Source organism: Chitinophaga niastensis, from assembly GCF_003014755.1.
Taxonomy (GTDB): Bacteria; Bacteroidota; Bacteroidia; order Chitinophagales; family Chitinophagaceae; genus Chitinophaga; species Chitinophaga niastensis.
Genome location: NZ_PYAW01000007.1, coordinates 115,343 through 173,013 on the forward strand (window position 1 = coordinate 115,343; position 57,671 = coordinate 173,013).

51 protein-coding genes and 1 other RNA gene (2 of these 52 running past the window's edge) are annotated in these 57,671 nt (G+C 43.7%); 27 read left to right on the top strand and 25 right to left on the bottom strand.

The features are described 5' to 3' along the window. The 5 genes from CLV51_RS24510 to amaB form a co-directional block, all read left to right on the top strand. On the top strand, window positions 1-294 hold the 3' portion of the coding sequence (locus tag CLV51_RS24510; protein WP_106530745.1) for a Ppx/GppA phosphatase family protein. Its footprint begins 597 nt before the window's first position; 294 of the gene's 891 nt are visible here — the last part of the coding sequence; the start codon falls outside the window, past its left edge; the stop codon is at window positions 292-294. 96 nt (window positions 295-390) lie between these two features. After that, window positions 391-1,206, top strand: a complete 816-nt coding sequence (gene panB / locus CLV51_RS24515) for a 3-methyl-2-oxobutanoate hydroxymethyltransferase (RefSeq protein ID WP_106530746.1) — start codon at window positions 391-393, stop codon at window positions 1,204-1,206. 573 nt (window positions 1,207-1,779) lie between these two features. After that, window positions 1,780-2,850 carry a saccharopine dehydrogenase family protein gene (locus CLV51_RS24525; protein WP_106530748.1) on the top strand — a complete coding sequence of 357 codons (1,071 nt, stop codon included), beginning with the start codon at window positions 1,780-1,782 and terminating at the stop codon, window positions 2,848-2,850. An 84-nt stretch (window positions 2,851-2,934) separates the two neighbouring features. Continuing rightward, window positions 2,935-3,825, top strand: a complete 891-nt coding sequence (locus tag CLV51_RS24530) for a DUF1338 domain-containing protein (protein WP_106530749.1) — start codon at window positions 2,935-2,937, stop codon at window positions 3,823-3,825. A gap of 23 nt (window positions 3,826-3,848) precedes the next feature. After that, window positions 3,849-5,378, top strand: a complete 1,530-nt coding sequence (gene amaB, locus CLV51_RS24535; protein ID WP_106530750.1) for an L-piperidine-6-carboxylate dehydrogenase — start codon at window positions 3,849-3,851, stop codon at window positions 5,376-5,378. A gap of 305 nt (window positions 5,379-5,683) precedes the next feature. Here amaB and CLV51_RS24540 read toward each other — a convergent pair whose 3' ends face one another. After that, entirely contained in the window at window positions 5,684-6,217 is a 534-nt protein-coding gene (locus tag CLV51_RS24540; RefSeq protein WP_106530751.1) for a histidine phosphatase family protein, read from the bottom strand. Between the two features lie 376 nt (window positions 6,218-6,593). Here CLV51_RS24540 and CLV51_RS24545 point away from each other — a divergent pair, with 376 nt between their 5' ends. Next, entirely contained in the window at window positions 6,594-8,291 is a 1,698-nt protein-coding gene (locus CLV51_RS24545) for a S8 family serine peptidase (protein WP_211302111.1), read from the top strand. Between the two features lie 51 nt (window positions 8,292-8,342). Here CLV51_RS24545 and CLV51_RS24550 read toward each other — a convergent pair whose 3' ends face one another. The 10 genes from CLV51_RS24550 to bioD form a co-directional block, all read right to left on the bottom strand. Further along, window positions 8,343-8,756, bottom strand: coding sequence for a DUF4870 domain-containing protein (locus tag CLV51_RS24550; protein ID WP_106530752.1), 414 nt, complete (start codon window positions 8,754-8,756; stop codon window positions 8,343-8,345). A gap of 68 nt (window positions 8,757-8,824) precedes the next feature. After that, an RNA gene (gene rnpB, locus CLV51_RS24555) (RNase P RNA component class A) lies at window positions 8,825-9,204 on the bottom strand. A 270-nt stretch (window positions 9,205-9,474) separates the two neighbouring features. Further along, complete coding sequence (locus CLV51_RS24560) at window positions 9,475-10,524, bottom strand: Smr/MutS family protein (RefSeq protein WP_158267142.1); 1,050 nt, start codon at window positions 10,522-10,524, stop codon at window positions 9,475-9,477. Window positions 10,525-10,674: 150 nt separating this feature from the next. Then, window positions 10,675-11,148, bottom strand: a complete 474-nt coding sequence (locus CLV51_RS24565; RefSeq protein WP_106530754.1) for a DoxX family protein — start codon at window positions 11,146-11,148, stop codon at window positions 10,675-10,677. A gap of 47 nt (window positions 11,149-11,195) precedes the next feature. Then, window positions 11,196-12,827 (bottom strand): amino acid permease, encoded by a 1,632-nt coding sequence (locus tag CLV51_RS24570; RefSeq protein WP_106530755.1) that lies wholly within the window; start codon window positions 12,825-12,827, stop codon window positions 11,196-11,198. 72 nt (window positions 12,828-12,899) lie between these two features. After that, window positions 12,900-13,871 carry a polyprenyl synthetase family protein gene (locus CLV51_RS24575; protein WP_106530756.1) on the bottom strand — a complete coding sequence of 324 codons (972 nt, stop codon included), beginning with the start codon at window positions 13,869-13,871 and terminating at the stop codon, window positions 12,900-12,902. A 20-nt stretch (window positions 13,872-13,891) separates the two neighbouring features. Beyond that, a complete protein-coding gene (gene rnr / locus CLV51_RS24585; protein ID WP_211302112.1) occupies window positions 13,892-16,795 on the bottom strand; it encodes a ribonuclease R in 2,904 nt (967 codons plus the stop codon). 15 nt (window positions 16,796-16,810) lie between these two features. Next, window positions 16,811-17,881, bottom strand: coding sequence for a tetraacyldisaccharide 4'-kinase (gene lpxK / locus CLV51_RS24590; protein WP_106530757.1), 1,071 nt, complete (start codon window positions 17,879-17,881; stop codon window positions 16,811-16,813). 6 nt (window positions 17,882-17,887) lie between these two features. Next, entirely contained in the window at window positions 17,888-18,463 is a 576-nt protein-coding gene (locus CLV51_RS24595) for a 5-formyltetrahydrofolate cyclo-ligase (RefSeq protein WP_106530758.1), read from the bottom strand. Beyond that, window positions 18,460-19,104, bottom strand: a complete 645-nt coding sequence (gene bioD / locus CLV51_RS24600) for a dethiobiotin synthase (protein ID WP_106530759.1) — start codon at window positions 19,102-19,104, stop codon at window positions 18,460-18,462. The genes CLV51_RS24595 and bioD overlap by 4 nt, the downstream gene beginning before the upstream one ends. 336 nt (window positions 19,105-19,440) lie before the next feature. Here bioD and CLV51_RS24605 point away from each other — a divergent pair, with 336 nt between their 5' ends. The 7 genes from CLV51_RS24605 to CLV51_RS24635 all read left to right on the top strand — a co-directional run bounded on the left by CLV51_RS24605 (window position 19,441) and on the right by CLV51_RS24635 (window position 26,180). Then, a complete protein-coding gene (locus CLV51_RS24605) occupies window positions 19,441-20,799 on the top strand; it encodes a pyridoxal-phosphate dependent enzyme (RefSeq protein ID WP_106530760.1) in 1,359 nt (452 codons plus the stop codon). 15 nt (window positions 20,800-20,814) lie between these two features. Further along, a complete protein-coding gene (locus tag CLV51_RS24610; protein WP_106530761.1) occupies window positions 20,815-21,591 on the top strand; it encodes a helical backbone metal receptor in 777 nt (258 codons plus the stop codon). 74 nt (window positions 21,592-21,665) lie between these two features. Continuing rightward, window positions 21,666-22,109 carry a QcrA and Rieske domain-containing protein gene (locus tag CLV51_RS24615; protein WP_106530762.1) on the top strand — a complete coding sequence of 148 codons (444 nt, stop codon included), beginning with the start codon at window positions 21,666-21,668 and terminating at the stop codon, window positions 22,107-22,109. Window positions 22,110-22,295: 186 nt separating this feature from the next. Further along, window positions 22,296-23,363 carry a class II fructose-bisphosphate aldolase gene (fbaA, locus tag CLV51_RS24620; RefSeq protein ID WP_106530763.1) on the top strand — a complete coding sequence of 356 codons (1,068 nt, stop codon included), beginning with the start codon at window positions 22,296-22,298 and terminating at the stop codon, window positions 23,361-23,363. 212 nt (window positions 23,364-23,575) lie between these two features. Further along, complete coding sequence (gene accD / locus CLV51_RS24625) at window positions 23,576-24,424, top strand: acetyl-CoA carboxylase, carboxyltransferase subunit beta (RefSeq protein ID WP_106530764.1); 849 nt, start codon at window positions 23,576-23,578, stop codon at window positions 24,422-24,424. Window positions 24,425-24,528: 104 nt separating this feature from the next. Beyond that, window positions 24,529-24,966, top strand: coding sequence for an SsrA-binding protein SmpB (gene smpB / locus CLV51_RS24630; RefSeq protein ID WP_106530765.1), 438 nt, complete (start codon window positions 24,529-24,531; stop codon window positions 24,964-24,966). 47 nt (window positions 24,967-25,013) lie between these two features. After that, window positions 25,014-26,180, top strand: a complete 1,167-nt coding sequence (locus CLV51_RS24635) for a tetratricopeptide repeat protein (RefSeq protein WP_106530766.1) — start codon at window positions 25,014-25,016, stop codon at window positions 26,178-26,180. A 157-nt stretch (window positions 26,181-26,337) separates the two neighbouring features. Here CLV51_RS24635 and trxA read toward each other — a convergent pair whose 3' ends face one another. Continuing rightward, window positions 26,338-26,634 carry a thioredoxin gene (gene trxA / locus CLV51_RS24640; RefSeq protein WP_106530767.1) on the bottom strand — a complete coding sequence of 99 codons (297 nt, stop codon included), beginning with the start codon at window positions 26,632-26,634 and terminating at the stop codon, window positions 26,338-26,340. A gap of 97 nt (window positions 26,635-26,731) precedes the next feature. Here trxA and CLV51_RS24645 point away from each other — a divergent pair, with 97 nt between their 5' ends. Then, window positions 26,732-27,295, top strand: coding sequence for a methyltransferase family protein (locus CLV51_RS24645; RefSeq protein WP_106530768.1), 564 nt, complete (start codon window positions 26,732-26,734; stop codon window positions 27,293-27,295). A gap of 56 nt (window positions 27,296-27,351) precedes the next feature. On the opposite strand, the gene CLV51_RS24650 is transcribed toward CLV51_RS24645, so the two are convergent. The 7 genes from CLV51_RS24650 to CLV51_RS24680 all read right to left on the bottom strand — a co-directional run bounded on the left by CLV51_RS24650 (window position 27,352) and on the right by CLV51_RS24680 (window position 39,653). Beyond that, window positions 27,352-28,854 (bottom strand): RagB/SusD family nutrient uptake outer membrane protein, encoded by a 1,503-nt coding sequence (locus CLV51_RS24650; RefSeq protein ID WP_106530769.1) that lies wholly within the window; start codon window positions 28,852-28,854, stop codon window positions 27,352-27,354. 11 nt (window positions 28,855-28,865) lie between these two features. Beyond that, window positions 28,866-31,949, bottom strand: a complete 3,084-nt coding sequence (locus CLV51_RS24655; protein WP_106530770.1) for a SusC/RagA family TonB-linked outer membrane protein — start codon at window positions 31,947-31,949, stop codon at window positions 28,866-28,868. A gap of 518 nt (window positions 31,950-32,467) precedes the next feature. After that, window positions 32,468-34,183: an aspartate-alanine antiporter gene (aspT, locus tag CLV51_RS24660; protein ID WP_106530771.1), complete on the bottom strand. Its 1,716-nt coding sequence runs from the start codon at window positions 34,181-34,183 to the stop codon at window positions 32,468-32,470. A gap of 86 nt (window positions 34,184-34,269) precedes the next feature. After that, the gene (locus CLV51_RS24665; RefSeq protein ID WP_106530772.1) at window positions 34,270-35,016 is read right to left on the bottom strand and encodes a sensor histidine kinase; all 747 of its coding nucleotides are present in this window, start codon (window positions 35,014-35,016) and stop codon (window positions 34,270-34,272) included. A 149-nt stretch (window positions 35,017-35,165) separates the two neighbouring features. Beyond that, window positions 35,166-37,370, bottom strand: a complete 2,205-nt coding sequence (locus CLV51_RS24670; protein ID WP_106530773.1) for an ATP-binding protein — start codon at window positions 37,368-37,370, stop codon at window positions 35,166-35,168. Between the two features lie 67 nt (window positions 37,371-37,437). After that, window positions 37,438-37,896, bottom strand: a complete 459-nt coding sequence (gene rnhA / locus CLV51_RS24675; RefSeq protein WP_106530774.1) for a ribonuclease HI — start codon at window positions 37,894-37,896, stop codon at window positions 37,438-37,440. 119 nt (window positions 37,897-38,015) lie between these two features. Further along, on the bottom strand, window positions 38,016-39,653 hold the full coding sequence (locus tag CLV51_RS24680; RefSeq protein ID WP_106530775.1) for an acyl-CoA carboxylase subunit beta: 1,638 nt from the start codon (window positions 39,651-39,653) through the stop codon (window positions 38,016-38,018). 129 nt (window positions 39,654-39,782) lie between these two features. Here CLV51_RS24680 and CLV51_RS24685 point away from each other — a divergent pair, with 129 nt between their 5' ends. Beyond that, window positions 39,783-40,241, top strand: a complete 459-nt coding sequence (locus CLV51_RS24685) for a DinB family protein (protein ID WP_158267143.1) — start codon at window positions 39,783-39,785, stop codon at window positions 40,239-40,241. A gap of 82 nt (window positions 40,242-40,323) precedes the next feature. Here CLV51_RS24685 and CLV51_RS24690 read toward each other — a convergent pair whose 3' ends face one another. Then, complete coding sequence (locus CLV51_RS24690) at window positions 40,324-41,256, bottom strand: bifunctional helix-turn-helix transcriptional regulator/GNAT family N-acetyltransferase (RefSeq protein ID WP_106530777.1); 933 nt, start codon at window positions 41,254-41,256, stop codon at window positions 40,324-40,326. Window positions 41,257-41,438: 182 nt separating this feature from the next. Here CLV51_RS24690 and CLV51_RS24695 point away from each other — a divergent pair, with 182 nt between their 5' ends. The 3 genes from CLV51_RS24695 to CLV51_RS24705 all read left to right on the top strand — a co-directional run bounded on the left by CLV51_RS24695 (window position 41,439) and on the right by CLV51_RS24705 (window position 45,427). Beyond that, complete coding sequence (locus CLV51_RS24695; protein WP_106530778.1) at window positions 41,439-42,353, top strand: helix-turn-helix domain-containing protein; 915 nt, start codon at window positions 41,439-41,441, stop codon at window positions 42,351-42,353. An 85-nt stretch (window positions 42,354-42,438) separates the two neighbouring features. Beyond that, window positions 42,439-43,863: a nuclear transport factor 2 family protein gene (locus CLV51_RS24700; RefSeq protein WP_106530779.1), complete on the top strand. Its 1,425-nt coding sequence runs from the start codon at window positions 42,439-42,441 to the stop codon at window positions 43,861-43,863. A 106-nt stretch (window positions 43,864-43,969) separates the two neighbouring features. Then, complete coding sequence (locus tag CLV51_RS24705; protein ID WP_106530780.1) at window positions 43,970-45,427, top strand: sodium:solute symporter; 1,458 nt, start codon at window positions 43,970-43,972, stop codon at window positions 45,425-45,427. Here CLV51_RS24705 and CLV51_RS24710 read toward each other — a convergent pair. After that, window positions 45,424-46,392, bottom strand: a complete 969-nt coding sequence (locus CLV51_RS24710) for an ion channel (RefSeq protein WP_106530781.1) — start codon at window positions 46,390-46,392, stop codon at window positions 45,424-45,426. The two genes, CLV51_RS24705 and CLV51_RS24710, sit on opposite strands and share 4 nt — an antisense overlap. Window positions 46,393-46,664: 272 nt before the next feature. Here CLV51_RS24710 and CLV51_RS29245 point away from each other — a divergent pair, with 272 nt between their 5' ends. Beyond that, window positions 46,665-46,835, top strand: coding sequence for a hypothetical protein (locus CLV51_RS29245; protein ID WP_158267144.1), 171 nt, complete (start codon window positions 46,665-46,667; stop codon window positions 46,833-46,835). A gap of 83 nt (window positions 46,836-46,918) precedes the next feature. Here the strand turns inward: CLV51_RS29245 and CLV51_RS24715 are convergent, their stop codons facing one another. Then, the gene (locus tag CLV51_RS24715; RefSeq protein ID WP_106530782.1) at window positions 46,919-47,626 is read right to left on the bottom strand and encodes a DsbA family oxidoreductase; all 708 of its coding nucleotides are present in this window, start codon (window positions 47,624-47,626) and stop codon (window positions 46,919-46,921) included. 106 nt (window positions 47,627-47,732) lie between these two features. Between CLV51_RS24715 and CLV51_RS24720 the strand changes: the two genes are divergently transcribed. Next, window positions 47,733-48,110: a winged helix-turn-helix transcriptional regulator gene (locus tag CLV51_RS24720; protein WP_106530783.1), complete on the top strand. Its 378-nt coding sequence runs from the start codon at window positions 47,733-47,735 to the stop codon at window positions 48,108-48,110. A 65-nt stretch (window positions 48,111-48,175) separates the two neighbouring features. On the opposite strand, the gene CLV51_RS24725 is transcribed toward CLV51_RS24720, so the two are convergent. After that, the gene (locus CLV51_RS24725; RefSeq protein WP_158267145.1) at window positions 48,176-49,102 is read right to left on the bottom strand and encodes an NADP-dependent oxidoreductase; all 927 of its coding nucleotides are present in this window, start codon (window positions 49,100-49,102) and stop codon (window positions 48,176-48,178) included. A gap of 122 nt (window positions 49,103-49,224) precedes the next feature. Between CLV51_RS24725 and CLV51_RS24730 the strand changes: the two genes are divergently transcribed. The 4 genes from CLV51_RS24730 (at window position 49,225) to CLV51_RS24745 (ending at window position 52,103) form a co-directional block, all read left to right on the top strand. Beyond that, window positions 49,225-50,556 (top strand): DEAD/DEAH box helicase, encoded by a 1,332-nt coding sequence (locus CLV51_RS24730; protein ID WP_106530785.1) that lies wholly within the window; start codon window positions 49,225-49,227, stop codon window positions 50,554-50,556. A gap of 461 nt (window positions 50,557-51,017) precedes the next feature. Beyond that, a complete protein-coding gene (locus tag CLV51_RS24735; RefSeq protein ID WP_106530786.1) occupies window positions 51,018-51,575 on the top strand; it encodes a sigma-70 family RNA polymerase sigma factor in 558 nt (185 codons plus the stop codon). 36 nt (window positions 51,576-51,611) lie between these two features. Then, window positions 51,612-51,815, top strand: a complete 204-nt coding sequence (locus CLV51_RS24740; protein ID WP_106530787.1) for a hypothetical protein — start codon at window positions 51,612-51,614, stop codon at window positions 51,813-51,815. 30 nt (window positions 51,816-51,845) lie between these two features. Beyond that, window positions 51,846-52,103, top strand: coding sequence for a hypothetical protein (locus CLV51_RS24745; protein WP_106530788.1), 258 nt, complete (start codon window positions 51,846-51,848; stop codon window positions 52,101-52,103). On the opposite strand, the gene CLV51_RS24750 is transcribed toward CLV51_RS24745, so the two are convergent. Then, entirely contained in the window at window positions 52,096-52,983 is an 888-nt protein-coding gene (locus CLV51_RS24750; RefSeq protein ID WP_106530789.1) for a LysR substrate-binding domain-containing protein, read from the bottom strand. The two genes, CLV51_RS24745 and CLV51_RS24750, sit on opposite strands and share 8 nt — an antisense overlap. A gap of 121 nt (window positions 52,984-53,104) precedes the next feature. On the opposite strand from CLV51_RS24750, the gene CLV51_RS24755 reads away from it, so the two are divergent. Continuing rightward, a complete protein-coding gene (locus CLV51_RS24755) occupies window positions 53,105-54,349 on the top strand; it encodes an MFS transporter (RefSeq protein ID WP_211302113.1) in 1,245 nt (414 codons plus the stop codon). 234 nt (window positions 54,350-54,583) lie between these two features. Here the strand turns inward: CLV51_RS24755 and CLV51_RS24760 are convergent, their stop codons facing one another. Continuing rightward, entirely contained in the window at window positions 54,584-57,019 is a 2,436-nt protein-coding gene (locus CLV51_RS24760; protein ID WP_106530790.1) for a TonB-dependent receptor, read from the bottom strand. A 50-nt stretch (window positions 57,020-57,069) separates the two neighbouring features. Here CLV51_RS24760 and CLV51_RS24765 point away from each other — a divergent pair, with 50 nt between their 5' ends. Next, entirely contained in the window at window positions 57,070-57,276 is a 207-nt protein-coding gene (locus CLV51_RS24765) for a hypothetical protein (protein ID WP_106530791.1), read from the top strand. A 48-nt stretch (window positions 57,277-57,324) separates the two neighbouring features. Further along, window positions 57,325-57,671: the beginning of an ABC transporter permease gene (locus tag CLV51_RS24770; RefSeq protein WP_106530792.1), read on the top strand. Its footprint extends 2,026 nt past the window's final position; only the first 347 of its 2,373 coding nucleotides appear in the window; the start codon lies at window positions 57,325-57,327; its stop codon lies off the right edge, out of view.

Genomic DNA, 57,671 nt, shown 5'->3' on the forward strand with positions numbered 1-57,671 from the left:
TCCGGTGGCAACATCAACAAAATATTTTCTCTCTCCAAACGCAAAGAAGGTAAACCACTTTCGCTGGATACACTGAAAGATTACTACAAGGAATTTAACAGCTTCACAGTAGAAGAACGCATTCACCTGTACAACCTGCGGGAAGACCGCGCAGACGTAATCGTACCTGCCCTCCAGATCTATGTAAATGTAATGCGCTGGGCAGATGCACCTGAGATCTATGTGCCTAAAATCGGATTGGCAGATGGTCTTATCCATGCATTATATGGAGAGATCGCCATCGCCAGCCATTAGCTGTACACCACACATAAAAAACATTTCCTTTTATCTTTTTATATTATCACCTTTGTAGTTATTGCTAACAGCTAAAAGGCTTAAAGCTAACTGCTTATGTCCGTGAATAAAGAAATAAAGCGCATCACTACGCATATACTGCAGAAGATGAAGGTGGATGGAGAAAAAATATCAATGCTCACTGCATATGATTACTCCATGGCCCGTATTTTTGATGATGCAGGTATAGATATTCTGCTTGTAGGTGATTCTGCTTCCAATGTAATGGCAGGCCATGAAACGACTTTGCCTATTACACTTGACCAGATGATTTATCATGCTGCTTCCGTGGTGAGAGCCATCAAGCGCTGCTTTGTCATTGTAGATCTTCCATTTGGTTCCTACCAGGGCAATTCCAAGGAAGCACTCAGTTCTACCATCCGCATCATGAAAGAAACCGGTGCGCATGGGGTGAAAATTGAAGGTGGTGAAGAGGTCATTGAATCCGTGAAACGCATTATCTCTGCCGGTGTACCGGTAATGGGGCATCTTGGTCTTACCCCTCAGTCTATTTACAAATTTGGTACTTACGCAGTACGTGCTACTGAAGAAGCGGAAGCCAATAAACTGATCAGCGACGCCAAACTCTTGCAGGCAACAGGTTGTTTTGCTATCGTACTGGAAAAGATTCCTGCATCACTGGCTAAAATAGTAGCTGAAGCAGTAGAAATTCCCATCATTGGTATCGGTGCCGGTAAATATGTAGACGGACAAGTACTGGTTATGCATGATATGCTAGGCATCAACAAAGAATTCAAACCACGTTTCCTTCGCCGTTACCTGGACCTTTACAGCCAGATCTTTGATGCTACGCAATCATATATCAACGATGTAAAAGCGAAAGATTTTCCGAATGAAAATGAGCAATATTAGTCAGCTTCGCTGACACGATTGTCTGAACTGTGATTTCACTGATTAGTATGATTATCCTGATGAGCGAAGATAGAAAGCGAGATGAAAAATTCTCTATCTATCTTCTATTTAATCTTCGCTCATCAGGATAATCATACTAATCAGTGAAATCACAGTTCAGATATTTTCCAGTCAAATCCTGAGAAAGACAATTTTTTTCCCTATATTCGCTGCGCACTTTTATAAGTTTAATGAATCATCTGTTAAACATACAGCTTTCTCTACTCTCCTATCTACGGAGCACCTGCTCCCATGTGCCATAGGTAGCACAAGGGCAGTTAATTCTTCCTTACATTTTTTTGCATTACCGCGGTAAGCGGTTCACTGTGACACGTATTGGCTACGCTGACATTAATTTTATTAATGGCTGCTGTAATTATTTTAATTGCTTTGGTAAATTTTACCCGGCAAGGGCCTCTTATATCAGAGAAGGCACGATCATGCCCATACGTTTTACAGTGATGCAGTTGATTTTTATTCACTGAACAGGAAGCAACAATTGCTTCATTCATCACTATAATTCCCATTCAGATTATGAAACGTGTTATGATTATCGGTGCCGGTAAGATCGGCGAAACAGCAGCCTTCTTATTGCAGCAGTCCGGCGACTACCAGGTAACACTGGCAGACAGTAACGAAGCATTATTGCAGAAATGTACGGATGAAGGTATCCGTAAAACAAAACTGGATGTAAACAACGCCACAGAGCTGGAACAAGCCCTGGAAGCGCAGGACATGGTATTGAGTGCCTGTCCCTTTTTCCTGAATGTAAAAATTGCTACTGCTGCTGCCAAAGCGCAAACGCATTATTTTGATTTAACAGAAGATGTGGCTACTACCAATGCTATTCGTGAAATAGCCAGCAAAGCCAATGTAAGCTTCATGCCACAATGTGGACTGGCACCGGGTTTCATCAGCATCGCAGCTTTTGATATCGCTAAACAATTTGATACACTGGACGCCGTTCGCTTGCGTGTAGGCGCTTTACCGCAGTTTCCTACCAACAGTTTGATGTATAATCTTACCTGGAGCACCGATGGTCTCATTAATGAATACTGCAATCCCTGTGATGCCATCTACGAAGGCGAACGCAAGGAAGTAATGCCGATGGAAGGTTATGAGCGCTTTGCATTGGATGGCGTAGAATACGAAGCTTTTAACACCTCCGGTGGATTAGGCGCATTAGCGGAAATACTGGAAGATAAAGTGTACAACCTGGACTATAAAACCGTGCGCTACCCTGGCCATTGCAGTCTCATGAAAGTACTGCTGAACGAGCTGAAACTCAATAAAAAGCGGGATTTATTGAAGGAGATTATGGAAGATAGCATACCTTTCACTCCGCAGGATGTAGTATTAGTTTTTGTGTCTGTTTCGGGAATGGTCAACGGCCGTTCTGTGCAGCGTTCCTACTCCCGTAAGATCTATAACCAGGAGATAGCAGGAAAAGATTTTACTGCTATACAGCTCACCACAGCAGGTGCAGCCTGTGCAGTAATAGACCTCCATGCAAAAGGCAAACTGCCGGCCAGTGGCTTTGTACGCCAGGAAGATGTGGAATTCAAAGATTTAATCAACAACCGCTTCGCGGTATATTATAATTAGCTATTAGCTTTTAGTCATTAGCTTTTAGTTGAAGACCAATGGCTAAACTAAAAGCTAATAACTAACAGCTCAAAAAAAAGTGCCATGTTAAAAGAGGTATTAAAGGGTCTGATGGACCGCTATCAGCAGCGGGTGCCGGATGTAGCAGCAGTAATAGCTGCCATGATACAGGAAGGCATCATCAAAAATGCGGATGATATTGAAAACGATCATATCGCTTTCAGAACAATGGGGGTGCCGCAATTAGGTGTACAGTCGCTGGAGAAAATTTTTCTCCACTACGGCTATACGAAAATGGACACTTATCACTTTCCTGCCAAGAAGCTGGATGCCTGGTGGTATGCACCTCCTGAGCCACAGTACCCACGCATCTTTATCAGCGAACTGCGGGTAAGTGAATTGAGTCAGGAAGCGCAAAACATCATCCACAGTTATACCAGTGAAGTAAAAACAGATCCGGTTAATACACTCGATTTTAATGATAGTAAAGCAGTAGACACTTTTTTACATAGTGCCCTGTGGCGTACCCCTACCCTAGCGGATTACAAGGCGCTGGCAACAGAAAGTGAATACGCGGCATGGGTAATTTATAACCGTTATTACCTGAATCACTTTACGGTGAGTGTACACAACCTGCCTACAGGATACAATACCGTAGCGGATTTCAACACGTTCCTGGAGCACCATGGCTTTAAATTAAATGATTCCGGCGGTAAGATAAAAACCAGCCCGGATGGCAGACTGTTACAAAGCGCTACCATTGCGCGTATGATAGAAGCCGAATTTGCCGGTGGCGAAAAATTTAAGATCGCGGGCTCTTATGTAGAGTTTGCCGAACGGAAAGTATTGCCGCAATTTGCACATTTACCGGCGGCTGAAATACAGCGACAGCACAGGCGGGAAGGTTTTGAAGCAGGTAATGCCGATAAGATCTTTGAAAGCACCTACGCTGCTCAAACAAAAAAAAGTTCCTAATTTAGTCTAATAATACACCGACAATGGTAGAAGACATCTTAAAAGTATTTGGCATCACTGCACAGCAGAGTGGTGTAAGCACCGGCAAACACTGGCTGCCGGCTCATGGAGCAGATATTATCTCGGTTTCTCCCGTAGATAATAAAAAGATTGCCACCGTGAAAAGCGCTTCCCGTGAGGATTACGACCTGGTAGTGGCGGTAGCACAGGAAGCCTTTAAAGTATGGCGTATGTGGCCGGCACCACACAGAGGTGAAGTAGTGCGCCAGGTAGGTGAAGCACTGCGTCAACATAAAGAACAGCTGGGAAAACTTGTTTCTTATGAAATGGGAAAGAGCCTGCAGGAAGGATATGGTGAGGTACAGGAGATGATCGACATTTGCGATTTTGCAGTGGGATTATCGCGTCAGCTGCACGGATTAACGATGCACTCTGAACGTCCGGGTCACCGTATGTATGAGCAATGGCATCCGCTGGGTATTACCGGCATTATTTCTGCCTTTAACTTTCCCGTGGCGGTTTGGAGCTGGAACTCCATGCTGGCATGGGTGAGCGGAAATGTTTGCATATGGAAACCATCAGAAAAAACACCGATAACCGCGTTGGCTTGTCAACGTATAGTCGAGACCGTATTTGTGGCAAATAATGTACCTGAAGGCGTTTGTTCCCTGGTTACAGGCAACCGTGAAGTAGGTGAATGGATGGCACATGATACACGTGTACCACTTGTTTCCGCTACCGGTTCCACCCGTATGGGCAAGAGCGTAGGTGCTGCTGTGGGTGAGCGTTTGGGACGTTCCCTGCTGGAATTGGGTGGTAACAATGCCATCATCATTTCGCAGGATGCCGACCTGGACATGTCACTGATAGGTGCAGTATTTGGTGCGGTAGGTACTGCCGGTCAACGTTGCACTTCTACCCGCAGACTGATCATTCACGAAAGTGTATACGATGCCTTCACCGCCAGGCTGGTAAAGGCTTATTCGCAACTGCGCATAGGTAATCCGCTGGATCAGCATAACCATGTGGGTCCGTTGATTGACACAGCTGCAGTAGCTGCTTATCAGCAGTCTATTGAGCAGGTGAAACAACAGGGCGGTACTTTCCTCGTAGAGGGTGGCGTGCTGTCTGGTGCAGGGTTTGAGTCCGGTTGTTATGTGAAGCCATGTATTGCTGCAGTAGAAAATGTATACCGCATTGTACAGCATGAAACATTTGCACCTATTTTGTACGTGATGAAATATCAAACACTTACAGAAGCCATTGCCATGCAAAACGATGTACCACAGGGACTTTCCTCCGCCATCATGACACTGAACCTGCGTGAGGCAGAACAATTCCTCTCCCAGGCTGGTTCTGATTGTGGTATTGCGAATGTCAACATCGGTACTTCGGGTGCTGAAATTGGTGGTGCTTTTGGTGGTGAAAAAGAAACCGGTGGTGGTCGTGAAAGTGGCTCTGATGCGTGGAAGGCATATATGCGCCGTCAAACCAATACCATCAATTACTCCACCAGTTTACCACTGGCACAGGGTATTAAATTTGATCTCTAAAAAAGATAATAATTTTTCGACTTCTTCAGCTCCGAGGCATCTGCCCCGGAGCTTTTAATTTTCATGTCAGGAAGTGCTACCCGATCAGATTTTTAAAAGCGGTTGATAAAACTCTTATTACAAAATCGTTTGAGCAGCATAAACAAAATAACACTGCCATACTTTCTTCTACATACACCGACTTATCATGGTTCTAAAAATAGTAGCGAGGTTAGAGAACCCCGCTTTTCGTTAAACGGAAACCATGCTTATGAGAAAAGTATTCAATAGCGGGAAGCCATCAAATACTCTTCCGGATATAAATATTAAACTTTTTTCTGAATATTCATATTCAACTTTTGTGCTACTGCCGTATTATTCCCACTGACTTTCACAACCAAAACCTGTCCACATCCTTTATCATAAAGGGTTTTCACATCTTTACCCCTTACACCCAGGTGCCGTACCATAGCAGGAATATTTTCAGGATCGCTACAAATAACGATGGTTTTGCCTTTATTCCGCTTTAACATGTCTTTCATAACACTGTTCATCAGCTCAGGATCGTCGTTAATCCGGAAATAATCAAGGCCGCGTTGCCTGGCTTTAGACAGCGGCGTAACAGTTTGGACTGCTCGATTTGCATATGTAGTATAAATAGTTGCAATATCTACATCCGCCAGGGAAGTAGTAAGCTGATTGGCTTGCTCCAATCCGGCTACACTTAAGCCCGGATCAGCAGATGGAGAAGTTTCCACTTCAGCAGCATTCACAAAAATAATGGTGGTTACATCCGGTTCTGTAGCAAATGCTTGCACACCGGAAGCCAGCAAAGTGGCTATGATCGCAGTTTTCAACATGACTGACAAATTTTAATTAAAATGAGACAATACATTACCAATGGGAAAAGAGGTCCCGGAGCAAGACTTGGCAGATGAGCAGGTATGGGAAAGAAAGGAACTACTGACTAAATCTAGGACAAGCTGATTGATTGGCAAAGGGTATTATGACAGATGGTTGCCTTATCTGTTTAGCAAACAAATCAGGATAAGATGGTTACAACCGTTATAATGATGGGCTGATTACCCGTTTTGGTTAATCACTGCGAATCTCCCAATCAACCAATATATAGCGCGCTTATCATTAATATTTAATGTTATACCGCTTTTTATATACCTTTAACCTTATCATGATATTCAAGTCGTTTATTATATTTTATAGGGAAAATTGTTGAATATGAAATTGTTAAGTCGAGAGGTTGCAGTCCTGGCGGGATGTGTTGCATTGATGACTGCTGTTACAACGAACACTGTTGCACAAAGTAAAAGCCCGGCCCCAAAAAACTGGCACCTGCTTAGTTACGATACCGACAGCGTATTCGGTACATCTACAGAAAAAGCTTACAAGGAATTACTGAAAGGAAAAAAGAGCACGCCCGTTATTGTGGCCGTGATCGATTCCGGTATTGACACTACCCATGAAGACCTGAAAGGCATACTGTGGACCAATCCGCGTGAAATACCCGGTAACGGAATCGATGATGACCACAACGGTTACGTCGATGATATACATGGCTGGAATTTCCTGGGAGGTAAAGACGGCAGCAGCTTAAAGGAAGACTCCGACGAAGCTACCCGTGAATACTACCGTTATAAAAACAAGTATGGCAATCCGGATTCTGCACTGGCAAAAGATTCTAAAGAATATGGCACCTGGCAGAAATTGCAGGAGAAAATTGAGAAACCTAATTCTCAGTTTAAACTGCAATACAAAAGCATGGCTAAACTTCAGGAGAACGTTAACAAATGTGAATCTATCCTGAAAACATATCTCAACAAAGATGATTTTAACGTAGCACAGCTGGACAGCATCCAGACTACTAACCAGGATGTACTGCTGGCACGTAACTTCATGACCCGTTTGTTAAAAAGCGCCGGTGACGAACCCGCTTCTTTCGGCGATTTCAAGATGGAGTTTGACGAATACATGAATGAGCTGAAGCGTAAAGCAGAAAGCACAGATGTAATGCCGAATACCAACAGAGAGAAAATTGTAGGCGATAACATCGAGGATATCAAAGACAACAAATACGGCAACAATGATGTAATGGGTAAGTTTGCCTTCCATGGCACACACGTATCCGGCATTATTGCCGCTGCAAGGAACAATGGCGTGGGTATAGACGGCATCGCTGATAATGTTCGCATTATGGCCGTAAAAGCCGTACCGGATGGCGATGAAAGAGATAAAGATGTAGCCCTGGCTATTCGTTACGCTGTGGATAATGGCGCACAGATCATCAATATGAGCTTTGGCAAACCATTTTCACCGCATAAAGACTGGGTAGATGCTGCTGTAAAATATGCAGAGGAAAAAGGCGTATTACTGGTGCATGCAGCCGGTAACGATGGCAACAATAACGATTCTGTACCCAATTTCCCGAACCCCAATTACCTGGATGGCACAGTAGCCACCAACATTATTACAGTAGGTGCCAGCGGCACCGGAAGAGGTAATGATAAGGTAGCCAGCTTCTCCAACTACGGTAAAAAAGGAGTAGACCTTTTTGCACCTGGTGTACAGATTTATTCAACTGTTCCTGGTGGCAACAAATACGGCAGTGCCAGTGGCACCAGTATGGCAGCACCTGTGGTAGTGGGTGTGGCCGCTTTGGTACTCTCCTACTATCCGGAACTGAGTGCGCGTCAACTAAAGTACATCCTGGAAAAGAGCGCTTCGCCTTTACCGGACGGCAGTACAGAAGTAAACAAACCTGGTACACAGGATGAAAAAATAAACTTTGCAGATTTGTCTGTTACAGGTGGATTGGTAAACGCTTATGATGCGTTAAAACTGGCTGCCACTATCAAAGGAGAAAATGTGAAGGGTAAGAAACAGCACAGAGCGAAGCTTAAAGCAATTAAAAAGAACTAAACATATTTTCAGCGGCAGCTATTCCAAAACGTAATAGCTGCCGCTGAAAAATTACTTAACAATACGCAGACTCAATGGATATTTGTAAGAGATACCATTATTCGCCTTCACCGCAGCAATAACACTGAAGATCACGTTAATTATCCATATCACCCCTATCAGGTCTGTCCAACCCCAGGAAAATTCGAAGAAATCCCCGCGTGTATGTCGCCAGAAATTAGCCAATGACCACAATCCCAAACTGATATTATTGATGATATTGATGATCACTGCCGCAATGCTCAGTGTGATCTGAAAATTGATGGCTTCTTTACCCTGATCATCAACAAATTTGGATTCATTGCGTTTGATGAGCCATAATACCAGTACACCAATGATATTACCCACCGTAGGTAAAATAGCCATTCCAATAATACCTCCAAGGTGTACAAGGGTTCCCCAGGTGCGTTCTTCTTTTTGATTCATAAAATAGAGATTAAATATGAACGGGAAGTTAACTGCTTATTTTTGCATATCAAAAGCGAAGAGAGGAAAAAAACTACAAACCTATAAGCCGGATTCTGTTCCCACCCCGGCAACGCCGGAATGAACTGCTACCATTTATCTGCGATGACGTTCACACACCATCTTTATCTGCCTACCCTCGGTCATCGGACGAGCAGCCCTCAAGCGACCGTATACATGGCATTTCAGCACGCAAGGTTTACCCGCACAAACAGTTGCCTGCCTGCACCGTGGGCTCTTACCCCACATTTTCACCCTTATCTGCCCGAAGGCGGACGGTTATTTTCTGTGGCACTTGCTGTTCCCGGTTATGCACCAGGCCCCACCCGTTAGGTGGTGCGTTGCTCTGCGCTGTCCGGACTTTCCTTCCCGCTGCACAAGGCAGCGAAACGATAGCACGGTTTGTAGTTGGAGCGCAAAGGTAAGGAATGAAAGCTAAATACACGCTAAGATTTTAGCGGAAAAATAAGGCCTTCGGCCTTTGTCTTTTCTTTAGCAGGATTAGGCTGATTAAGATGATTATGCTGATTTCATTTCTTTCCAATCAATATTCTTACTGATTTCTAAAAGCATATTATAAACGATATAGATATCTTTTAAAAGAAAATAAAATCAGCATAATCAGCCTAATCAGCCTAATCCTGCTAAAGAAAAGACAAAGGCCGAAGGCCTTCCCTGGCTATTTAAATGTAATCTCCGTAGCACCATATCCATACCGTGCATGGTATTGGTTTACAAAGTTAGCTACCTCTGGTGTTTGTTTGAGTACCTGGTGAATTTCATCACGCAGTTTACCTTTACCAACACCATGTATCACAATCAAACTATGCTGATGATGACTAATAGCCAGCTCCATGTAACGCTGGAAGGCATTGAGTTGTATGGCAAGGATGGCAATATTGCTCAGTCCTTTCCAGTTCTTTTCCAATGCTTCAATATGGAGATCTACTTCCTGTTTAGGTGTAAGAGATGTTTCCGGTTGCAGTTGAATTTTACTCAGTAAACTGGCAAAATTTCCGGAACCTAATGTAGTAACTGGCGCCTTCTTTTTAGACTGCTCTGCAGCAGCTGGCGGCTCAGGTGCTCTCTCCGGAAATTTGTCGAATAAAGGATAAGTGATGGTAGCTTCTGCCTTGGTGCGCAACTGTTCCAGCTGCACAAACATTTGCTTTGGTTTGATTTTCCATGTCTTCTGTACAGAAGTAGCCAGCTTGGGTTCCGGCTCTTTCAGGAAAAAAGTAAATTCAAATCGCGGGTTATCATTCAGTGATTCAAATATCAGATCTGCCAGATAAAAATGGTTATAAGGCAGTATCTCGTTCTTTATTTCCAGATCCATCTGGTTATTGAGCCAGATCTGGAAGTAAAAGCGCATGGCATGGGGGGTATCATTAAACAGGTGAAACTTCATCAGCTTCACTGTTTCATCCAAACCCTCCATCTGGTATACCGGTAAAACAGACAGGAACATGCCTTTATCTGTTTTAAACACTTCATACTTACTTCTATCCACTTTGATCTCATCACCTGGAATCAGGCGTGGCTTGTCTTTCACAAGCTTTTGCTGGCTGAAGCGGTGAAAATAAGGGAAGTCAATCTGATCCAGGTAAACCGGGAAAGATGTGCCTTTCACTTCTATCATCACCATGTTATCATTCACCAGGTCTACTACTGTACCCTCTTCTTTTGAACTCAACAGTAGGATCTTGTCGCCTATTTGGTATTTCATAATTGCATTCTTCTGAACTGCAAAAATAGAAATTTGACGGGGATTTGTATGGAAGAGATTTGATATTCGCAGAATTAGACAGAGATACACGTTTCCCATGCCATTAAAATGGTAATACTCACAGGAATGGCAGTACGAAAATTTTAAATGCTAAACATGTTCCTTGTCCGGATGCATAAAATCATGTTTTTCCGGATGCCTGCGCATATACTCATCCACCGAAATGCGGCCACTTCCCTCTATCAGGAAAACGATCAGCAGGAACAGGACCACGATCGAAAGTCCCATCATAGGATACGCCCCAAATAAGCCCGTAGGTGAGTGAACAAAGAATACCGCCCCCAACAGTACCGGGATGTTGAGGAATGAGCACAATCGGGTATAAAGCCCCATTGCAATGAACAACCCGCCTACTGTATGTACAAATACAATGTAGTGGGCAATAAAGAATGTAAATACTGTGAGTGCAGGATTTACATTAATCATAGCTTCCAGGTCATTTCTGTGTTGCACAAAGAGAATACCCATTCCCATAATGATTACACCCAGCAGCATACGTACGATGTCCAGCCATTTAGGATGGTGCACATTACCCCAGTGTTCAATCTGTTGTAGCTTGTTCATAAAATACAAATTTTAAGATCAAAGAGCTACTATGAAGTTACGAAGAATTATGCCTTTTTGCCCAACTTACTATGTGAGTAACTGTAGAGGAAATAGATGGTTAAACCAATGGCCAGCCAGATGGAAAAAACAATCCAGTTTTTAAGGGCTATTTCTGTCATCAGATAGAAACAGCTCAGCATACCCAATACGGGTATCAGGGAGAGTTTGCGGGTGGCAGACATCATTGTCATGATGAGGGTCACCAATACAAAAATATAGAATGGAATATTGTGTTTCCAGATTTCCCAGCCACCGGTAAAGGAAAATTTCTGCCCTATCTCCTGACGGAAAAATATAGCCAAACCGATGATCAGTACAGGCACAATGATTTGTCCGTTGATATAAGGCAACTGAAACCGTTTCACCACTGCCTTGTCTTCTCTTGGCAGGATTAAAACCCCGCCACAAACGAGGATAAAGGCAAACAGGGTACCTATACTGGTCAGATCCGTTACGATGGTCAGGTTCAGAAATAATGCCGGTACACCTACCAGCAAACCGGTAACGATAGTGGCATACGAAGGTGTTTGAAAACGCGGATGTATTTTACCGAAACGCTTTGGCAACAGGCCATCACGGCTCATGCTCATCCAGATGCGGGGCTGCCCTATCTGAAACACCAGTAACACGCTGGTAGTAGCTACTACCGCACTGACAGAGATCAGGTAGCTGATCCAGGGTAAATGTACCTGGTCAAATACGAAAGCCAGCGGATCATCTACTTTTAATTTATAAAAAGGCACCATCCCTGTTAACACAAAAGAAATCAGGATATATAGCACCGTACAGATGATCAGTGAGTAGATCATACCTTTAGGCAGATCCCTTTGTGGATTCTCACATTCTTCCGCAGTGGTGCTTATAGCATCAAAGCCGATGTAGGCAAAAAACACTGCCGACACGCCTTTTAGTACACCCGAAAAACCATTGGGCATAAAGGGATGCCAGTTAGCTTTATTTACATAAAAGAAGCCTACCACAATGACAAACAGGATCACCAGTATCTTCAGGGCCACCATAAAATTAGCACTCCGCTTACTTTCCTGTATGCCTACATAGGCCAGGTAAGTTACCAGTACCACGATGATAAACGCCGGTAAATTGAGGATCACAGGGATACCGGCAATATGAGGTGCCGCAGCAACAATAGCTGGTGTAGCACTATCATAGTTGCTGGCCAGCCAGGATGGTAAACTTAATCCTATCCCTCCCAGCAGGTTATTAAAATAACCACTCCAGGATATGGCCACTGCAATATTCCCGATGGCATATTCCAGGATGAGCGCCCAGCCTATTACCCAGGCTGCAAGCTCACCAAATGTAACGTAAGAGTAAGTATAAGCACTGCCGGAAACCGGTACACGGGATGCAAATTCCGCATAACAAAGGGCTGAGAAGCCGCAGGTGATAGCAGTGATGACAAAAAGCAGTGAAACACCAGGTCCGCCATGGAAAGATGCCTCTCCGATGGTGGAAAAAATACCTGCACCAATAACTGCTGCAATTCCCATGGCTGTAAGGTCTTTCACCTTCAGCACCTTGTTCATCCCCCCTGTTTCATGGCCGTCTGCCAATCCATCTTTGGCATCTTTGATAATTGTGGCAAGCGATTTTTTCCGAAACAGCGAATTAGACATTGGCGAGGAATTACGTTTTACAGTTGTTTAGATTGACAGTGCGCGAATATAATGCGATTTTAAATACAAACCTTATTGCTGACGGTTTAAGAGATAATCAGCTAACTCCATCAATGGTGTTTTGCGGTTAGATAAAACTGCAATGTCATCTAAACGCCGGAACGCAAGCTGTTGAAAACGATCTTTTTCCTTCTCTGCCCACTCGTCTACTTTACAACTACGGAACAGTTCCAGCACTTTTTCTACTTTATCTGAGGGAGATGTTTCCATGAGTCTTTTTAACTCGGCACGCTGCACCGGATTACAAAGTTCCAGTGCTTTCAGCAGCAGGAATGTCTTTTTGTTGACAAGGATATCCCCTCCCTGTTGTTTACCGAATTTGTCAGGATCTCCAAAGGCATCCAGGTAATCATCCTGGATCTGGAAGGCAATACCAATGTTTTTACCGAAAGCGTATAAATGCTGCTGATTGCCCTCACTGGCACCACCGATAATACCGCCCAACTGTAAGCTGGCTGCCAGTAATACAGAGGTTTTGAGGCCAATCATATGTACATAATCATCATATTGTACCTTTTCGGGGTCCAAGGCTTCAAAATCCATGTCCAGCTGCTGCCCTTCACATACTTCGATGGCAGCTTTATTGAATACAGAGATGATCTTTTGCTTGTAATGCGGCTGTACCTTATTCAGGCGCTCATATACACTGATCAGCATCACATCCCCCGCCAGGATGGCCGCAGGGTCGCCGTAAATAGTATGTACAGTAGGTTTACCACGACGAAGCGGGGCTTTGTCCATAATATCATCATGGATGAGGGTAAAATTATGAAAAAGCTCTACCGCATTACCCACCTGGAATGCATCCGGATGCAGGGTGTCAAACAATTCGTTCCCCATCAGGCATAATACCGGACGTATCCGTTTTCCGCCAATTCCCAGTATATGGGATGCTGCATTGTATAATTGACTGGGCTGTTCCGGAAAATGTTGCTGCTCAAACTGTTGGCTAAACTGCGCTATTAAATCTTTGAATGACTGCATCTCAGGTCGATCGTGTTTTGTTATTTACTCTTTTTTGTTTTGTTTTTAGCTGCCGTAGTTGGTTTTGCTGCTGCTTTTTTTGCAGGTACTGCTTTTGCTTTAGGCGCTGGTACTGGTTTGGTATCCACTTTTTTCACTGCCGCTTTTTTAGCAGGTGCCGGCGTAGCCTTTTTTGCAGTAGCCTTTTTAGCCTTGGGCGCTGGTGTAACCGCCGCCTTCTTAGCCGTTGCCTTCTTAGCAGGTGCTGGTGTTACGGCTTTTTTAGCGGTAGCTTTCTTAGCTGCAGGAGCTGATGCCACGGCTGCTTTTTTGGCGGTTGCTTTTTTAGCAGGTGCGGGTGCAGCCCTGGTACTCTTTACAGCCGCTTTCTTAGCCTTGGGCGCAGGTTTTGCTGCAACAACCGCTTTCTTCGCAGGTGCTTTTTTAGCGGGTGCGGGCACTTCCTTCTTCACGGGTTGTTTGTCTACTACCTCTTTTTTAGCGACTTCTTTCTTAGCCGGTGCTTTCGCAACAACTTCCTTCTTCACGGGTGTTGCTATAACAACTTCTTTCTTCGCTGGCGCTTTAACAGCCGGTGCTTTCGTTACCACTGCTTTTTCTTCTACCACCGCTTTCACTTCTACTGGTGCTGCAGCCTTCATTATTGCTACTTCCGTTTTCTTATGAGGAGCTGCGGGCTTAGGTTTAGGAGCTGGTATTGGTATAACCGGCACTACATGCGTTTCAACGATTACCTGGTCTACCACTGGTAATGGTGCAGGTTCCGGCGATGACATGCCTGCAGGCCGCTGATCTCTCGACCGCTGCGCACCCTGTTTCCATGGCTGCTGCTGATTATAATTTCCGTGTTGTTTTTCTTTCTTTTTCTTCCGGTCGTCTCTTCTGTCATCTCTGTGACCTTCTCTCCTGTCACCTCTTCTGTCATCATGACGTTTAGGCTGTGCAGCTCTTGCTTCGCCGGTGCCGGTGAGTTCATCTTCCAGATCATAGTCCAGCTGACGTTTGGCCAGATTGGCTGATACAATCCTGATACTCACCTTTTCGCCTATACGAAACTTACGACCGCTGCTTTGTCCCACCAGGGCGTATTCTCCTTCGTTATATTGGAACTCTTCTCTTTTATTCAGGTTGTGGATGCTTATCAGGCCTTCACACTTGGTATCTACGGTTTCTACCCAGAAACCAAAATGCGCTACCCCGCTGATCACGCCATCAAAGGTGTGACCAATGAACTGCTGCATATATTCCACCTGTTTGTATTTGTTGCCTGCTCTTTCAGCTTCCATGGCTTTGCGTTCCATTTCAGAGCTATGTTTGCATTTCTGCTCCATTTGTTTGTCTGGCTTCACAGTATTGGCCAAAGACTCTGCCAGTACACGATGTACGAGTACATCGGGGTAACGGCGGATAGGAGATGTAAAGTGACAATAGTCTTCAAATCCAAGACCGTAGTGTCCTACATTGTTTACCGTATAGATGGCCTTTGCCATGGTACGTATACCCAGTGTTTCCAGTACAGGCTGTTCCGGCTTGCCTTTCACCATTTGCAGCATCTTGTTGAAAGAGCGTGCAATGCTGTCTGGTGTGGTCAGATCAAACTTGTACCCGAACTTGCCTGCAAATAAGGCGAACACTTTAAGTTTTTCAGGATCTGGTGTATCGTGCACCCGGTAAGGGAAAGGCACGGGTTGTTTATTTACTTTCAGCTTGGATACGTATGCTGCGATGGTTTTGTTGGCCATCAACATAAATTCCTCAATCAGCTGATGTGCTTCTTTACTTTCTTTAATTACAATGCCGATAGGCCTGCCGGTTTCATCCAGCTTAAAGCGTACTTCCTGTGAAGAGAAATTAATAGCACCATGCGCGAAACGTTGTGCACGCAGGGTTTGCGCAATTTTATTCAGCAGCAGTACTTCTTCCTGATACGGTCCTTCCTTGTTTTCTATGATCTCCTGTACTTCTTCGTAGGTAAAGCGATGGTTGGAATGGATGACTGTACGGCCTATCCAGTGTTGCTTTACTTCTCCCTTCTCATTCATCTGGAACATTGCAGAGAAGGTCAGTTTATCTTCATGCGGACGGAGAGAACACAGCTCATTGGATATTTTTTCCGGCAACATGGGGAGTACGCGATCAGGCAGGTATACGGAGGTAGCCCTTTTATCGGCTTCCTTGTCCAGTTCCGTGCCTGGCAGTACGTAATGACTCACATCGGCAATGTGTACGCCTATTTCGTACAGTCCGTTTTTCAGGGGACGGATAGAAATGGCATCATCAAAGTCTTTTGCATCCACCGGATCGATGGTCATGGTGAGGATCTTACGGATATCTTTACGCTTTTGTACTTCCGCTTCTGATATATTTTCCTGAATGGTATTTAATTCTTCCACTACTTCTTTAGGGAAGCTGAGCGGGAATCCTGCTTCAATAAGGATTTCCTTCATTGCCAGATCGTTGGTATCGCTGGCATCGAGAATTTCAACGATTTCTCCTACCGGTTTACGTGATTTTTCTCCCCAGGCTACTATTTTCACCACGGCTTTATCGCCGCTCTTTGCTTCTCCAACGGAGTTGGCGGGGATGTATATATCCGGCATGAACAGCCCTTTTTCAGGGATGAGGAAAGCAAAACCTTTGCTTACCTGCAGTGTACCGGTAAATTCAGTCTTATTTCGTTTAAGGATATCCGTTATTACTCCTTCCATGCGGCCCTCGTGGTGGGCTTGTTTCAACACATCAACCAGCACTTCATCTTTATCAAGGGCAGTTTGCAGATTTTTCTGCTTCACCATGATATCCTTTGTAAGGCCGTCTACAATCACAAAGGCCATTCCAGACCTTGTTACTTCCAATATGCCTTTAAAGGTTTTCTTTTGGCTAATGTTACTACTGCTTCTTTTATCTTTCTTCTTTTTACTCATGTTAGTCGTAAGTTATCATTGACCAGGCGCGGGCAAATGCCTGCCTATGTAGTCAAAAATAAAGTTATTAAATAATTCTGCTTCTCCGAAGAGGAATGAAATCTCTACAGGCATAACAGCAATTTGCAGGTTTTGTTCTGCCAGGGCTCCTTTAAGTAGATGTAGTCTCACTGCATCTTTCTCTGTGGTAATGACAACCTTTTCCGTGCCTGGCAAATCGCTGCATTCTTTCTTGATTTTCGCAATATCTTTTTCTGAATAGTAATAATGATCGGGAAAAGACAACAGGTATACCTGATCGTAACGTTGTCTCAGTTCGTCGAGCAATGGTTCGGGCCTTGCTATGCCGCATGCCAGCAATACGGTTGCTGATTTTGGGATTTCCACCGGCTGATGGGTAATCATATCAAACAAGGCGCCGTATTGCAAGGTAGTGAAAAAGAGCCGCTGATGAGGCAAAGGGGCAATTTCTTTTTCCAGCGCCTGCTTTTCTGCGACGCTCATTGCAGGTGGACATTTGGACACAATGATACAATTGGCACGCATATAACCCTTGCGTCCTTCCCGTAAACGGCCAAAAGGGACCACGTGATCACGGGTAAAAAGGCGCCGGTAATCCGTGATCAGGATGTTCATACCCGGCTTGATGGACCGGTGCTGGAAGGCATCATCGAGCAGTACCACCTGCGTATCGGGCTCATCACCCAGCAGCTGTGGAATGGCCAGCATGCGCTCTTCTCCTACACATACCCTGATGTCCGGAAACTTATCATGGAACTGCATGGGTTCATCACCAATGTCCGATGCAGTACTATTTTCATCTGCCAGGATATAACCACTGGTACGGCGATTATAGCCCCGGCTGAGGGTAGCCGTTTTATAATGATCTTTCAGTAAGCGGATCATATATTCTACGTGTGGCGTTTTGCCCGTGCCGCCTACAGAGAGGTTACCGGCGGCAATAATAGGGAGATCAAATTCCACTGCAGTAAGCAGTCCCTTATCATAAAAGCGGTTGCGCAACCACATCACCAGGCCATACAGGAGAGAAAAGGGATATAAAAGAAAATTCAGGTATTTAAGCACTGTTGTTTATTTAAATTGATAAATCTGATCCGGGGTTACCACTGTTTGCAGGGGTACATCCCAGGTGTCCGCATCTTCTATTTTCGCTACCGGTTCAAACAGCGAAAGGCCGATGGTACGTACATCCGGGCGACATTGTTGGAGGAACCGGTCGTACATTCCCTTGCCATATCCCACCCTGTGCCCTTGCAGATCAAAAGCCAGCAAAGGTACAAATACCAGGTCTATATCTGTCGGCAGTACTTCTTCCCCATGATCCGGCTCCGGAATGCCAAAGCGGTTTTTAACGAGAATGGTATTGGTTTTCCAGCGATAGTGGGTCATCTCTCCTGTTTTCATATCTGCTTTAGACAGCACCCATTGCATGTTGGGCCAGGTATCCCGCAGCCATTTTATCAGCGGCCAGGTATCTGCTTCTTTTTTTTCAGAGATAGGCAGGAAGATGTGTGCCTGCCGGATACCGCTATAATCCAGCTGCCGGGAATTGGCCAGCAGCCGCTCATTGAGGGTAATGGCCGTATCGTCGTCCAGGTTTAGCCGCAGCTCCAGAAAATGTTTTCGTATATCCTTTTTCGTGGTCATGCCAGTAAAGTATGCAGCGATGCTGTCAACAACTGTGCCTGTTGCCTTACGAATGCCTTATCGACATGATCGGTTTGTGGAATATGGCCTATTTTGGGATAACCGCTCCATCTCACCACATCATCTTCATTACTATGATAATCTCCGCCAAAAATCCAGCCTATAACGGGAACGCCTGTATGTTGCAGTACCCTGGCAGTGAGCAGGGCGTGATTAATGCTGCCCAGGTAATTGGTGGCCACAATAATTACCCGTGCATGCAGCTGCCGGATGAGGTCCAGCGTAAATATTTCTTCGTTAACAGGCACCATCAGTCCGCCTGCGCCTTCTATGATCAAAGGGCGTAATGGCGGCTGCAATTCGTTTGCCTGCGCAAGAATAACATTGATATCTATTGTAATATTTTCCAGCCGGGCAGCCAGATGAGGGGATGCGGGTGTATCCAGACAATATGCTTCGGGATGACAAACCGACACGCCGTTAGCTACCAAACGCAGTATCGTTTGCGTATCCGTTCCTTCCGTCAGTCCGGCTTGCACAGGCTTCCAGTAATCTGCCTGTAATGCTTCGGTAATACATGCAGCCGCAACGGTTTTTCCCACACCGGTGCCTATGCCGGTAATAAATATTCTTTCACTCATCAGGAGCAAATATAACTGTGATTTTTATGATTTTTGTGATTATCCTGATTAGCGAAGATCTCAGCGGATATTGTCTGAACCAGGATTTTTAGGATTGAATGGATTACCTTGATGGGTGCCGAAGATCATAACGAAAATATTCACGTATATCTTTTTTCTAATCAAACAATATAACACCCATCAAGGTAATCCATTCAATCCTAAAAATCCTGGTTCAGACAATATCCGCTGAGATCTTCGCTAATCAGGATAATCACAAAAATCATAAAAATCACAGTTCTGACAATCTGCTCCCATCAATTCCGTATTTTCGTAACCATACAACCTCATTTTTTTATGAAATACTGTGATAATATTCTCGAAACGATAGGAAATACCCCGATGGTAAAGTTGCACCGCGTAACGGCTACCCTGCCTTGTACGGTGTTGGCCAAGGTTGAGTTTTTTAATCCCGGCAACTCTATTAAAGACCGTATGGCGGTAAAAATGATAGATGTGGCTGAAAAGAACGGACTGCTGAAACCCGGCGGCACCCTTATTGAAGGCACTTCCGGCAATACCGGTATGGGGCTGGCACTGGCAGCCATCATCAGGGGGTACAAATGTATTTTTACCACTACAGATAAACAATCCAAGGAAAAAGTGGATATCCTGAAAGCTGTAGGTGCAGAAGTAATTGTATGTCCTACCAATGTGGAGCCTGAAGATCCGCGCTCCTACTACTCTGTATCCAAAAGACTGGCTACCGAGGTGCCCAATTCATTTTATGTAAATCAATATGATAACCTCGCTAACAGGGATGCGCATTATGAACAAACCGGTCCCGAAATATGGGAACAAACAGACGGTAAGATCACGCACCTGGTAGTGGCAACCGGTACTGGTGGCACTGTTACCGGAACAGGTAAATACCTGAAAGAGAAAAATCCGGCAATAAAAGTTTGGGCCATCGACAGTTACGGTTCTTTGCTGAAAAAATATTTTGAAACGGGTGAACTGGATATGACAGAAGTGTATCCCTATATCACAGAGGGTATTGGGGAAGATTTTGTGCCGGAGAACTACGATATGAGTGTGATCGACAAGTTTGAAAAAGTTACGGATAAAGATGCTGCTGTGATGGCGCGCCGTATCACCAAAGAAGAAGGTATTTTTGTGGGCTACTCCGCAGGATCCGCTATCGCCGGACTTTTACAGCTGAAGGCAGGATTAAAACCTACAGATCTGGTAGTGGTTATTTTCCATGACCATGGCAGTCGTTATGTAGGCAAAATATACAATGATCAATGGATGATGGAACGTGGTTTCCTGGATGTTAAAACCGTGAAAGATGTAGTGAATGGCCGTCGTAATCAGCCACTGGTAACCATTAGCGCCGATGCAAAAGTGAGCGAAGCCATCGCCAAAATGAAAAAATTTGATATTGAACATATCCCTGTAGAACAAGGTGGCGACATTATCGGCGCCATCTCAGAAAACGGATTATTCAACCGCCTGATTGATGATGCCAATTTAAAAGACGCACAGATACGGCAGGTGATGCACTCCCCATTCCCACTGGTAGGCCAGGATACGCCGATAGAAAAACTAACGGTATATATCAACAGAGAAAATGGTGCTGTGCTGACTAAAGATGATAGCGGCAACCACCACATTGTAACGAAATATGATATTATACAGGCGTTGGGAAGATAGTAATCATAAATTGTAATGGTTTTTACTGATCAGTTAAACAGACAAATAACATTAGCGAAGCCGCCGGGGAGAATCATTTCCCTGGTGCCTTCGCAAACAGAATTATTATATACACTGGGGCTGGACGAGGAAGTGGCAGGTATTACAAAATTCTGCGTACATCCGTCAACGTGGTTTCGTAGTAAAACACGCGTTGGTGGTACTAAAAATGTGCACCTGGATATTGTGCGGCAACTGGCTCCTGACCTGATTATTGCCAACAAAGAAGAAAATCTGGCAACGGATATACAGGCCCTGATGGCCGAGTTTCCTGTATGGGTAAGCAATATACAATCGCTGGAAGATGCTTACGATATGATTGCTTCCATAGGCGCCATTACTGACCGCGCTGCACAGGCAGCGGCGCTGCTTACTGAAATTAAATCCGGTTTTGCCGCATTAGTACCGGCTGCAGTACCGGTACCCACTGCCTATTTCATTTGGCGCAATCCCTGGATGGTAGCGGGTGGTGATACTTTTATACATGATATGCTGCGTGTTTGCGGGTTACATAATGTGTTCGGTGATCAAATGCGTTATCCTTCCATTGAGGCTGCACAACTGGCCAGCAGCGGCTGTAAGCTGGTGCTGTTATCTTCCGAGCCTTATCCTTTCAAAGAAAAACATATGGCAGAACTGCAGGAAATATTGCCGGATGCCCGTATTCAACTGGTAGACGGCGAATTATTTTCCTGGTACGGCAGTCGCCTGCTCGAAGCACCTGCTTATTTTCAATCCATCTTATCAAATTAGATTTTAAGAGGCAACCTCTTTCTTTCCTTTTGCGTAAACAAGGATATCTGATCATCTAAAATAAAACGCATTCTATGGAAAGAAGAGATTTTGTTTCTAATATTGGTCTTACGCTGGCGCTGGCGTGTACAGCGGGTTTGGCTGCCTGTAGCAAAGGTGGCAACGACAATACTCCTCCGGTTCCGCCACCAGGTGGTGGTACAACTAATAAGTTAACCCTCAATTTAGGCAGTGACCTGTTGAATCCCGGCGATTTTAAAATATCCAATGGTGTGATCATTATTCGTACCGGCACAGGCAATACAGCAGCGGCTTTCACGGCACTGTCGAGCACCTGCACCCATCAGGGATGTACAGTGGCCAATTATAATAATGCTTCCAAATTAATTGAATGTAACGCTCCATGTGGCCATGGTAGCAGGTTTACTGCTACCGGCGCTGTGAATACAGGACCGGCTGGCAATCCATTAACGGCTTATACCGTAAAAGTAGATGGCAATTCGCTCACGGTAAGCTAAACCTACGGCTGTTGCTCCTTCCCGGCTGATCCGGTGTGGTAGCGGTTTTGATATTTTCCCTTTATTTATATGTATGAAAGTGAGGAGTTAAAAAAGGAGATTTTCTTCCCGGCGATTTTTTTCGCTATAAATCTTCTGTTTAACTCCTTATATTTGCTTTCCTAAAAAACAAATACATTTTAGAGTATGGGAAAATACAGAGCTGGCGTATTATTCGGCGAAGAGCTGGATGCGCTGTATAACGATGCCAAAGACAACGGATTTGCTATGCCTGCCGTGAATGTTATAGGAACTAACTCCGTGAACGCGGTACTGGAAACAGCTGCAAAGGTAAATTCACCGGTTATTATACAGTTTTCCAACGGTGGCGCACAATTTTTTGCTGGTAAGGGCATGCCTAACGACAAGCTGCAGGCGAACATTGCGGGTGGTATTTCCGGTGCTAAACATGTACATGAAGTAGCTAAACATTACGGTGTACCAGTAGTATTACATACTGACCATGCTGCCAAAAAATGGTTGCCATGGATCGATGGTTTACTGGATGCAGGTGAAGCGCATTTTAAACTGCACGGTCAGCCACTGTACAGCTCTCACATGCTGGATCTGTCTGAAGAACCGATTGCTGAAAACATCGAAATTTCCCATAAATATTTCGAAAGAATGAATAAACTGGGTATGTCCATCGAAATTGAGCTGGGCGTAACAGGTGGTGAAGAAGATGGGGTAGATAACTCCGGCATCGACAATTCCAAATTATATACGCAGCCTGAAGAGGTGGCCTACGCTTACGAAACCTTATCTACAGTAGGTTCCCGCTTTACCGTAGCTGCTGCTTTTGGTAACGTACACGGTGTATATACACCTGGTAATGTGGAACTGCGTCCGGTGATCCTGCATAACAGCCAGGAATTCATCCAGTCTAAATTCAAGACTGCTGCTAAACCAGTATACTATGTATTCCATGGTGGTAGCGGTTCTCCTAAGCACCAGATTACAGAAGCCCTGGGTTATGGTGTCATCAAAATGAACATTGATACAGATATGCAGTGGGCATTCTGGGAAGGTGTACATGATTTCTACGAAGAAAAGAAAGCTTATCTGCAGGCACAGCTGGGTAATCCGGAAGGTGCTGATAAGCCAAATAAAAAATATTACGATCCGCGTATATGGTTACGCAAAGGGGAAGAAACCTTTGTTAAGCGTCTGGAAGAAGCTTTCCATGACCTGAACTGTATCAACAGGAACGCATAATAGCTTTTAGCAGTTAGCTTTTAGCAGTTAGTAAGCGGAGACAAGAGCGAATGATATTAAATTATCGCTTTTGTCTCCGTTTTGTTTACTAACAGCTAAAAGCTAACTGCTAACAGCTAATTGCTAACAGCTAAAACCTTTTCTCCATATGTTTTTGGCTTTATGCTATAATTCGTATCTTGCACCACTATTTTCTAATCTAATAGTAAAATATGTCAAGCTGGTTTAAGCGAATTAAACAAGGCATCTCCACTACCACCAGTGAAAAGAAAGAAGCACCGGATGGATTGTGGCATAAGTGTCCTAACTGTAAAAAAACCACCACTGTAAAGGATCTGAAGGAGCATTTTTATGTTTGTGATAAATGCAATTACCACAATCGTATTAACTCTTCAGAGTATTTCGAGATCATATTTGATAACAATCAGTTCGAGGAACTGTTTCCAAATATTTACCCAACGGACTTCCTGGGCTTTAAAGATTTGAAGCCATACGGCGACAGATTGAAGGATGCGCAGAAAAAATCCGGGTTGAAGGATGCTATGACGGTTGGTGCCGGCAAAGTGCTGGGTAATGACCTGGTAGTAGCCTGTATGGATTTTACCTTCATTGGCGGTTCTATGGGATCTGTAGTAGGTGAAAAGATCGCACGTTCTATCGACTATTGCATCTTCCACAAAATGCCTTTGATGATCATTTCCAAGTCCGGTGGCGCACGTATGATGGAAAGTGCCTTCTCCCTGATGCAAATGGCCAAAACAGCTGCCAAGCTCACACAGCTGGCAAATGCGAGACAACCATACATCTCTTTAATGACTGATCCCACTACCGGTGGTGTAACGGCTTCCTATGCTATGCTGGGCGACCTGAACATTGCTGAACCTGGCGCGCTGATTGGTTTTGCCGGTCCGAGGATCATTAAAGAAACCATTAAAAAAGACCTCCCTGCTGGTTTCCAAAGCGCTGAGTTCCTGCTGGATCACGGTTTCCTGGATTTCATTATGGATAGAAAAGAACTCAAAACGAAGCTGGGCAGCTTGCTGACCGTCTTCAAAAACTAATCTCTTAGCTTTTAGCAGTTAGCTTTTAGTACCAGAAAAGATAACCTTTATCTGTTGTGCTAAAAGCTAACTGCTAAGGGCTAATGGCTAAAAGCTAATAGTTAATGGCAGAATTAAAGAACAGATCGGCATATTTCGAATACGCAATAGAAGATAAATATATTGCAGGCATGGTATTGCTGGGAACAGAGATCAAGTCCGTACGTGCTAATAAGGTGAGTTTTAATGATTCATTCTGCTATTTTTCTAAAGGAGAATTATATGTAAAAAGTTTGCACATTGCGGAATACTCTCATGGTACCTCCTCCAATCACGATCCCCTGCGTGAACGCAAACTGTTGCTGACAAAACGTGAGCTGAGAAAGTTGGAAAACAAAATGAAGGAACGCGGCTACACCATCGTACCCCTGCGTATGTTTATCACAGATAAAAGCCTGGCGAAGATAGAAATAGGCATTGGTAAAGGTAAGAAGCTGCATGATAAACGTGATTCCATCAAAGAGAGGGAAGCCGACAGAGAACTCAGACGTCAATATAAATAAATAGCGCAAGAGAACTGTAGCGGATATATCCTTATAAACATAATCCCTTGAAAACATTCAGTGCATCAATCCGATCAACGCAGCAGCTCTTTGTTTCCGGCATACTGCTGTGCATCTTACTCTTTTCCTGCAAATCAGGTGAAAAATTATACAACAAAGGCAGGTACGATGAAGCTGTGACCACCTTTGTAAAGAAGCTGCAACGAAGGCCACAGGATGCCACAGCGCTGCGAATGCTGCCCGATGCCTATACAAAGGCCCAACAGGCACATGAAGACCGTGTAAATGAGTACCTGCGCTCCAATAACCAATTGAAATGGGAATCGGTGCGTAATGAATACCGGACCCTGCAAAACCTCTACAACGTTATTCATAACTCCCCCGCTGCCCTGAGAGTAGTGCAACCCAAGGATTACCGGGATGCCATTACCGGCGCACAGGAAAATGCCGCAGAGATCCGTTACGATCGTGGTATGGCACTCCTCGACAAAGGCGACAAAGCCAGTGCACGTAAGGCTTACGACGAGTTTGGAGCTACCCTCAAACTGATCAGCAATTACCGTGATACCAAACAACGCATGGATGAAGCCTACCAAATGGGCGTTATCAATGTAGTGATCAGTGAAATTGAAGTGCGTTCCCCATATTTTCAATTCAGTGCAGATCAGTTCAGGGATTACCTGGTGAGAAATCTGCAACAGCGTAATATCAACCGCTTTGTTCTCTTTCATGATGAACGCATCGCCCGCAGTCAAAACCTGCGACCAGATGAATATCTTGAATTACGCTTTTATGATTTTGTAGTCGGACAAACCTATGTAGACCGCATCCAGCGCGATGTTTCAAAGGAAATTGTTACCGGCACCTATAAAGATTCTACCGGCAGGGAAATTAATATCTACCAAACCGTAAAAGCCACCTTGTTTATCACCAAGAAAACCGTTGTTTCAAAAGGAGTGCTGGATTACCGCATTACAGATACTAATAATAATGGCCAAACCCTGCGAACTGACCGCATTCCCGGCAGCTACACCTGGTTAAATCAATATGGTACTTTCCGTGGTGATGAAAGGGCTTTAAGTGAAGAAGATAAACGATTGATAGGTGGACGCGATGAACCACCACCACCGCCACAGGATCTTTTTATGGAATTTACCCGCCCTATTTATGATCAGCTGGAGCGGGACCTGCAAAGCTTTTATAATAGGTTTTAGCTTTTAGCAGTTAGCTTTTAGTTTAACGCGAAGATCATATTTAGCAATTAGCTTTTAGCAGTTAGCTTTTAGTTCAAAGCGAAGATCAAAGCGAATCATTTTATAAATTGCTTTGATCTTCGCTTTGAACTAAAAGCTAACTGCTAAAAGCTAATTACTAAATATGCGATTCTAATAAGGGTACCAGCTGATGCGCCGGTACTACCCCGCTCTGCCGCCATACTGGTTTGCCATCGCGGAAAAGCAATAAAGTAGGTACACTGCTGATTTGCCATTGCGCAGCGAGTTGGGGATTTTTATCTATATCTATCTTCACAATTCTCAATTGCTCACCCAATTTGTCTTTCACTTCTTTTAAAATAGGTGGTACCATCTGACAGGGACCACACCAGGTAGCAAAAAAATCTATCAATACAGGAGTAGAAGATTGCAGCATAGCTTGCAGATTTTCCATAACACACGATTTTATTCCATTTACAAAGTACGGACTTTTTGAAGATTGAAAAACATAACATATATTACATATATCAGCCCTTAATCCCTTTTGATATATGAACTGGTTATCTTCCGTCATTTACCTGGTTTGGTTCCTATCTGAAATCCTGTTACATCGTATTCTCCGTGGCGGTGATGCAGCAGATAAAAAAAAGCAGGACAGAGGTAGTCTGGCTTTTATCTGGATAGTCATCATCGTATTTATTAATATCGCTGAAATCCTTGCCTACAGGACTCATCATCCTATTAAGGAGGGTATATTAATGAATCATATAGGCTTATCCGTTATACTGCTGGGAATGATATTACGCTTTGTATCAATTGCGCAACTGGGACGATTGTTTACCGTAGTAGTTACTATCCGTAAAGACCATAAAATAAAACAGGATGGTATCTACAGCATATTGCGTCATCCCTCCTATGCAGGCTCGCTGTTATCTTTCCTTGGATTCGGGTTATCAACCAATAACTGGTTAAGCCTGGTTACCGTATTTATTCCGGTGTTTGCCGTATTCATTTACAGGATGAATATAGAAGAAAAAATGCTGACAGCACAATTCGGAGAGGAGTATAAAGATTATATGAAGCACACCAGCAGAGTGATTCCGTGGATTTATTAAATATATTATAAAAAAACCTCCCGGTATATCCGGGAGGTTTTTTTATGCCATCTAACTTAATTATTCAGATTGGGATTATTCTGTTGTTCTGTTACTGGAATAGCAAATAAATAGTAAGGACTGTTGGGTTGGAAAGCGCTCTTATCAGGGAATTTCAGCGTACGATGGCCACGGGCCTTCACCACTTTGAAAGTGCCATCTGCACGAGGTACTGAAATTAAGCTATCCGTATTCTGATAAGATAAAAATGCTTTTCTGACTACGGTACCGCCTGTACGAATAATATCAGACAGTGAAAATCCTTCTCCCCATAATTCTTTCCTTCTTTCCAGCATAATTGTATCCACCAGGTTGCCGCCACCAGCATACGGTGCTGCGTTACGGGCTACACGCAATGTATTCAGTGCTGTTATAGCTTTGCCTGTATTGCTGCTACGTGCATATGCTTCGGCTTCCACCAGGTACATTTCTGCGGAACGCATCAGCACAAGGTCTCCTACCATTGCTCCCGGATCACGGAAACGGAATTTCTTATACCGCAGAAATCCTTCCTGGCTGGGTAATGTGTCCCAATCAAACAAGCGGGTACGTACATCACTATTATCAAAATGGCTTTTGAAATAAGGATCTGCCATGAAGCTATAGTAATAAGATACAGGAGAAGATACATCCAGGAAATTAAAGTTGTAGCTCGCATTGCTCTGGTTGGGCGTTTGGGCATGTCCCCAAATCCACTCTGCATTGCTGATATCGTTAAATCCTTTATTGTAATCATCACCAGACATTAACGGATAACCATTACGTGCGGCCACTGCTTTGGCCGGTGCAAGGCTATATTGGCCACTATACAGGTAAGCGCGCGCCAGTAATCCTTCCACTACATTCAGATCGATCCGCCATTTTTGTGTTGCATTACGTTGATAGTTCTGCAGCAGTGGTTCTGCCTTCAGCAAATCATCAATCACCTGTTGATATACCTGTGTAATGGTTGCCCGTGGCTTGCCCTGTGTTGCAGGACCAGAAGGCTCCGTATAGATAGGTACTGCTTTGGCACCCGGATTTACGGACACACCAAACTGATAAAAAGAAGCAAGTGTGAGATAACAATTTGCGCGCAATGCATATGCCTGTCCCTTCAGGTAGGCTTTTTTATTAGCATCTCCGGTAGCATTATCTACCTTGGCGATAATGTTATTACAGTTATCAATTACCTTGTAGAGGATGGTCCAGAAAGCACCTACACGATTTTTGGTAGGATCCACCATTTCGGTAAATGTGTAGGCATCACGTAAACCATATTTGCTGGTAATAGCCACATCGTTGCCCATAGCGTCGCTGGTGAGATGAATGGATTTATAACCAGGCACTGCATACGTGAAAAATTCCTCAAACATGTAGCTCCAGGTACCATTGATCACTGTTTCCACATTGTCTGCGGTGCTAAAAACCTGGTCTTCCGGCACTGCATTGGTAGGTTTGGTGTCCAGAAAATCTTTCTTGCACGCTACCAGTATTGCTGTGGCAAATATTGTTAAGAGTATAAGTCTGTACTTTTTCATAATACTATTTTTTAGAAGCTCAGATTAATGCCGGCAGATATGGATTGCACGGCTGGGTAACGGAAATAGGTAGTTCCTCCTACTGTTTGCTCAGGATCCATTCCTTTGTGATTATACAGGGTGAAAACATTCTCTCCCTGCAAATACACCAGTACATTATTCAGATGAGCTTTATCGAGTAATGATTTAGGCAGATTATAACTCAGGTTTATGCTTTTCAGTCGTGCATAGCTGGCATCGTAGAGGAAGCGTGTAGAGGTGCTGGTCCAGCTGTTATTGATGGTTGTCAGCTTAGGCACGTCCGTATTTTTATTTTCGGGTGTCCAGGCATTGAGCATTTCGGCAGACCAGGCGCGCCCGCCAGCATTACCTGAGCTCATCAGGAGCGTATAATCCTGATCCAGCACTTTACCACCAATACTGTAAACAACCAGAAAAGAGAAGCTGAAACCTTTATAGTTAAATGTATTGGTGAAGCCACCATATACATCCGGTAAAGCCGAACCGGAATAATACTGACTGGCTAAACTATAGTTACTGGTAGTTCCTTTCACACCGCTTGCATTCGAAGTATACCATAAAGGAGCGCCGGTTTCTTTATCAACACCCGCCCATTGTCTGATATAGAAATCGTAAATAGATTTACCCACCATCAGTTTTTTGGTGCCGCTGATGATTTCTTTTTGCGGCAATTCGGTGACTTTATTGGTGTAGTGTGTCATATTCAGATCTACCACCCAGCTAAAGTCTTTTGTTTTAACAGGCACACCACGCAGTGTAACCTCTACGCCTGTATTTTTCAGTGCGCCAATGTTTGCATCCAGGGCAGAATAGCCAGTGGAAGGTGCTTTGGGCAGGGAAAACAACAGGTCTTTTGATTTACGTTCGAAGAATTCCACACTACCACCCAAACGATTAGCAAACAAACCGAAATCCACGCCTACGTTGAGATTTAGGTTAGTCTCCCATTTGAGTTGCGGGTTATAAATTTTCCGGCGAAAAGTACCGCCGGCACCCAGGTTACTATTTACATCAAACAAAGGCAAATAATTGTAGTAGGCACTTGTTCCCAGGTTATCATTTCCCTGTCCACCGTAGCTGGCGCGTAACGTCAGCAGATTAAGCCAGGAAACGTCTTTCAGGAATGCTTCCTGTGTAGCTTTCCAGGAACCGCCAACAGACCAGAAGGTACCCCAGCGGCGATCCGGCGCGAAACGGGAAGAACCATCTGTGCGTAATGAACCTGACAGGAAATACTTTCCGTCGTAGTCATATTCTGCACGGCCGAGGTAACTGGAAAGGCTATACGTATCTGTGTATCCCTGCAAATCCTTGATGAGTGAAGCAGCTGACAGTTCATCCAAACCAGGCAGTGAAAAACCTGAGCGCTGACCATCAATAAAAGTAGTTGTATACTTATATGCTTCCTGGCCTGCCAGCAGGTTCAGGTGATGTTTCTCATTAAAAATCTGTTCATACGTGAGGATATTGTTGAAGGTCCAGCTGAAAGTGCGATAGTTGGCCCTGTCTACTGTTCCTCCTACTTCCGCATCAAAACCAAGTGTTGGGTTGGTGTAATCATGCGTTTGACGGGCGGCATAGTCTGCATTATAGCTCGACTTAAACTTCAGGCCACGCCAGATAGTAGCCTCTCCATATACACGTGCGGAGATGTCGTCCTGTAATACATTGTGTTTGTCAATGCCGGATGTTTGCACCAGGTTGGTGTTAGGGTTTCCAGCACTGGCACGATAATCACCGTAGTCAAAAATTTTGTTACCCTTTGCATCCAGTACATATGCACCGGTATTGGGATCACGTTGATAAATAGGGTAGAAATCGGGCATTAAACGGCCGTAGTTCACATAGTTATCAGAGCGGCTGTCTTCTGATGGTGGTGCATCCTGATCAGAATGTGTCCCACTCAGGTTCAGTCCTATTTTCAGCCATTTTTTTGCATCAATATCAACATTGCTGCGTACGTTATAGCGTTTAAAGCCGGAGCCCAGGTAAATACCCTGATCATCGAGGTAGCCGCCGGAAATAAAGTAGCGTGTTTTTTCAGTGGCTCCGCTGATACTGAGATCTGCTTCTGTACGATGTCCTGTGCGTTGCATCGCTTTATCCCAGTTGTCGTTCCAAAGCGCGCGTGCACCGGCTTTCAGTTTTCCATCTACTCCTACCGGCTCCGGATAGGCGTTACCGTAAGGATTGATACCTAATTCATTCACCAGGTTGCCACTGGCTTGCTGAGCCGCAATGGTAGGGTCACCAGACTGATCAGCATTGCGCAGTGCCTGCCAGTACATTTGAAAATACTGGTCTATGTTTACCGTTTCATAGTCTTTCACCGCTCTTTTAGAAAAGCCCTGACTAACGCGAACGTCTATATTATTTCCTTGTTTCTTTCCTTTTTTGGTGGTAATGATAATCACGCCATTTGCGCCACGGGAGCCATACAGCGCACTGGAAGCGGCATCTTTTAATACACTCACAGATTCTATATCATATGGATTGATAGAGCTGATAGTACCTCCATAAGGCACACCGTCTACCACGTACAAAGGATCTGCGGAAGCATTAATAGACCCTACTCCGCGAATACGGATGGTAGCTTCAGAACCAGGTTGTCCGCTGGAAGATGCACTCTGCACCCCTGCTGCCAGGCCCTGCAAAGCCTTGGAAACGTTGGATACCTGGCGGTTTACCAGCTCATCCCCTTTGATTTGTGCAACGGAACCGGTATAGGAATTCTTTTTAGCAGTACCATAGGCTACTATTACTATTTCATCAATATCTTTTCCTGCAGACTGGAGTACAATATTGACAGGCGTTGTGCTGATAGGCACTTCCTGTGGCTGCATACCAATAAAACGAATCACGAGTGTGGTGGCAGCAGGGTCTGTTACTTCCAGTTTAAAATTACCGTCAGGACCACTAACAGCACCTTTTGTTGTTCCTTTGATAACTATTGAAGCCCCGGGGAGTGGCTCCTTATCTTTGGCGGAGTGAATGCTGCCAGTAACTGTCCGCGTTTGCGCGAATACCGCCAATGGCCCCAGCAGCAATAATAAGATGAGTAATCGTTGTAACATAAGCAAAAATGTTAAATGGATTTGGTTTGTTGAATTTGCAGGCAATACAATGCCCCACCCGTTATGCACAGGTATTACAGCTTAGTATCCCATTGTTGTTTTAATACCAGGAACAGATACGTTCCGGAACGGCTATTGATTGTTGTAACCCGCTACTACGAATGATCTGTTGGACGAGGTGAATATTATCAGCTACAACAACTTTTGTTGATGCTAAAATGTGGTTGGTTACTTCTTTCCATAAGCTGTTTCCCTTTAATTAGTAAATGTTGATTCTTTATTACCCTATTACTTTTATAGACTAATGGGATGCAAAGCTATATGCTTTCAGTTTTAAAAACAAAAGAAAAGTTAAAAAAGTTTCATGAAGTCATTTAGCAGTCAAATCAAACGCAATATGGGTGGGCATTTCGCGTGTTTTATTTGTGATGAGCGGAGATGTGAACAGATAACCGGACAATGGGAATGGTGATTTTTCCTATCAAGATAATTTGTTTTTGAGTAATCATTTATATTAATTATCCTCCCTTATGCATCAGGAGAACAATGATCACGCCCGAAGTAGTGAGTGTAATGTTTGCTACCGCGTAGGCTACTGTATAACCTAATGCAGGCACTTTACTATTCAGCGCATCCTGCACAGCCAGCAAGGGCGCTGATTCATCATGTGCACCGGCACAGGCACCAAGACCAATAGCCGGATGGAATTTGAAAACATATTTAGAGAGGAACAAGGCCAGCGTCATGGGCAGCAAACTTAACACCATACCGGCCAGGAACAAAGTCACTCCTTCTTCTCTCAATCCTTTGAGAAAACCTGCACTGGCAGAGAGTCCCACGATAGCTATAAATACATGCAATCCGAGTTTAGCCAGTACCCATTGTGATGCAGCCGGAATATAACCGTAGCGGGGATATACTCCCCGCAGCCAGCCAAAAAACAAACCGGCAATGAGTGCACCGCCACTGGTACTAAGCTCCAAAGGCACGTTGCCTACACGAAAACTCAGCGCACCAAATAAAGTACCCAGTACTATACCTCCGGCGAGATAAATAATGTCGGTTTCCACCCCTCCTCTTTCTTTGTAGCCCAAAAGCGGAACTGCTTTGTCCAATTCTTCCTGTATACCTACTAATTCTATCATATCTCCTTTTTGCAAAATGGTATGTGCATTCAGTGGTATCTCAATACCAGTACGGGTTATCTTCCGTACACTGATGCCATGAAAATCATTATTTTTAAGTAATAATTTAATCGGTCTGTTAATCGTTTTTTTGTTGGTAATAATTACATTGATGGTTTGCACCGGGAAAGTCAGTAACTCAGCGTCCGCTACTTCCTTTCCCAGTAAGGACTCCGAAGCAATAGCCGCATCCCGCTGTCCGCCTACACCAATAATATCTCCCGGTGTAATAATAAAGTCGGGCGAAATATCCAGCAATTTGCCACTTCTTCTTACGCGCAGGATGTACAACACTCTTTTTTTCTGATAAAACATTTGCTCAATATCCTTTACAGACTTGCCTGTTCCCGTTAATTCTCCATTTACCAGGTACGCCCTGAAGGCAACATGATCGTATGCAGTTTTCATGTTTTGCTCTCCTTCGCTGGTGGCCTCATTGATCTTCGCTTCCATTTCTTTGGTTTCTTCTATTAGTTTGGCGCGGCTGCCAGACATAAACCAGGGGCCTATTACAGACAGGAACCAACTGGTACCGGCAGTACCAAAAATATATGTAACGGCATATGCCACCGGGATCTGATTTACCAGTTTGGCTTTATCTTCATCGCTGATGTTAAGTTCGTTAATGGTATTGGAAGCTACGCCAATAATGGCGGAGCAGGTGTTGGCGCCAGACATTAAACCTGCTGTAGTACCGGTATCGAAGTGTAATAAAGAAGCAATACCCCAGCAAAATAACAGGCTGCTGCAACAAACTATAAATGAAAACAAGGCAATGGGTAACCCGTCTTTTCGCAGCCCTTGAAAAAATTGTGGTCCTATTCCATAACCGGTACAAAACAAAAAGAACAGGAAGAAGATAGATTTAGTAGCAGATGGAATCTCAATATGAAGACTTCCAATAGCGATGCCCACCAGCAACACCCCGGTAACAGTACCCAACGTAAAACCCTTTATATGCGTCTTTCCAATAGCGAACCCGATAAGTAAGGTGAGCATAACAGCTATCTCCGGGTATTTCTGCAGTGTTTCTATCAGCCAGGTGAGCATAAACGAAAATTGAGTTTGCGTTAATAATACAATTATTCTCCCCTATTGGTTCGATCAAACAGGTATACCGGTTAATATCCGTGCACTTATAAAAAAGTAAGATCAAATTTTTTCAATGGCACAGATACCGTAAAGGTGCTGCCAATGCTCACTTCACTTTCCACATAAATATGGCCGTCCATTAACTCTACCAGGTTTTTTGCGATGGATAAGCCTAAGCCCATACCGCCAAATTTTGATTTAAAGTCTTTCGCTACCTGGTGGTATTCCTTAAATATGTTAGGGATCTCCAGCGCAGAAATACCAATACCCTGATCAGTTACCGCAATACAACATCTTCCTTCCTCAATAAAACAGTTTACAGACACCGTAGTGGTGGCAGGACTGTATTTCAAGGCATTCATCAAAATATTATAAACGATCTGTGTTAAATATGTTTTATCAGAAAAAATCGTGCGTGGAAAATCATCTGCCACCTTTTTTTCAATAGTAATTTCTTTCTCCAGGAAGAGTGAGGTGAGTGAATATAATAAGTTGTTGATCCATTTTCTGAAATCAAAAATGGCTTCATCCAGTTCAAACTTGCTCAGTTTTTCCTGCCGGGTTACTTGTCTTACCCGCTCAAATATATCAAACAGGTAATTGGAAGAAGATACTATCATCTCCAGCAATTCATGTGCAAACTCCGTATCCCCTCTTTCTATTTCATTTTTCAATAACCGGGAAGCCGACACCACCGCATTTAAAGGGGTCCCTATTTCATGTAAGGTATTATGAAAGATGGATGTCAGCATTTCAGCAGACGGCTGTTCCGTTTTTTTATCAGGTAACATGCTCCGTTTTTTACAGGTGAAGTGATCTGTGTCTGGTTAGGACATGTAAGCAAATCTCACCCATTTGCTGCTAAAAGACAATAAGGGGTTGGCAGTATTTTTATACGTATAATTAAGTAGAGATGCCTACCGGTAAGGGTTTGAAAGCATCAGGCTTCTAACTTATTAATCAATTGTACCTTATTTGATATTTCAACTTTTTCAAATATATTTTGCACATGTTTTTGCACCGTCTTCTCTGCAATGAAGAGTGTTTCGGCAATTTGTTTGTAGGAAAATCCTTCCCGGATTAGTTTTGAAATAGCTATTTCCCTGATAGTGAGTTGATAGGTACTACAATTTTGTTCGAACCTGTTGGGGGTTACCTGGGCAACGGGAGCGGCTTGTATCACTTCAGGGATGTTACCTCTTTTCATGTTTCTCAGGGCGTTATCAAATAACATCCGTTTTTGTTTGGCGGCATTTTCCAGTACTGCGCCAATTTTCAGGATCAGCTCTTCCGTATTGAAGGGCTTTTGTATAAAATCAACAGCGCCCAGTTTCAAGCCCTGGAACCTGTCTCTACTGGCAGCCTTGGCGGAGAGGAAAATAAAAGGGATATGCCGGCAATCGGGCGCTTCTGACATAATCTTAGCAAACTTAAATCCATCCATCTTATCCATCATCACATCTGAAACAATGAGGTCCGGCAAGGCGGCGTAACTTTTTATTTTTGCCAATGCCTCATTTCCGTTCAGCGCAGCTGCCACGTTATATTTCTCACTTAATTTTTTAGAGAGATAATTAACCATTGCTATATTATCCTCAATGATTAAAACGGTTTGTTTTTTATCGTTGTAGTCAGAATCAGGCACTATAGCCATTTCCATGTCCAGGGCAGCATAATTATTGACCAGGTAATCTGATGCAGTTGCCTCATTTTCCACGGTGATATGCCTGTTCAGCGATATGGTTATTTTTGTTCCCTGTTTTTTTTCGGGATTACTGCCAATGGTGATCCAACCTTTCAGGTCGTTGACTGTTTTTTTAACGATAGGCAAACCCAGTCCCATGCCCTGGAAACCACCTTTTTGTGAATTAATCTGGTAGTAGGGTTCAAATATTTTATCGTGTAATTCCTCTTTGATCCCAATGCCGTTGTCTTTAACGGTAAACCGGATCTTACTATCGTCTGTTTCCAGGGCTATATTTATTTCTCCGTTGGCACTGGTATACTTAACCGCATTTTCGATCAGGTTAATTACAATACCGTTAATGGCGCCGGGATCTGCTTTTATCAACACATCTTCTTCTATAGCACCCTGCAATTCCACGTTTTTCTTCCGGCAATAAATTTTAAACAGAATAAGGTTGTCCGAAAGGATCTGGCTGAAGTTGGCCACCTGATCGTGGTTATAGATAATAAAGCCTTTATTATACCTCTCCAGGTCAAACAGGTTACTGATATCTTTATTCAATTTATCGACGCTGTTTTTTACGATCATCAATTCTTTTCGATGCCCGTATTTATTGATATATTCTTCTAAATAATTATTGATTAAGGTAAGTGGGGTTTTAGTTTCATGTACCAGGTTAACAAAAGTATTTGTTCTTTGCTCATTGGCTTTTTCCAATTGCATTGTTCTCTCTTTTACTTTCTCCGTCAGTGTTTTATTTGATTCCTGTAACTGATTATATTCTGCAAGAAATCTTTTTACGGTTTGCCTTGTCAGCAGGACATATAATACCAAAAAATTAAAATTATTGAATAATGCGCCTGATATCCATTTAGGTTGTTGAGAGAACATCTCAATCAATGGAGAAATGGCCCATACCACTACTGCCATGTAAATCCACATCCTTTCCCGATAAGCAGTTTTGTTTTTTTCTTCCCTGTACTTAAGGATGATGGCCCTGCGGGTGGCATAGAGCGCAACAAAGGCATAACATCCGGGTATAATGTATGCGTATTGCATTGTTTGTTCCAGGTTTCCGTTCAGGGGATACCAGATAAAGAAAAAGAAGATGGTAGGTATCAGCAGGAATAAAAAGCCATACCTGCCGTGAAAGCGCAGCCTGTCTAAATCCAGCGTTTTATAACAATAAAACGGGATGTACATGGTTACAAAGTAACCAGGGGTTTCGTAAATGATATTTTGTGCTATTACAGAGAGCGGGATATTTTTATCCGGTAGCACCAGCAGGTTTTCACCCAGGTTGTAAATGATCAATAAGCCGGTGAGGACCACATGCCAAAGCCTGTTCTTTTCGTAAGGCCTGGCAAGAAAAGATAAGAGCTGGGTGAAGAATATGGCGAATTCTATCATCACAATGACAAAAATCACCACATTAACGTGAACCGGTGGCAGGAGCATATGATATTGTTTAATCAAACAAATACCTGGCTTAATTCCTTGCTGTTAGTCTTTTTCCCGGGGTGTGTTATTGACCGTTCTCGAATCCTTCGTCTATGAGCCAGTTACCACTATCGGCGGCGGCTGTGGCCAATTCATCGCAGCGGTTGTTAAAGGGGTTACTGGCGTGGCCTTTTACCCATTGCATTTTTACACGATGCTTTTTATACAATGGAATAAAACGTAGCCAAAGGTCTTTATTTTTTTTCTCTTTAAAATTAGTTTTTACCCAGTTCCATAACCATCCTTTCTCAATACTGTCTACCACATACTTACTGTCTGTAAAAATAGTAACGGGTAAACCATCTTTTTTCAGGGCTTCCAATGCAGTAATAACAGCCAGGAGCTCCATCCGGTTGTTGGTGGTTTTACGATATCCCTGTGATAATTCCTTTCGGATGCTTCCCCATATTAACACTACACCATATCCACCCGGGCCAGGATTGCCGCGGGATGCACCATCTGTATATACTACCAGTTCTGCCATATTGGTTCCTAAAAAAATGCGAATATAGCTTTTAGCATTTAGCTTTTAGCATTTAGTATGTCAGAAATGATGGCTTATCAAAGATCACATGCTAAATGCTAACAACTAAATGCTAAAGGCTACACCTGGAACACCCCTACATTAAACGCCTGTTCTATCGGCGCATTATTCGCTGCTTTTATGGCTTCCGCGATACGTATACGGGTATCTACAGGATCAATGATATCATCTACCCAAAGCCTGGACGCTGCGTAATAAGGGCTGGTTTGCGCAGTATATTTATCGGTGATTTCTTTCAGCAGCCGGGCTTCGTCTTCTGGTGTAATCACCTCTCCTTTTGCTTTGAGAGAAGCTACCTGGATCTGCAATAGTGTTTTGGCCGCCTGTTCGCCGCCCATTACAGCTATCTTAGCGGTAGGCCAGGCGTAAATGAAGCGTGGGTCGTAGGCTTTGCCACACATGGCGTAGTTGCCGGCACCATATGAATTACCGATGATGATGGTAATTTTAGGTACTACAGAATTAGCTACTGCATTCACAAGTTTTGCCCCATCTTTAATGATACCGGCATGTTCACTCCTGCTGCCCACCATAAAGCCGGTAACATCCTGCAAAAATACCAGCGGAATCTTTTTCTGGTTACAGTTCATAATAAAACGTGCCGCCTTATCTGCGCTGTCGTTGTAAATAACACCGCCCATTTGCATTTCACCTTTGCGGCTCTTCACTATTTTACGCTGGTTGGCTACAATGCCTACAGCCCAGCCATCTATGCGGGCGTAGCCACATAAAATGCTCTTGCCATAATCCTGTTTGTACTGATCAAAGGCCGAATCGTCTACTATGCGCGCAATCACTTCCAGCATATCATAAGGACGGGAGCTATCAGACGGTAAAATGCTGTCCAGTTCTGCCATTGGTTTAGCGGGTAATACCGGTGTAATCCGATCAAAACCGGCAACAGGCGTATGTCCTAACTTACCAACAATACGTTTTATCTGATCCAGGCATTCTTCATCTGTCTTAAATTTATAATCTGCAATGCCGGAAATTTCTGTGTGCGTAATAGCACCTCCTAATGTTTCGGCATCTACTTCCTCTCCAATAGCGGCCTTCACGAGGTAAGGGCCTGCTAAAAAGATAGAGCCGTTTCCTTCCACCATCAGCACTTCATCGCTCATGATAGGCAGATAGGCGCCGCCGGCCACACAACTACCCATTACTGCAGCAATTTGTGTGATGCCCATAGCACTCATGCGGGCGTTATTACGGAAGATGCGGCCAAAGTGTTCTTTATCCGGAAATATTTCATCCTGCATGGGCAGGAACACACCTGCGCTGTCTACCAGGTAGATGACGGGCAACCGGTTTTCCATCGCGATTTCCTGTAACCGGAGATTTTTTTTGCCGGTCAACGGAAACCAGGCCCCTGCTTTCACAGTCATATCATTGGCTACAATCATGCACTGGCGGCCGCTTACATAGCCTATACCGCCAACGGTGCCTGCCGCGGGACATCCACCATATTCCGCATACATGTCGTAGGCTGCAAAGGCACCTATTTCAGTAAAGGGGCTATCTGCATCTGTGAGGTATTGAATGCGCTCCCTGGCTGTGAGCTTGCCACGTTGCCGTACTTTCTCAAGACTTTTCTTTCCTCCGCCCTGTTCTATTACTCCCAGGCGTTGTTTCATGGTGCTGATGGCCATCCGCATGGCATCTTCATTTTTGTTGATTTCCAATTCCTGCTGATCCATAACGATGGGTTTTTATATTTTCTAAAAATAGGGAAAGAATCATTGCGGACCGTTAATGCCGATTGTTTATTCGTTTATTAAGTGTTAAATTAGTTTTCATATCTGCTCACCTACAAAATGGCTACTTACATGCAACTGACTGAACACTTAGCCACTTCGGTGGAAAACCTCTACAATGGCGATCCCTGGATAGATGTTAATTTCCAGGAGCATCTTTCCCGCGTTAACGCACAACAGGCGGTGAAACAGTTCCAGACATCCAATTCCATCTGGCAGGTGGTGAATCATGTTATCTACTGGCATCAGCGGGTGCAACGTTATATGCACAACGAAGCACCTGAACAGGATGGCGACCTCCCCGATTTTTACATGCCTGAAAATCATGGAGAAGAAAACTGGCAGTCCACCATACACCGGCTGGAACACTCTTTTGAACAGATGGCCGCCACCATCCGCCTATTTCCGGAGGATAAGTTATTTGATACTTTCCCTGGTACAAAACAAAAAGCGATCTATTATATACAGGGCATTGCTGAACATGATGCATACCATTTGGGACAAATAGTGTTATTGCATAAATACACCTGAAAGAATTACGAATTACGAATTGCGAATTACGGATCGGAGCGGTCTTCGCTCATATCCGTAATTCGCAATTCGTAATTCGTAATTAAAACAACTCCATATCATAGCGCTGTTCATACAGCTGTTGTCCCCATTGCTGCAAATATTTTTCGCCTGTTTTGCGGAAGCCTGCTCTTTTGTACAATGCAATCGCTGTTTCCTGCATGCTGGTGGTCATCAGGTATACTTTCTGATAATGTTTTTCCCGGCAAAAATCCAGTGCCTGTTCCAGGAGTTTTTTGCCAAGGCCTCTACCCCTGTAATCCGGATGGATGATGAACCAGCGCAGCTGCGCCAGGTGGCGGGAAGAGCCCAGAATAGCTACTGCTCCTACTATCTGATTATCCACAGTGGCCAAAAAAATACGATCCTTGGCCGGGTTATAAGTGGGTAAAAATTCATAAAATGTTTTGCATACATATGCCTCAAACTCCAGGTTATAGCCCGATTCCCGTGCATATAAATGACCATGCAGGTAAATCAGGTAGCCAACATCTCCGGGGAGCAGGTTATAACGGAAATGGATATCCGCAACAGGGGCTACTGAAGGCGCTGATAATACCTCCTGAATGGTTTTCATGGCGCCGGCCACCTGCTGTTGCTGCTTTTCAGGCAAGGGGTCCACTAACTGGCGGATCTCTTCCGTTGATTTTTCATCCAGTCCCGCCAGCATCTTTTTGCCACTATTGGTCAGGTGCAGAAAAAATGTACGTCCGTCGCCGGTAGACTGCTGCCGGCTCAGCCATCCTTCTTTTTCAAACTTCTTCAGCATGCGGCTGAGGTATCCCCCGTCAATTTTCAGGGCAGCGATTAATTGACCGGCAGTGCACTTATCCTGTTGCCCGATCTCATATAAAACGCGTACTTCTGATAGCGACAAATTACTTTCCAGGATGTGCTGGTTCAGTAATCCGATCATGCCCGTATAAAAGCGGTTAAAACGGCGGATATCACCTATTGTTTGAATATCAGCTGACATAGGGTATTGTTTATCAACCAAAATTACTAAAATACTTGACAAAAGCAAATTTATTATTTGCCAGAGTCAAGTATTTTTTTTGAGAGATAAATACTACTTATGGACCTAATTTTAATCTGTTGAATGAATATTTATCTGCATCAAAAAATGCCCGATCTTGCGTATATCAAAATCCTTATGTGATGGAACTCATTCCCGATATTGAATCCTATTGCCGTAATATTAATATCCCACCACCGCTGCACCCTCATTTTGATATCCGACGTTTTGCGGACAACATGAAAACGGTACATCAGCAGGTAGCTCCGTTCCGGCATGAGTGTTATGCTATTGCCCTCCGGCTTGCGGGCGGCAACAAACAGGTAAATGGCGCCCCTATGCTGGCCAATCTTTTTTTCAATTCTCCTTACCAGGTAATTTCCTGGGATATTGTAGATGACTGGCAGGGATATTATATCATTTTTGATGCAGATTTTGTAAAAGCCTATCCGCTGTGGCAGCACCTGATGGCGGACTTCCCATATTTCCGGCTGGATAAATCCATCCCTTTTAATATCCCTGAAGAAACAGCTACGCACATAGCGATGTTGCTTGAAAAAATTTTCAGCGAATACCACGGAGATGCCCCGGATAAATTTGCATTCATTTACGCTTATACGCATTTACTGATGCAATATGTAAAACGTTTTTATGACCAGTATTCTTTTGGTACCGGCGAGGCCCTGGAACAAAACCGTACAGCAGATATACAGCTGGTATCACGTTTCCAGACATTGATTGCCAGCGAGTTTTTTCATTCCGGCGATAAAACGGGTACTGACCTTCACTCTCCATCTTATTATGCCAACCTGCTGCATGTACATCCCAATTACCTGAATGCTGCGTGTAAGCGCCTCAGTGGCAAAACGGCCAGTCAGCATATTCAGCAGCACCTGACAGATCTGGCCAGCCAGCTACTGATACAATCAGATAAAAGTATCAAGGAAATATCATGGGAGCTACATTTCAGTGAGGCTACACATTTCAGCGCTTTTTTTAAAAAGCAGTTACAACTTTCCCCTGCACAGTACCGGGCGCAAAAAAGGGTAAATAGTTGAAATTTATCATTTTTTATTTATTTGTCGTTCTACAGCAGTATAACGATTGCAGCATCTTTGTATCACAAACCAAAATGCAAACAAAATGGAAAACGCAACACTCATTAACATCGTTCACAATATATTTGAAAGTACAGATGCCCGCCTTTGGGAAAAAGTACAGGCATCCTTTGCACCTGCTGTGGTACTGGATTACACCTCTCTGGCAGGTGGCACACCAGCCACTTTAACACCCGCACAGATCACCGGCGCCTGGGCCGGATTAATGCCCGGATTCAAAAGTACACACCACCAGATATCCGACTACCGGGTAAGTATACACGAAAATACAGCGGCAGTAAATGCGCGTGGCCTTGCCCTGCATTACTTACCTGGTGCCCCCGGAGGTGAAATATGGGTTATTACCGGCTCTTATGATTTTTCTTTGGAAAATAATCATAATGGCTGGCAGGTAAATAAAATGACCTTTCACCTGGAAGAACAAACCGGCAACCTGCAATTACCCGCACTGGCGCAGCAACGCGTACAGGAAGGTAAAACCTGGATTTCATTTACCGCACCTGCAAATACAGCAGACCGGTTCTTTCAAAGCCTGAACAATAGCAATGCTGTAAGTATCCGTCCGGCCAGCTTTTCCAGCGACGGGCTGGTAATAAAAGGAAAGCTGTATCTCCCTGCATCTTTCCAGGAAAATGCCACCTATCCCACAGTTATTGTTACCGGCAGCTGGACGACTGTAAAGGAACAGATGGCCACTTTATACGCGGAGCAACTGGCAGCACGTGGATTTGTAGCATTGATATTTGATTATCGTCATTATGGAGAAAGTGAAGGCCTGCCAAGAGAATTTGAAAATCCTGTTGAAAAAATTGCGGATCTGCAGGCGGCGGTAAGCTATTTGAGGGGGCTCTCCTTTGTTGACAAGATTGCCTACGTAGGTGTGTGCGCGAGCGCGGCCTATATGGCACATGCCGCAGCAGCCGATAACCGCATCAGTGCATTTGTAAGCATTGCCGGCTGGTTGCACAATGAAGCCTTTATCACCGCCATATACAGCGGTAAGGATGGTGGCGTTGCCGGTTTGCTGGCCGCTTCCGAAGCAGCAGCCAAAACATATGCTGCTACCGGCGAAACAATCTATATTCCTGCGGCCAGTGAAACAGATGCCAGTGCTGCCATGTACATGCCAGGCAGTGGCTTTGATTATTACCTCAATCCTGCCAAAGGCGCTATCCCGGAATGGAAGAACCGACTCGCCGTAATGAGCTGGGGCCCCTGGTTGCGCTTTGATGGCATTGCCGCAGCTACACAGGTAACACAACCTGCGCTACTTATTCATAGTCAGAGCGCCGTTATACCGGATGGTGCGCAGTTGTTTTACGACCAGCTGCCAGGCGAAAAAAATATTACCTGGCTGAATGAATATAACCAAATGGATTTTTACATAACACCTGCAACAGTAGACAAATCGGCTTCCCTGGCGGCTGAGTGGCTGGAAAAACAATTATAATCCCTGTATAAAATCAAACATGTAGCAAAGACGCGAAGATATTATCTTTGCGTCTTTGCTCTTTTGCGCCTTTGCGGGAAAGTAGTATCTTGATTAAATTTGATTTATGTCGCCAGGATTATTATTCTCATTCGTCATTGCCTACTTTGTCATTCTACTGATTGTTGCGTGGTATACGGGCCGCAATTCCAACAATGAATCATTTTTTATCGGTAACCGCAACAGTAACTGGATGCTGGTGGCCTTTGGGATGATTGGTACTTCGCTGAGCGGGGTAACTTTTGTTAGTGTACCGGGAGCTGTTGGCAAAGATGCATTCTCCTATTTTCAGATCACACTGGGATATTTCATTGGTTACATCACTATTGCCTATGTATTGATACCACTCTATTACCGGCTACAGCTCACTTCTATCTATAATTACCTGGATACCCGCTTTGGGAGAAAATCTTATAAAACGGGGGCTTCCTTTTTTATTCTTTCCCGTACACTGGGCGCCACTGCAAGATTATACCTCGTGGTAAGAATATTACAGGATGCGATCCTTTCCAGCTTTGGTGTGCCCTTCTGGCTGACGACCCTTATCATATTATTTATGATACTGCTCTACACTTATGAAGGCGGGGTAAAAACCATTGTATACACCGATACCCTGCAAACTACGTGTATGCTGGCGGGGCTCGTGATCTGTGTAGGATTTATCCTGCATACGATGAACCTTGGCTTTGGCGAAAGTATTGTAGCCATGCAGCAGAAAGGATTGACAAGGATCTTTAATACAGATCCCAACGACAAATTATTTTTTATAAAACAGATACTGGCCGGCGCCTTTATCACTATTACGATGACAGGTCTTGATCAGGAAATGATGCAGAAAAATATCTCTGTAAAAACTTTAAAAGACGCTAAGAAAAATATGGTGTCGCTGGCTTTTATCATGTTAATTGTGATAGGCCTGTTCCTGTTCCTGGGAGGACTGCTGCACCTCTACGCTGCTCAACAACAGGTAACAGTAGATGGTGATAAATTATTTCCTGAACTGGCGCTGCATCATATGCCACCAGTGATTTCCGTAATCTTTATTGTGGCGCTGATCTCTGCACTGTTTCCCAGTGCAGATGGTGCCATGACAGCACTCACTTCTTCTTTCTGCATCGACATACTGGATATGCAGCGCAGAACGGACTGGACAGAAGCGGAGAAGAAAAAGTACCGTCAACGTATACACCTGCTGATGGCATTTATATTCCTGTTATTTGTGATGGTATTTGAGTGGGTGAATAACCAGAGTATGATTGGGGTGATCCTGAAAGTAGCCACCTATACCTACGGACCTTTGCTGGGTCTTTTTGCATTTGGTATTTTAACGAAGCGTCGTGTGAATGATGCACTGGTGCCGGTAGTATGTGTAGCCGCTCCCTTGCTGTGTTTTGTGGTAGACAAATACCAGTCGTTCTTCCTGGGCAATTTTCAGATAGGCCTGGAATTACTGATCATTAATGGGTTATTTACTTTTATCGGATTATTACTAATATCTCATAAAGAAGATCCCAGGGCGCTTTAAGCCCCTGGATCTTCTATTGGTTTTGATGTATTCAGGTGATGTAATTCCAGAATTGTTGTCTTCCCATTTTCACTTTCGCGGTACATCGGTATAAACTTCCTGTTGAACGTTATTTCCTGGTATGTATAAGAAGTACGTTGTATAACCGTATTGGCATATACATCGTTGAAACCTCTTACGGTTACATAAATCTCCACATCTGCATTTTCCAGGTCCTGCGCTGAGAAGCCCAGCAGTGGGCTATCGTCATCGATAGTATGCACTACTGTCCAGTTCATGGACAAGGATTCTATTTTATTTCTTTCCAGGGAGAGTGTATAAAACTGGTACACCGCATTGCCATTATCCTGGATCTGTAATCCTGCTGTAACCAGTACTTCCACATTAGTGAGCGTATGGTGTTCCTTATAGGAGGCGAACCGGAACATCAGCGCTGTTTTACCCTTAAAGGGCGCAATGAGTGCCTCATCGCTGAACAACAGGTGAGCTCTTGGTCTGGAGAAGCGGCCATAGATAAGACCTGTAGCTACTGCAAACGATAAGAAGCCGCTCATGGCTTCTATGGCGGCCGTCATGTTAGCGCCATCACCTATTGGATTTACACGGCCATAACCCACAGTAGTAAAGGTTTCTGTACTGAAGAAAAACAGCTCTTTAAATTTAGCCCAGGTGGTTTGCCCTATGATGCCCTGCAGTTGCTCCGGTCCTAACATCCAGTAAATGCTGGTATACAGCAGGTTGATGGAGAAATAAAAAAGCAGAATCACACAACCGAATTTCCATGCCGGTAAATTCAGTAATGCATGATAGATATTAAACCTGTACATAAATGGGCGGCCTTCGCGGCGTATATTAAAACTCCCGTCACGATTAATAAAACGGCCACCAAAGCCATTTGGATTGGTACCAAAACCAGTGTCATCATTTTTTCTGGAGAAAGGGTTGATTCTTTTCAGGAGCGCCATAACGGATTATTTATGGCGTAAAGCTAAGAAGATATTTATTAATTATCTCCTGGGGGATTGGTGCGAAAAAGGATTACAAATTATACCAATCCAGAAATTACATTCCCGATTTTTGCAACTGAAGATTGGAATGTAATAGAAATTTTCTTCTGTTATTTTTTTCTATTAAGATTCAATTTACAAATGCAGAAAATAATTTCAATTTCTTGCATAAGAAATTTTCAGACCAATGGCTCTTAACTTGAAAATAAATTTTTCTTAACTTTATTATTATGGATAAAGAAACGCAGAAAAAAGTTCATGCCCTTCTTCTCAAAGCGAAGCAATGTGAAGATCGTAACATCAAGGATACCTTGAAGTCAGGGGAAACAAGTTCTCTGGGTAAGGCAATCAAAACCAAAGAACAAGCGCATATATTTATGACAATATTAAAGTCATTATAATTTTTACCATATAAGTAAAACTCGTATAAAAAAGCGTGCAGATAATACCTGCACGCTTTTTATTTTCTCTCGTAATAATAAATTTAATTACACTCCCCATCAGGCGTACAAACCTGTCCTGATAACGTTTCCAGTTCTATCACCGGTTGTGTTTTTTTCCATTCTGTAAAGGCCTGTTCCAATGCCTTTGAAAATGCTTCTACCGGCTGCGCACCTGATACGCCCAGCTTACGGTCCAGTACAAAAAAAGGAACGCCTCTGATACCTAACTGTTGTGCTTCGTTTACATCTTCATTTACAGCAGCGGCATAGTCATTTGACTGGAGAACAGCAGCTACTTCGGTTTTATCCAGGCCTATTTCTGCGCCTAATTCCAGGAGCGTTTGCTGATTGCTCATGTCTTTGCCTTCTGTGAAGTAGGCAGTAAACAATCTTTCTTCTGCGGCATCACCCAGTTGGTGCTTTTTAGCCAGCTGTATCAGGCGATGGGCATCAAATGAATTAGCAATAACTGCTTTATCAAAATTATAGGTCAGCCCTACTTCTTTAGCGGTGTTGGTGAGTTGTGCGTGTACAGACAAGGACCAATCACGGGATTGTCCTTTCATTTCTGCTACGTAATCGTAAACATCCTTATCCGGTTGTGATTTCAGTGCAGGATTCAGCTGAAAGCTCTTCCATTCCACTTCAATTTTATCTTTGCCGGGAAATTGTTCCAGTGCTGCTTCAAACTTCCGTTTGCCGATATAGCAAAACGGGCACATGATGTCAGACCATATTTCTACTTTCATATATTTTATTTAGCATCCAGCTGCAAAGTTAATATATTTGCTATCAAAAAGTAACCAGTTACCTTAAAGTAAGTGCTTTACAAGAGGTAACCAACCTATATTGAAAATGAAGACAGTACTACATGGAGGCTGTGGTGAAACAGCTACCGAACTACATACAGATTGCCACAAGGTAATAATGCCTGTAAGAGATGCGCTGGACGTGATCAGCGGCAAATGGAAGCTGCCTATCATTATTGCAGTTTCCAGGGGACATAAACGTTTCCGGGATATTGAACGCAGTATTCCCAAAATCACTTCCAAGGTACTTTCCAAAGAACTGAAAGACCTAGAAGCACATAAACTGGTAAAACGCACGGTGTACGATAGTCAGCCGGTATCTGTAGAATATACCCTCACGGCTTATGCAGATACACTGGATAGCGTGATAAACGCTCTGCAACAATGGGGCTTGCAGCACCGGAAGAAGATCATTGGGAAATAAATTACGAATTGCGAATTACGGATCGGAGCAATCTTCGCTTATATCCGTAATTCGTAATTATTATATTACTCCTCAGATATCCTCAATACAATCTTCCCTCTGCCGGGACCACCATTTTGACTGTAATCCTGCGCTGCTGCTGCGTGCGACAAAGACTTAAACACCTTGCGAACATAAGGTTTGATCAGTTCCTTGTGCAGCAACTTATCTATTTCTTTCATAGCTGTAACTGTTTTGGTGCCGCCCCATAACGCCCGGATACCCGCTGCTTCCACCTTTTCAGGTGTTGGCATATTAACGATACATAGTAGTAGTCCACCGGGTTTAACCACCGCAATAGACCGATTGGTGGTTTCTCCCCCTACTGTATCAAACACGATGTCCACTGGTGACATCTGTGTTTCAAAAGGGGCCGCTTTATAATCAATCACTTCATTGGCTCCCAGGGAAGTTACAAAATCCATGTTCTCCGCGCTGGCAGTGGCTATTACATAAGCCCCGGCATTAAAAGCCAGTTGTACTGCAAAAAGACCAACCCCACCTGCCCCTGCATGGATCAGGATACGTTGCCCTTTTGTAAGTTTAGCTACATCAAACAAGGCGCCCCAGGCGGTTTTGCCGCCACCCATGGCTGCCGCTTCTTCAAAAGACAAATGCAGTGGTTTGTGGTACAACTGAACGGCCGGTGCTACTGCATAAGCAGCGTAGGAACCGTCTACCGCACCATACACTTCATCTCCTATCTTCATTCCAAATACGCCATCACCAACAGCAGTAACAACGCCGGACGCTTCTACACCGGGCGTAAAAGGCAATGGATGCTGCATCATACCTTCTCTTATCTTCCAATCTATAGGATTTACGCCACTGGCAACAATTTTCAGGAGCACTTCGTCCTTCGCCGGTACTGGAACCGGCACCTCTTCCAAAAAGAGCTGATCGGATGCACCATAGGCGTGTACACGAATAGCAGGTATATGAAGGTTTCGCATGGGTTTCGTTTTTATGTAATTAAAAATAGGGAAAAGTAAGGAGATAAGCATTGCATACCAATCACATAAACGGCAGTTCGGACATTATTTTTTACCTTTGTCCTTCATATTATAGTAGCACAATGACTTTTGGTGATTTAAACCTGAATACTCCTTTATTAAACGCTTTAGATGAATTAGGCTATAAAAGGCCTACCACTATACAACAGCGGGCTTTCTCCGTCATCATGTCCGGTCAGGATGTATGCGGAATTGCGCAAACCGGTACCGGTAAAACATTTGCTTACCTGCTTCCCACCCTTCGTCAATTTAAGTATACGAAAGAGAAATACCCACAGGTGCTGATCATTGTACCCACGAGGGAACTGGTAGTACAGGTAGTAGAAGCGGTAAAAAAACTCACCACCTACATGAACGTAGAGGTGTTGGGTGTATATGGCGGTGTGAACATGAACCCCCAGATGGAGGCAGTAAAAGATAAGCTGGATATACTCGTAGCTACTCCCGGAAGGCTCTACGACATCATTCTCAGCGGTGCGTTGAAAGTTAAATCCATTAAGCGACTGATTATTGACGAGGTGGATGAAATGCTCAACCTGGGCTTCCGGACACAGTTGCGGAACATTATGGACCTGCTTCCTCAAAAAAGACAGAACCTGATGTTTTCTGCTACTATTACTGAAGAGGTAGAGAAAATGATACAGACTCACTTTGCCAATCCGGTAATGATAGAAGCAGCACCAACTGGTACGCCGCTGGAAAATATCGACCAGATTGTGTACAAGGTACCTAACTTCTATACTAAGGTAAACCTGCTGGAACTGCTGATTACAGAAGATGCCAGCATGACAAAGACCCTCATCTTTGCCGCTACCAAACAACTGGCAGATGACCTGCACGAACAGCTGGAGAAAGAGTTTCCGGGCAAAGTAGGGATTATCCACTCCAACAAGGAACAGAACCACCGTTTCAGGACGGTAAATAGCTTCCAGAACGGAGAATACCGTTTTCTGATTGCTACAGATATTATTGCCCGTGGATTAGATATTGCAGAAGTAACACATGTCATCAACTTTGATACCCCCGAGGTACCGGAAAGCTACATACATCGTATAGGCAGAACCGGTAGAGCGGATAAAAAAGGTATTTCCATTTTGCTGACCAAAGATGCAGAACAGGAAGACCTCGAAAGGATAGAAAGCCTGATGAACTACGCTATACCAGTGCAACCTTTACCGGAAGACCTGGTTATTTCTGATGTGCTTACGGAAGATGAGAAACCGAAAATTCACATGCGTAATACATTGGTGAAGGCTCCCAAACGTGAAGATGCAGGCCCTGCTTTCCATCAGAAGCTGGCCAAAAATCTGAAGCGGAACAACAAGGTTACACATAAAGAGAAAATGATGTTGAAGTATGGTAAGCCTAAGAAAAGAGGCGCCAAGAAGAAATAAATCAACAGGTATCCGGATTTTTTGATGTTGAATTTATACATGCAGAGAGATCTGCATTTGAAATAAAATTCAACATCAAAAAATCCGGAAATATTAACGCAGGATCTCCCACTGCATATACCTGGCGCTTTTAGCCACGCAGCTTAATGCATCCCGCACATAATTGTTGCCTCCGCTCCACAAATACATGCTTCAATCCTGATTTTAAGCTTAACTGTCCGATTAACAACTAATTAACAAAAACCTTTGATAATCCGGAATCCGTCCTTGCAAACCAATCGAATATACCCTAGAGCGTCATTGATTGTCTATTTGAATTCCTTTTTTGGCTGACAGTACTTATATATAACAGTAGCGGGCCTTTCAGCTGATACATATCATTTTTCAACCAATTAATCGAATACATTTTCCGACATGGCAGGAATCACACCATTCTGCATATTATCAATTTAAAGCTAAGCATGAGTACCTCAGATAACGATACCGCATTGCTTGCATACTTGAAGACAGGCAGTCTTCAGGCTTTCCGTCATTTTTATTTCACCTACCGGCATTGGCTGTTTCTAACGGCCATGACTATACTAAAAGATGAAATAGAATCACAGGAACTGGTCCAGGAGTTTTTTATCGATTTCTGGCAAAATGATCGTTATCAAAAAATTGATCTTACCAACATTCAGACATTAAAGAATTTTCTTTTTGTAAGTATCAAGAACCGTTGCCTCAACCAAATAGCCAAAGATGCTACCCGCAAAAGAAGGATGAAAGACATTATGCTTCCTGAAGAATATACCCTTCCCAATAATAAATTAGAGAACAATGAATTAAAAGAACTCCTGGAAGGCGCCATCAATCAATTACCGGAACGACAATCACAGGTATTCCGGCTGGCTTACCAGGAGCACAAAACACGCAAAGAAATAGCGGCTTCTATGCAAATCAGTGAAGAAACAGTAAAAAAACAAGTAGCCAACGCCCTCAAAACCTTACGCGCCTACTTAAGAAAAATGCAATTTTAATACCCCGTCAAATTAAATAAGCTGTTAATAGATTGTATGAACAGCTCGGATGAAATATACCGGTTAATGACAGAGAAGCTCGCTGGAGAAATCTCCGCTGTAGATGAACAGTTGCTGGATGAAATAATGGAAGAAGACCCTATAGTGGGTGAAAAATGGAAAGGTATCTATCAGCTCAAAGCATCTACTGAGCCGGCTCCGTGGCTGGATGTGATCAAAATAATCAGGCGATCCAAATAATATTATCAACCACCAAAAACCGAAGTAAATATGATGGACCACTCAAAAGTCATATTCCCCGTGAAACCTTACCAACCGATTATGCTGCACAGAAAATACCAGGCAAAACTAAATGAAATAGCAAAGTACATTACCAGGTATCCCGAACAACCCGATATAGTGGAACACCTCTGTATGGAATTCCAGGTAGCAAAAGAACTGCTGGAAGTCCCGTTTGAACAGGAGTTCAACATCTCATTGGCTGATTTTGTGATAAGGGCGGGAATAACTAAAATACCTGTTATTTAACTGTGTCCTGTATTATTTTCACCAACTCATTAGCAAACAGATCAGCCGCCTTTTTGCGGTAAGTGCCCTTTTGCCAGATGATGTAAGCACGCCGTAGTAACTCCCTGCCTTCAATGGGAATAGCTACCAGGTTCTTCCATCCAATCAGTGCACGCTCATTGAGCAAAGCACCCCAATGTCCCTTTTCTACCAGCGAGAGAATGGAATGCACATCATTTAACTCTATTTTTACCGTGAGTTGGATCTTATGCTTCAGCATCACTTCATCCATAGAATCACGCGCACTAAAGCCTTTGGTTGCGCGGATCAGGTCCATCCCTTTCAGGCTTTGCAGGCTCACCTTTTTTAAAGTAGCCAGCTTATGCTTTTTAGATACCACCATTACAATTTTGGAACTGAAAAGCTCCTGCGTTTCCAGGTCTTTATAAAATGCCTCCTGGTGAAAAGCCAGTACAAAATCCAGCTCCGATGCCCGCAGCTTACGTTCCAGTACTTCCGTAGTACCGTATTCAATGTATATCCTGATGCCCGGATACTTTTCCGGGAAAGAAGTTAAGATAGGCAGCAGCAAAGAAGTAAAGGCATATGTTACGCCTATACGAAGATCCCCGCTGAGCATATTTTGCAGGTCCTGTATCGCCTGTCTCCCCTTTTCCACATCCAGCAGGATTTGCCGGGCATGCAGCAGGAAAACACCACCTGCTTCCGTTAGCTGCACATGTTTCCCTACCCGGTCAAAGAGCAACATGCCCAATTCATTTTCCAGCTGCTTGATTTGTTGCGATAAAGTAGACTGTGTTATATACAATGCCGCAGCAGCATCCGTGAAATGGGCTATTTCAGCGGCTTTTACAAAATAGGTCAGTTGACGGAGTTCCATTGATCAATCGTTTTTACTAATGGATATGATTAAAACAATCTATTTTACAAATATACCCATCTTACCGAAATTTGCATCATGATGACAAAAGGCATACTGCCTTTATAAATATGATAATCAGATGAATATTTTTCGCTCATTAAAATCCCGGAACTTCCGGTTATTCTTTTACGGACAATCAGTTTCTCTCATAGGCACCTGGATGCAAAAAACCGCCGTATGCTGGCTGGTTTATCGCTTAACCAACTCCGCATTGTTACTCGGCGTTGTTAGTTTTGTCAGCCTGATTCCTTCCCTGCTTTTATCACCCTATGCGGGTAGTTATATAGAACGCCATAACCGTTACCGCATACTCGTGATTACACAGATAATTTCCATGATACAGGCCGGTGCACTGGCCATGATGATCCTTTTCCGTAATTATAATATTCCGGGCATCATCCTGCTGTCGCTGGTACAGGGGATTATCAACGCATTTGATGTTACCTGCCGGCAGTCTATGATGGCGGAGATGGTAGAAGAAAAAGACGATTTGCCCAATGCCATTGCCTTAAACTCTACCATGGCTAATTTCGCCCGTATTGCGGGCCCTGCGCTCGCAGGTATTATACTGAGCACCTTTGGAGAGGACTTTTGTTTCCTCAGTAACTTCCTGAGTTATGTGCCCGTATTAATTTCCCTGTTTATGATGAAGATTGTATTACCGCCGGTAGTAAAGTCCGAACGGAGTATCTGGATGGAATTACGGGAAGGTTTTAATTATATTTCGGGAGATAATGACCTGTCATCATTACTACTGATGCTCACAGCGAGTAGTTTATTTGTGATCCCCTTCAACACCCTGATGCCGGTATTTGCAAAGGATCTTTTTAACGGCGACGCCAAAACGTTTAGTTGGTTCGAAAGTGCTGCAGGACTGGGTTCCATCATTTCTGCTATTTATATGGCCAATCTGAAAGGCGGCAAAGACATGGTGAAGATTATGATCACTGCCAGCCTCATATTTGCATTGAGCCTGATACTGCTCTCCTATGCGGCCTGGCTGCCACTGGCCCTGCTGTTCATGTTATTATCCGGCATAGGTATGATGGCACAAACATCTGCCATTAATACTTATATACAAACACATGCCATTCCCAAAATGCGTGCGAGAGCTATCAGCTACTATATCATGGCATACCAGGGCATGATACCGTTAGGTAGCCTGCTCACCGGTGTGCTGGCTCATTTTGTGGGTCCGCGGTTAACGGTATGTATAGCGGGTGTAACAGGCACTGTAGCTACCGTCGTATTTGTTTCCTACCAGAGAAAAAAATTACGAATTACGAATTGCGAATTACGCAATAATAGGGAGATCATCGCGTAGCGCTTCTTTCAAAGTTCTTTATCAATTCTCCCAAAATCCTAATGCTATCCGATCATCATAAGGTATTCCGAAACTGATGCGTATACAATTGGTAAACCGGGTATAATATGGAAGAAGAGATAAAGATGATGTGCAATGCATTGGTATCTATAATAACATCAGGTCCTCTTCCTTAATATTACGAACGTATTGTGCTAAATAGCACAATACGTTCAATACAATGTGTTATTCTTTTTAGAACTTAAATGCCATACTACCGGTAAAGCTTCTCAGCTTCTGCGGATTTACGGTTGTATAACCAATCCAGTAATGCTTATCTGTAATATTATCCATCTTCACGCCTACACGAAAACGTGCATGATCATAAAAGATACTACCGTTCAGCACAGTGTAGGCAGGTAGTATAAATGTACCTATGGTTTTATCATTCACCACTTTATTATCGCTCGCATAATTACCGCCAAAACCAAATCCCAGGCCTCTTACAGCGCCTGTGGATATCCGATAACTGATCCAGAGATTAGCGGAAGCAGGTGCACCCGCAGTTGCAGGACGCAGGCCTTCCACATCTTTTGCTGATGCTTCATACTTTGAATCGTTGTAAGCATATCCGGCCACTATATTTAATCCTTGTACGGGGTTGGCAATCACTTCTGCTTCAAATCCTTTGCTGATCTGTGTTCCATTCTGTATAGAAAAATTAACATGCTCCAGATCCGGGCGCAGGATGTCTTTCACTTTGATGCTGTAATAACTTACTGTACTGGTGATTTTACCATCCAGCAGATACAGCTTTACGCCACCTTCCAGCTGATTAGCCTGTTCCGGCTTAAAGGTTTTATTGGCGGCACTTACTCCCGGCTGATTTTTGAAGCCATTCTGATAGTTACCAAAAATGGATATTTTATCTTTAATAAGTTGGTATACGATTCCGAGTTTGGGAGAAAAAGCAGTCTGGTTGTACCCACCGGTATACGCTCCAAGCGAATCTACGTAAGCACCTTTGTTATCAAAATAATCTATGCGCAGTGCGGCCAGTACCATCAGGTTATCTGTAATATTTAACACGTCCGACGCGTAGGCGCTGTAAGTATTAGAGATGAAACGATTGACATAAGGACTCCCTATTCCGTATTTATCGTATACTTTATCCAGGTTACGGCGATTAAAGTTTGCATATCCTGAAATAACGCCATGAGAAGGAATAGTATCAAATACGCCACCAGCAAATATCTGGTTAGAATTATGATGGAAGAAATCAAGTCCACCGGTGAAACGGTTCCTTAAACTGCCGATCTTAAAATCGCCATTAAAATTATGCTGGATTTCTATTACACGATCAGTAGCATTATCCGTGAACTGATCGTTGCGGGAAATATAGTTACTGCCCACAGCGCCTGCAACTCCCGTTGCTGCCGCATCCGACAACAAATAAGCGTACGGAGAAGGGCCATTTGAAAAACTGTTGGTGGAAGTAATATTAGTATTCATGTTCCATTGATCCGACAGTTTATAGTTCATCTGCCCGAATAAATTGGTACTACGGCCTACCTGGAATAAATCATTACCGGCGTAGTGCCGCTTGTAGTCTATCTTTAACTGATCTGCACGATTAGCACCCAGATCAGCAATAGGCTGCATATAAGGGAAGAAAAATACATTCAACCCGGTATTTTGTCCGGAGAAATATTCTGCATCAAAGAGAAATGACAGGCGGTCATTTACGCGGTAAGACAAGCTGGGTGCAAATGCGAAGCCTTTATGAAAACCGTAATCCTGGAAGCTGCCTTCGTAATCGTAAGCAGTATTTATGCGGAGCAGTACATCATTGTTTTTATCCAGCGGTGTATTTACATCTGCACTCACGCGGTTGAAGCCGTAGCTACCGATGGCATATGCCATTTCCCCGCCAAAATGATCATAAGGCTTTTTAGTAACCCGGTTAATGAGGCCACCATAGGATGTTAAGGTACTTCCAAATAACGTTGCAGAAGGGCCTTTAATGACCTCAACCCGCTCCAGGTTAGCTGCATCTATCTGCGCGCTTACATTACCTGCTATACCGTTGCGTAGCTGGCTCTGTACAATAAAGCCACGGGAGTTAAAATAACTGCCACCATCGCCAACGCGGCCGGTAGCATCCCACATTTTTGTGATACCAGGTGCGTTTTTCATGGCATCATCTACTGAAAACACCAGCTGCTGCTGCAACAGGTCTTTGGTAATAGTGCTGTATACCTGTGGATTCTCCAGGTTTTTCAGTGGCATCTTTGCAACATCATAACTGGATGTTCTGATCAGTTTATTATGATTACCGGTAACCACCACCTCCTTCAGGGCTTTGCTGGATACGTCCAGTTTTAGCTTAATAGTGTTTGTTTTGCTGGCAACAACCAGCACCTGCTCCACCACTGTTTTATAACCCATGAGCGTTACTTCCAGGTGATAATTGCCTGGTTTCAACTGATCAAATACAAAGGAACCATCTGTTTCCGTAATCACTGTTTCATTGGTTTCTTTTAATAGTACAACCACGTCGGTGGCGGATTTCCCGTCGGTCGTCAACACCTTGCCTTTGATGGTGCCGGTATTTTCATCTGTTGCAAAAATTATAGAAGGAATAAAAAGAAGAATTGTTATTATCAACCCGAAGCCGGTCTGTTTTTTCATATAATACACATTTTAGAAATGCAAAATTGATGAAAGCATAACCGGGTATTATGTCCGATCAGGAATTAGATTTACGCGATAGGGAATTTTATGATTTCAGAAAACATTACATAGACTTACATCTGAAAAACGACAAACCGGATCTTGACCCGGTGCTGTTTATCTGTTCAGAAACGGACACTATTCGTTTAAAAACGGACATCAGCAGTTATTCAAATTATTCATTATCAACTGTTACAGCCATGGCATTATCTTAGCGCCAGGTGGAATTATATTATATTTACTAATTGTGTAAATACCGCGGCATGTTTAAAAATTACTTCAAAACAACTTTAAGAGGTCTTTGGAAAAATAAGACCTATAGTTTTCTGAACATCTTTGGTTTAGCTATTGGTATTGTTTGCGCCAGTGTGATTTTTTTATGGGTAGAAGATGAAATGACCTTTGATAATTCTCATGTAAAAAAGGACAGGATTTACCAGGTGATGGGAAACTGGGTATATGATGCCAGTATCCGCACCTTCTCCTCTACCCCTTATGTGCTCGCTCCTTCTATCAAATCTGATATTCCGGGGATCAAAACTACTTGTCGTACTACGGAAGATCCCACTTCCAAATTGTTTACCATAGGAGACAAGACGCTCTATGCCCA

Coding starts and splice junctions, on each gene's coding strand:
- CLV51_RS24550 (WP_106530752.1), bottom strand. CDS start 8,756: ATGAATCAAAAAGAAGAACGCACCTGGGGAACCCTTGTACACCTTGGA.
- CLV51_RS24560 (WP_158267142.1), bottom strand. CDS start 10,524: ATGAAATACCAAATAGGCGACAAGATCCTACTGTTGAGTTCAAAAGAA.
- CLV51_RS24750 (WP_106530789.1), bottom strand. CDS start 52,983: ATGGAACTCCGTCAACTGACCTATTTTGTAAAAGCCGCTGAAATAGCC.
- trxA (WP_106530767.1), bottom strand. CDS start 26,634: ATGGAAAATCTGCAAGCTATGCTGCAATCTTCTACTCCTGTATTGATA.
- CLV51_RS24705 (WP_106530780.1), top strand. CDS start 43,970: ATGTCGCCAGGATTATTATTCTCATTCGTCATTGCCTACTTTGTCATT.
- CLV51_RS24720 (WP_106530783.1), top strand. CDS start 47,733: ATGAAGACAGTACTACATGGAGGCTGTGGTGAAACAGCTACCGAACTA.
- fbaA (WP_106530763.1), top strand. CDS start 22,296: ATGGGAAAATACAGAGCTGGCGTATTATTCGGCGAAGAGCTGGATGCG.
- CLV51_RS24610 (WP_106530761.1), top strand. CDS start 20,815: ATGGTTTTTACTGATCAGTTAAACAGACAAATAACATTAGCGAAGCCG.
- CLV51_RS24760 (WP_106530790.1), bottom strand. CDS start 57,019: ATGAAAAAACAGACCGGCTTCGGGTTGATAATAACAATTCTTCTTTTT.
- CLV51_RS24765 (WP_106530791.1), top strand. CDS start 57,070: ATGTCCGATCAGGAATTAGATTTACGCGATAGGGAATTTTATGATTTC.
- CLV51_RS24700 (WP_106530779.1), top strand. CDS start 42,439: ATGGAAAACGCAACACTCATTAACATCGTTCACAATATATTTGAAAGT.
- CLV51_RS24545 (WP_211302111.1), top strand. CDS start 6,594: ATGAAATTGTTAAGTCGAGAGGTTGCAGTCCTGGCGGGATGTGTTGCA.
- aspT (WP_106530771.1), bottom strand. CDS start 34,183: ATGCTCACCTGGCTGATAGAAACACTGCAGAAATACCCGGAGATAGCT.
- CLV51_RS24695 (WP_106530778.1), top strand. CDS start 41,439: ATGGAACTCATTCCCGATATTGAATCCTATTGCCGTAATATTAATATC.
- CLV51_RS24715 (WP_106530782.1), bottom strand. CDS start 47,626: ATGAAAGTAGAAATATGGTCTGACATCATGTGCCCGTTTTGCTATATC.
- CLV51_RS24525 (WP_106530748.1), top strand. CDS start 1,780: ATGAAACGTGTTATGATTATCGGTGCCGGTAAGATCGGCGAAACAGCA.
- CLV51_RS24605 (WP_106530760.1), top strand. CDS start 19,441: ATGAAATACTGTGATAATATTCTCGAAACGATAGGAAATACCCCGATG.
- CLV51_RS24540 (WP_106530751.1), bottom strand. CDS start 6,217: ATGTTGAAAACTGCGATCATAGCCACTTTGCTGGCTTCCGGTGTGCAA.
- bioD (WP_106530759.1), bottom strand. CDS start 19,104: ATGAGTGAAAGAATATTTATTACCGGCATAGGCACCGGTGTGGGAAAA.
- CLV51_RS24755 (WP_211302113.1), top strand. CDS start 53,105: ATGAATATTTTTCGCTCATTAAAATCCCGGAACTTCCGGTTATTCTTT.
- CLV51_RS24655 (WP_106530770.1), bottom strand. CDS start 31,949: ATGTTACAACGATTACTCATCTTATTATTGCTGCTGGGGCCATTGGCG.
- CLV51_RS24690 (WP_106530777.1), bottom strand. CDS start 41,256: ATGTCAGCTGATATTCAAACAATAGGTGATATCCGCCGTTTTAACCGC.
- CLV51_RS24740 (WP_106530787.1), top strand. CDS start 51,612: ATGAACAGCTCGGATGAAATATACCGGTTAATGACAGAGAAGCTCGCT.
- CLV51_RS29245 (WP_158267144.1), top strand. CDS start 46,665: ATGGATAAAGAAACGCAGAAAAAAGTTCATGCCCTTCTTCTCAAAGCG.
- amaB (WP_106530750.1), top strand. CDS start 3,849: ATGGTAGAAGACATCTTAAAAGTATTTGGCATCACTGCACAGCAGAGT.
- CLV51_RS24710 (WP_106530781.1), bottom strand. CDS start 46,392: ATGGCGCTCCTGAAAAGAATCAACCCTTTCTCCAGAAAAAATGATGAC.
- CLV51_RS24565 (WP_106530754.1), bottom strand. CDS start 11,148: ATGAACAAGCTACAACAGATTGAACACTGGGGTAATGTGCACCATCCT.
- CLV51_RS24530 (WP_106530749.1), top strand. CDS start 2,935: ATGTTAAAAGAGGTATTAAAGGGTCTGATGGACCGCTATCAGCAGCGG.
- CLV51_RS24570 (WP_106530755.1), bottom strand. CDS start 12,827: ATGTCTAATTCGCTGTTTCGGAAAAAATCGCTTGCCACAATTATCAAA.
- accD (WP_106530764.1), top strand. CDS start 23,576: ATGTCAAGCTGGTTTAAGCGAATTAAACAAGGCATCTCCACTACCACC.
- smpB (WP_106530765.1), top strand. CDS start 24,529: ATGGCAGAATTAAAGAACAGATCGGCATATTTCGAATACGCAATAGAA.
- CLV51_RS24730 (WP_106530785.1), top strand. CDS start 49,225: ATGACTTTTGGTGATTTAAACCTGAATACTCCTTTATTAAACGCTTTA.
- CLV51_RS24645 (WP_106530768.1), top strand. CDS start 26,732: ATGAACTGGTTATCTTCCGTCATTTACCTGGTTTGGTTCCTATCTGAA.
- CLV51_RS24685 (WP_158267143.1), top strand. CDS start 39,783: ATGCAACTGACTGAACACTTAGCCACTTCGGTGGAAAACCTCTACAAT.
- CLV51_RS24670 (WP_106530773.1), bottom strand. CDS start 37,370: ATGCTCCTGCCACCGGTTCACGTTAATGTGGTGATTTTTGTCATTGTG.
- CLV51_RS24680 (WP_106530775.1), bottom strand. CDS start 39,653: ATGGATCAGCAGGAATTGGAAATCAACAAAAATGAAGATGCCATGCGG.
- panB (WP_106530746.1), top strand. CDS start 391: ATGTCCGTGAATAAAGAAATAAAGCGCATCACTACGCATATACTGCAG.
- CLV51_RS24575 (WP_106530756.1), bottom strand. CDS start 13,871: ATGCAGTCATTCAAAGATTTAATAGCGCAGTTTAGCCAACAGTTTGAG.
- rnhA (WP_106530774.1), bottom strand. CDS start 37,896: ATGGCAGAACTGGTAGTATATACAGATGGTGCATCCCGCGGCAATCCT.
- CLV51_RS24595 (WP_106530758.1), bottom strand. CDS start 18,463: ATGACCACGAAAAAGGATATACGAAAACATTTTCTGGAGCTGCGGCTA.
- CLV51_RS24745 (WP_106530788.1), top strand. CDS start 51,846: ATGATGGACCACTCAAAAGTCATATTCCCCGTGAAACCTTACCAACCG.
- CLV51_RS24735 (WP_106530786.1), top strand. CDS start 51,018: ATGAGTACCTCAGATAACGATACCGCATTGCTTGCATACTTGAAGACA.
- CLV51_RS24725 (WP_158267145.1), bottom strand. CDS start 49,102: ATGCGAAACCTTCATATACCTGCTATTCGTGTACACGCCTATGGTGCA.
- rnr (WP_211302112.1), bottom strand. CDS start 16,795: ATGAGTAAAAAGAAGAAAGATAAAAGAAGCAGTAGTAACATTAGCCAA.
- CLV51_RS24615 (WP_106530762.1), top strand. CDS start 21,666: ATGGAAAGAAGAGATTTTGTTTCTAATATTGGTCTTACGCTGGCGCTG.
- CLV51_RS24665 (WP_106530772.1), bottom strand. CDS start 35,016: ATGTTACCTGATAAAAAAACGGAACAGCCGTCTGCTGAAATGCTGACA.
- CLV51_RS24650 (WP_106530769.1), bottom strand. CDS start 28,854: ATGAAAAAGTACAGACTTATACTCTTAACAATATTTGCCACAGCAATA.